Annotated in this window: 40 protein-coding genes and 2 pseudogenes (1 of these 42 running past the window's edge); 20 read left to right on the top strand and 22 right to left on the bottom strand. The window is 66.6% G+C overall.

Annotation, left to right across the window (positions count from 1 at the left end; genetic code table 11):
• From ABD719_RS14365 to ABD719_RS14350, 5 genes and pseudogenes are all read left to right on the top strand, one after another.
• Positions 1-34, top strand: partial view of a DUF2254 domain-containing protein gene (locus tag ABD719_RS14365; protein ID WP_344694080.1) — the 3' end only. It extends 1,373 nt beyond the left edge of the window; only the last 34 of its 1,407 coding nucleotides appear in the window; its start codon lies beyond the left edge, outside the window; the stop codon is at positions 32-34.
• Positions 35-45: 11 nt separating this feature from the next.
• On the top strand, positions 46-1,023 hold the full coding sequence (locus ABD719_RS14360; protein WP_344694079.1) for a mechanosensitive ion channel family protein: 978 nt from the start codon (positions 46-48) through the stop codon (positions 1,021-1,023).
• Positions 1,024-1,030: 7 nt separating this feature from the next.
• On the top strand, positions 1,031-2,284 hold the full coding sequence (locus tag ABD719_RS14355) for a cation:proton antiporter (protein ID WP_344694078.1): 1,254 nt from the start codon (positions 1,031-1,033) through the stop codon (positions 2,282-2,284).
• Positions 2,285-2,391: 107 nt separating this feature from the next.
• Positions 2,392-3,138 (top strand): annotated as a pseudogene (locus ABD719_RS18720) (PAS domain-containing protein); the annotation flags it as partial.
• Positions 3,133-5,208, top strand: a complete 2,076-nt coding sequence (locus ABD719_RS14350; protein WP_425567185.1) for an ATP-binding protein — start codon at positions 3,133-3,135, stop codon at positions 5,206-5,208. The pseudogene ABD719_RS18720 and the gene ABD719_RS14350, both read left to right, overlap by 6 nt.
• 78 nt (positions 5,209-5,286) lie before the next feature.
• On the opposite strand, the gene ABD719_RS14345 is transcribed toward ABD719_RS14350, so the two are convergent.
• Positions 5,287-5,628: a DUF6894 family protein gene (locus tag ABD719_RS14345; protein ID WP_344694076.1), complete on the bottom strand. Its 342-nt coding sequence runs from the start codon at positions 5,626-5,628 to the stop codon at positions 5,287-5,289.
• A gap of 315 nt (positions 5,629-5,943) precedes the next feature.
• Here ABD719_RS14345 and ABD719_RS14340 point away from each other — a divergent pair, with 315 nt between their 5' ends.
• The 6 genes from ABD719_RS14340 to ABD719_RS14315 all read left to right on the top strand — a co-directional run bounded on the left by ABD719_RS14340 (position 5,944) and on the right by ABD719_RS14315 (position 12,588).
• A complete protein-coding gene (locus ABD719_RS14340; RefSeq protein WP_344694074.1) occupies positions 5,944-6,489 on the top strand; it encodes an RNA polymerase sigma factor in 546 nt (181 codons plus the stop codon).
• The gene (locus ABD719_RS14335) at positions 6,486-7,331 is read left to right on the top strand and encodes a FecR family protein (RefSeq protein WP_344694073.1); all 846 of its coding nucleotides are present in this window, start codon (positions 6,486-6,488) and stop codon (positions 7,329-7,331) included. The genes ABD719_RS14340 and ABD719_RS14335 overlap by 4 nt, the downstream gene beginning before the upstream one ends.
• A 111-nt stretch (positions 7,332-7,442) precedes the next feature.
• Positions 7,443-10,451 carry a TonB-dependent receptor gene (locus ABD719_RS14330; protein WP_344694072.1) on the top strand — a complete coding sequence of 1,003 codons (3,009 nt, stop codon included), beginning with the start codon at positions 7,443-7,445 and terminating at the stop codon, positions 10,449-10,451.
• Positions 10,439-11,257 (top strand): acid phosphatase, encoded by an 819-nt coding sequence (locus ABD719_RS14325; RefSeq protein ID WP_344694071.1) that lies wholly within the window; start codon positions 10,439-10,441, stop codon positions 11,255-11,257. Before ABD719_RS14330 ends, ABD719_RS14325 begins: the two co-directional genes overlap by 13 nt.
• The gene (locus ABD719_RS14320; protein ID WP_344694069.1) at positions 11,254-11,964 is read left to right on the top strand and encodes an NPP1 family protein; all 711 of its coding nucleotides are present in this window, start codon (positions 11,254-11,256) and stop codon (positions 11,962-11,964) included. The genes ABD719_RS14325 and ABD719_RS14320 overlap by 4 nt, the downstream gene beginning before the upstream one ends.
• A 57-nt stretch (positions 11,965-12,021) precedes the next feature.
• Positions 12,022-12,588 (top strand): hypothetical protein, encoded by a 567-nt coding sequence (locus ABD719_RS14315; protein WP_344694068.1) that lies wholly within the window; start codon positions 12,022-12,024, stop codon positions 12,586-12,588.
• Between the two features lie 39 nt (positions 12,589-12,627).
• Here ABD719_RS14315 and ABD719_RS14310 read toward each other — a convergent pair whose 3' ends face one another.
• From ABD719_RS14310 to ABD719_RS14285, 6 genes are all read right to left on the bottom strand, one after another.
• On the bottom strand, positions 12,628-13,017 hold the full coding sequence (locus ABD719_RS14310) for a hypothetical protein (protein ID WP_344694195.1): 390 nt from the start codon (positions 13,015-13,017) through the stop codon (positions 12,628-12,630).
• Between the two features lie 99 nt (positions 13,018-13,116).
• On the bottom strand, positions 13,117-13,971 hold the full coding sequence (locus ABD719_RS14305) for an MBL fold metallo-hydrolase (RefSeq protein ID WP_344694067.1): 855 nt from the start codon (positions 13,969-13,971) through the stop codon (positions 13,117-13,119).
• Positions 13,972-13,981: 10 nt separating this feature from the next.
• The gene (locus ABD719_RS14300; protein WP_344694066.1) at positions 13,982-14,479 is read right to left on the bottom strand and encodes a DUF2243 domain-containing protein; all 498 of its coding nucleotides are present in this window, start codon (positions 14,477-14,479) and stop codon (positions 13,982-13,984) included.
• Positions 14,476-14,694 carry a hypothetical protein gene (locus ABD719_RS14295; protein WP_344694065.1) on the bottom strand — a complete coding sequence of 73 codons (219 nt, stop codon included), beginning with the start codon at positions 14,692-14,694 and terminating at the stop codon, positions 14,476-14,478. Before ABD719_RS14295 ends, ABD719_RS14300 begins: the two co-directional genes overlap by 4 nt.
• Positions 14,694-15,275, bottom strand: coding sequence for a hypothetical protein (locus ABD719_RS14290; RefSeq protein WP_344694064.1), 582 nt, complete (start codon positions 15,273-15,275; stop codon positions 14,694-14,696). The genes ABD719_RS14295 and ABD719_RS14290 overlap by 1 nt, the downstream gene beginning before the upstream one ends.
• Before the next feature lie 13 nt (positions 15,276-15,288).
• On the bottom strand, positions 15,289-16,437 hold the full coding sequence (locus ABD719_RS14285; protein ID WP_344694063.1) for a zinc-dependent alcohol dehydrogenase: 1,149 nt from the start codon (positions 16,435-16,437) through the stop codon (positions 15,289-15,291).
• A 647-nt stretch (positions 16,438-17,084) separates the two neighbouring features.
• Here ABD719_RS14285 and ABD719_RS14280 point away from each other — a divergent pair.
• Genes ABD719_RS14280 through ABD719_RS14270 form a run of 3 tightly spaced genes read left to right on the top strand, consistent with a single transcriptional unit; the run spans position 17,085 to position 22,491 of the window.
• The gene (locus ABD719_RS14280; protein ID WP_344694062.1) at positions 17,085-20,180 is read left to right on the top strand and encodes a TonB-dependent receptor; all 3,096 of its coding nucleotides are present in this window, start codon (positions 17,085-17,087) and stop codon (positions 20,178-20,180) included.
• On the top strand, positions 20,180-21,211 hold the full coding sequence (locus ABD719_RS14275; RefSeq protein WP_344694061.1) for a phytase: 1,032 nt from the start codon (positions 20,180-20,182) through the stop codon (positions 21,209-21,211). The genes ABD719_RS14280 and ABD719_RS14275 overlap by 1 nt, the downstream gene beginning before the upstream one ends.
• A 56-nt stretch (positions 21,212-21,267) precedes the next feature.
• Positions 21,268-22,491, top strand: coding sequence for an alkaline phosphatase (locus tag ABD719_RS14270; RefSeq protein WP_344694060.1), 1,224 nt, complete (start codon positions 21,268-21,270; stop codon positions 22,489-22,491).
• A 31-nt stretch (positions 22,492-22,522) separates the two neighbouring features.
• On the opposite strand, the gene ABD719_RS14265 is transcribed toward ABD719_RS14270, so the two are convergent.
• Entirely contained in the window at positions 22,523-22,786 is a 264-nt protein-coding gene (locus tag ABD719_RS14265) for a hypothetical protein (RefSeq protein WP_344694059.1), read from the bottom strand.
• 159 nt (positions 22,787-22,945) lie between these two features.
• On the opposite strand from ABD719_RS14265, the gene ABD719_RS14260 reads away from it, so the two are divergent.
• From ABD719_RS14260 to ABD719_RS14250, 3 genes and pseudogenes are all read left to right on the top strand, one after another.
• On the top strand, positions 22,946-24,562 hold the full coding sequence (locus tag ABD719_RS14260; protein ID WP_344694194.1) for an FAD-dependent oxidoreductase: 1,617 nt from the start codon (positions 22,946-22,948) through the stop codon (positions 24,560-24,562).
• A gap of 169 nt (positions 24,563-24,731) precedes the next feature.
• On the top strand, positions 24,732-26,690 hold the full coding sequence (locus tag ABD719_RS14255) for a S9 family peptidase (protein WP_344694058.1): 1,959 nt from the start codon (positions 24,732-24,734) through the stop codon (positions 26,688-26,690).
• Between the two features lie 264 nt (positions 26,691-26,954).
• Positions 26,955-27,710, top strand: a pseudogene (locus tag ABD719_RS14250) (pepsin/retropepsin-like aspartic protease family protein); the annotation flags it as partial.
• A gap of 56 nt (positions 27,711-27,766) precedes the next feature.
• On the opposite strand, the gene ABD719_RS14245 reads toward ABD719_RS14250, so the two are convergent.
• The 6 genes from ABD719_RS14245 to ABD719_RS14220 are packed head-to-tail and all read right to left on the bottom strand — an operon-like array spanning position 27,767 to position 41,537.
• Positions 27,767-29,248, bottom strand: coding sequence for a sensor histidine kinase (locus ABD719_RS14245; RefSeq protein WP_344694057.1), 1,482 nt, complete (start codon positions 29,246-29,248; stop codon positions 27,767-27,769).
• A 6-nt stretch (positions 29,249-29,254) separates the two neighbouring features.
• Positions 29,255-34,834 carry a tetratricopeptide repeat protein gene (locus tag ABD719_RS14240; RefSeq protein ID WP_344694056.1) on the bottom strand — a complete coding sequence of 1,860 codons (5,580 nt, stop codon included), beginning with the start codon at positions 34,832-34,834 and terminating at the stop codon, positions 29,255-29,257.
• Positions 34,835-34,836: 2 nt separating this feature from the next.
• Complete coding sequence (locus ABD719_RS14235; RefSeq protein ID WP_344694055.1) at positions 34,837-37,284, bottom strand: VWA domain-containing protein; 2,448 nt, start codon at positions 37,282-37,284, stop codon at positions 34,837-34,839.
• 10 nt (positions 37,285-37,294) lie between these two features.
• Complete coding sequence (locus ABD719_RS14230; protein ID WP_344694054.1) at positions 37,295-38,998, bottom strand: hypothetical protein; 1,704 nt, start codon at positions 38,996-38,998, stop codon at positions 37,295-37,297.
• On the bottom strand, positions 38,995-39,972 hold the full coding sequence (locus ABD719_RS14225; protein ID WP_344694053.1) for a DUF58 domain-containing protein: 978 nt from the start codon (positions 39,970-39,972) through the stop codon (positions 38,995-38,997). The genes ABD719_RS14230 and ABD719_RS14225 overlap by 4 nt, the downstream gene beginning before the upstream one ends.
• Entirely contained in the window at positions 39,972-41,537 is a 1,566-nt protein-coding gene (locus tag ABD719_RS14220; RefSeq protein WP_344694052.1) for a hypothetical protein, read from the bottom strand. The genes ABD719_RS14225 and ABD719_RS14220 overlap by 1 nt, the downstream gene beginning before the upstream one ends.
• A gap of 133 nt (positions 41,538-41,670) precedes the next feature.
• Between ABD719_RS14220 and ABD719_RS14215 the strand changes: the two genes are divergently transcribed.
• Positions 41,671-44,478: a M16 family metallopeptidase gene (locus ABD719_RS14215; protein WP_344694051.1), complete on the top strand. Its 2,808-nt coding sequence runs from the start codon at positions 41,671-41,673 to the stop codon at positions 44,476-44,478.
• 22 nt (positions 44,479-44,500) lie between these two features.
• On the opposite strand, the gene ABD719_RS14210 is transcribed toward ABD719_RS14215, so the two are convergent.
• The 3 genes from ABD719_RS14210 to ABD719_RS14200 form a co-directional block, all read right to left on the bottom strand.
• Positions 44,501-45,514 carry an AAA family ATPase gene (locus ABD719_RS14210; protein WP_344694050.1) on the bottom strand — a complete coding sequence of 338 codons (1,014 nt, stop codon included), beginning with the start codon at positions 45,512-45,514 and terminating at the stop codon, positions 44,501-44,503.
• An 86-nt stretch (positions 45,515-45,600) separates the two neighbouring features.
• On the bottom strand, positions 45,601-46,272 hold the full coding sequence (locus tag ABD719_RS14205; protein ID WP_344694049.1) for a response regulator transcription factor: 672 nt from the start codon (positions 46,270-46,272) through the stop codon (positions 45,601-45,603).
• Between the two features lie 81 nt (positions 46,273-46,353).
• On the bottom strand, positions 46,354-49,518 hold the full coding sequence (locus ABD719_RS14200) for a TonB-dependent receptor domain-containing protein (RefSeq protein ID WP_344694048.1): 3,165 nt from the start codon (positions 49,516-49,518) through the stop codon (positions 46,354-46,356).
• A 1,099-nt stretch (positions 49,519-50,617) separates the two neighbouring features.
• On the opposite strand from ABD719_RS14200, the gene ABD719_RS14195 reads away from it, so the two are divergent.
• The gene (locus tag ABD719_RS14195; RefSeq protein WP_344694047.1) at positions 50,618-51,565 is read left to right on the top strand and encodes an acyl-CoA thioester hydrolase/BAAT C-terminal domain-containing protein; all 948 of its coding nucleotides are present in this window, start codon (positions 50,618-50,620) and stop codon (positions 51,563-51,565) included.
• Between the two features lies 1 nt (position 51,566).
• Here the strand turns inward: ABD719_RS14195 and ABD719_RS14190 are convergent, their stop codons facing one another.
• The 5 genes from ABD719_RS14190 to ABD719_RS14170 all read right to left on the bottom strand — a co-directional run bounded on the left by ABD719_RS14190 (position 51,567) and on the right by ABD719_RS14170 (position 56,397).
• Complete coding sequence (locus ABD719_RS14190; RefSeq protein ID WP_344694046.1) at positions 51,567-52,181, bottom strand: response regulator; 615 nt, start codon at positions 52,179-52,181, stop codon at positions 51,567-51,569.
• Positions 52,178-53,272, bottom strand: coding sequence for a sensor histidine kinase (locus ABD719_RS14185; protein WP_344694044.1), 1,095 nt, complete (start codon positions 53,270-53,272; stop codon positions 52,178-52,180). Before ABD719_RS14185 ends, ABD719_RS14190 begins: the two co-directional genes overlap by 4 nt.
• The gene (locus tag ABD719_RS14180; protein ID WP_344694043.1) at positions 53,269-54,021 is read right to left on the bottom strand and encodes an ABC transporter permease; all 753 of its coding nucleotides are present in this window, start codon (positions 54,019-54,021) and stop codon (positions 53,269-53,271) included. The genes ABD719_RS14185 and ABD719_RS14180 overlap by 4 nt, the downstream gene beginning before the upstream one ends.
• Complete coding sequence (locus ABD719_RS14175; protein WP_344694042.1) at positions 54,018-54,965, bottom strand: ABC transporter ATP-binding protein; 948 nt, start codon at positions 54,963-54,965, stop codon at positions 54,018-54,020. The genes ABD719_RS14180 and ABD719_RS14175 overlap by 4 nt, the downstream gene beginning before the upstream one ends.
• Before the next feature lie 154 nt (positions 54,966-55,119).
• Positions 55,120-56,397: a metal-dependent hydrolase family protein gene (locus tag ABD719_RS14170; protein ID WP_344694041.1), complete on the bottom strand. Its 1,278-nt coding sequence runs from the start codon at positions 56,395-56,397 to the stop codon at positions 55,120-55,122.
• 28 nt (positions 56,398-56,425) lie between these two features.
• Here ABD719_RS14170 and ABD719_RS14165 point away from each other — a divergent pair.
• Positions 56,426-57,671 (top strand): penicillin acylase family protein (locus ABD719_RS14165; RefSeq protein WP_344694040.1); only part of this gene is annotated, 1,246 nt, incomplete at its 3' end.

Below are 57,671 nucleotides of genomic sequence, written 5' to 3'. Positions count from 1 at the left end.
CGATGGCACCGCCTGGCTTGCCGGCACGGCCTGAGGAACAGCATCATGAACACTCCCTCGGCCAAGGCGATCCATCCGTCCGAGATCTGGACGACCGTCAACGGCATGGTCAACGGCTTCCTCGCCATGCTGCCGTTGCTGCTGGCCGGGCTGATCGTCTTCCTGATCTTCTGGGGCGTCGCGTCGGGCGTTCGCCGCGGCGTCGAGGCGTTCGCCGCCAAACGGTCCGAGTTTCCGAGCGCCGGCATGGCGTTCGGCCGGCTCGCCTACATTGCGCTCATGCTGCTCGGTGCCTTGATCGCGGCCACCGTCGCGTTTCCATCGGTCACGCCTGCCAAGCTGTTCTCGGCGCTCGGGATCGGGGGTGTCGCGATCGGCTTTGCGTTCAAGGACATCTTCCAGAACCTGCTCGCCGGTATCCTGCTCCTCATCCGCCACCCATTTCGTGCCGGTGACGAGATAACCACCGGGGGCGGCTTCACCGGTACGGTGGAATCGATCGAGACCCGCGCCACCTACATCCGCACCTATGACGGCCAACGGGTAATCGTACCCAACAGCGTGATCTATACCGAGACGGTGACCGTCATCACCGCCTACGACTTGCTGCGTAGCGAGTATGACGTCGGCATCGGCTATGGCGACGACGTCACCACGGCACGGCGGATCGCGCTGGACGCAGTAAAGGGCATCGAAGGTGTCCTCGCCGATCCCGCGCCCGATGTGTTGCTGTGGGATCTTGCCGGATCGTCCAAGAATCTGCGGGTGCGCTGGTGGACGAGACCCAAGCGGTCGGGCGTTGTTCAGGTTCGTGACCGGGTCCTGCAGGCAGTCTCCGAGGCACTGGTAGGTGCCGGGATTGATCTGCCGTTCCCCACCACCCAGGTGCTGTTCCACGATCAAACCGAGGCAAGTGACGGCGATCGTCGTCGACAACGCGAAGGCTGGCCAGCAGGAGACAATGTTCCCCAGCCGCGCCACATCAACGCGCTGACCATCACGCGCAGCGACAACAAGGACTGATCAGACCGTGCTGACCCCGTTCGACGCCGCAGCGATCCTCATCGTGCTCGCCGCGGTGCTCGGCTACTTCAATCACCGTGTCCTGAAACTGCCCTCATCCATCGGGCTGACGATCATGGGGGCGGTCGCGTCGTTGCTCGTCGTCGGAATCGATCGGCTGTTACCCGGCAGTCAGGTCGGCGAGCAAGTGGTCGGCTTCATCGCCGGCATCGACTTCCACACCACGCTGATGGACGGCATGCTGTCCTTCCTGCTCTTCGCAGGCGCGCTGCACGTGAAGTGGGACGATATGCGCCGCGGACGCTGGCCGATCGTCGTGCTCAGCACCGTTGGCGTGCTGCTATCGACCCTCATCATCGGCGGTGGCTTCCATGTGATCGCCGGGTGGCTCGGTCTTGCCGTGCCGCTGATCTGGTGCCTCGTCTTTGGCGCGCTAATCAGCCCAACGGACCCTGTCGCCGTCATGGGGATCCTCAGCCGGGCAGAGGTATCGCCGACGCTGAAGGCGACGGTGGCCGGTGAAAGCCTGTTCAATGACGGTGTCGGTGTCGTCGTCTTCGCCATCCTGCTTGAGGCCGCGCTTGGTACCGAGCCGCTCTCGTTTGGCCACGGCGCGGCGCTGTTCCTGCAGGAGGCCGGTGGAGGCGTGCTCCTGGGGCTGGCTGCAGGTTGGATCGGCTACCGGGCAATGCGCTCGATCGACGAATACAATGTCGAGGTGATGATCTCGCTGGCGGTGGTGATGGGGGGCTATGCGCTTGCCGCGCAACTCCACGTCAGCGGCCCGGTCGCCATGGCGGTTGCCGGCCTGCTGATCGGCAACAAGGGTGTTGCTGATGCGATGAGCGACATCACGCGCGATTACCTGCTGAAGTTCTGGGCGTTGATCGATGACATCCTCAACGCGGTCCTGTTCCTGCTGATCGGGCTCGAGGTTGTGACCATCCCCTGGGATCCGCGGCTGATCGCTCTCGGGCTTGCGGCCGTACCACTGGTGCTGCTGGCCCGCGGAATCGCAGTGGTCGCACCACTCGCCGTCCTGCAGCCGATCCTGTCGCTGGGACGGCTCGCCCCGCTGACGCTGATTTGGGGCGGCCTGCGTGGCGGCATTTCGGTCGCACTGGCGCTTGGCCTGCCGGACGGCCCAGCGCGGTCGATCGCGCTGGCCGCCACCTATATTGTCGTGCTGTTCTCGGTCATCGTGCAGGGCGGCACCGTTGAGCGCTTCCTTGACCGAGCCAAAGCTCACGGTGCGACGTAGCTGGTCACGTACCCATCGCCTGAACAGGCGCAGCAGTGCAAAGAGAGCCTAAGCAGGCTAATCTATGTAAGTAATGCTTTTTTCGCTCTTCGAGCAGGTGAGTTGGCATGACGGAAGCGACAGGAAACGGCACCCGGTATCGGGCGATCTTCGAGAGTGCCGTCGATTTCGCGATCATCGGCCTTGGCACCGATGGCCTGATCACCGACTGGAACAGCGGGGCCGAACGGATCTTCGGATGGACGGCCGAGGATATCCGTGGCCAGCCTGCAGATCGCTTTTTCACGCCCGAGGATCAGGCGGCAGACCGGCCCGGTGTCGAGATGCATTGCTCGCTTACGGAAGGGCGGGCAACCGATGAGCGCTGGCACCTGAAGAAAGATGGGACGCGCTTCTGGGCCAATGGCGAGATGATGCCATTGCGCGCCGAGGATGGCTCCCACATCGGCTACGTTAAAATCCTCCGTGATCGCACGGCGCAGCGCCGGATTACTGAAGAAGCCCGCCTTGATGCCGAATTTCTTCGTGGAATTCTCGCGTCGTCAGACGACTGCATCAAGATCCTCGATCTGGACGGCGATCTTCTGTCCATGACCGAAGGCGGCATGAAGGTCATGGAAGTCACCGACTTCGAAGCGATCCGGGGTTGTGCCTGGACCAGCTTCTGGACCGATCAGGGCAATGCCGATGCCAAGGCGGCGGTCGAAACGGCGCGTCATGGGGGAACCGCGCACTTCCGTGGGCCGGCGAACACGATGGCTGGAACGCCAAGATGGTGGGACGTGAAAGTCACACCGATCCTTGGCCTCGACGGCAAACCGGATAAGCTACTTGCTGTCTCCCGCGATGTGTCCGTTCAGCGACGCGGGGAGGTCAACCGGGATGCCTTGCTGGAACTAGGCGATCGATTGCGCGACTGCAACTCGACCGCTGAGATCGCTTATGCGGCGGGCGAAGTCCTCGGCCGCACGCTGGGCGTCGACCGTGTAGGATACGGCGAAGTCGAGCCGACAACAGATACGCTGATCATCGAGCATGACTGGACGGTGCCTGACGTCGCATCGGTTCAGGGCGTGGTCCACTTCCGTGACTATGGATCATACATCAAAGATCTGAAGCGCGGCCGAGACGTCATCATCGACGGGATGGCTGCGGATCAGCGAGCGGATGCCGAAGCGCTTCGACAGGCGGCAGCGACCGCTCTGGTGAACATTCCTATCATGGAGCGCGGCGCACTGGCGGCGATCCTTTTCGTCAATCAACGCGACGCCCGCATGTGGACGGAAGCAGAGATCGCCTTCATCCGCGAGATCGCCGACCGGACACAGGTTGCGATCCAGCGGCACAAGGCGGAAGCCAGGTTGAACGACCTTGCCATCTCGCTTGAAGAACAGGTGGAACAGCGCACCGCCGATCGTAATCGCCTCTGGACGCTGTCGCGCGACGTCATGCTCGTGGCGGGGTTCGACGGGACAATCGCCGCGGTCAATCCGGCGTGGACCACAACGCTCGGCTGGTCCGAAACTGAACTGCTGTCCCGCAACTTTCTCGACCTCGTCCACCCCGACGATCTGATCGCCACGCAGAACGCCGCGGGTGCTCTGTCAGAAGGTACGGTTATCAGCCGGTTCGATAACCGGTATCGTCACAAGGACGGCAGCTATCGCACCCTGACATGGACCGCAGCACCCGGAGACGGACTGATCATCGCCGTCGCCAGAGACATCACGGCGGAACAGGATCAGGCCGAGGCGCTACGCCATGCCGAAGATGCGCTTCGGCAAGCCCAGAAGATGGAAGCGGTGGGACAGCTGACCGGCGGTCTGGCGCATGACTTCAACAACCTGCTGACCGGCATGATGGGCAATCTCGAACTGCTCCAAATTCGTGTCGCGCGCGGCCGGCTGGAGGATCTCGACCGCTTCATCAATGCGGCGCAAGGTGCAGGTCGCCGCGCTGCCGCACTTACCCAGCGGCTGCTCGCCTTCTCAAGGCGCCAGACGCTCGATCCGAAGCCGACCGATGTAAACCGGCTGATCGCCGGCTTCGAGGAGATGCTGGCCCGCACGGTAGGAGCGACGGTCGATATCGAGATCGTCGGCGCCGTTGGCCTGTGGCCGACGGAGATTGACGCAGGTCAGCTTGAGAACGCCATCCTCAACCTGTGCATCAACGGCCGCGACGCCATGCCTGATGGCGGCAGGCTCACGATTGAAACCGCGAACAAGTGGTTCGACGATCGTGCAGCGCAGGACCATGAGCTTCCCCCTGGTCAGTATATCTCGGTCTGCGTGACGGACAGCGGCACGGGCATGCCGCCAGAGGTGATCAAACGGGTGTTCGAGCCGTTCTTCACGACCAAGCCGATCGGGCAGGGAACGGGCCTCGGCCTATCGATGATCTACGGCTTCGCGCGCCAGTCCGGCGGCCATGTCCGCATCTATTCCGAGGTTGGCCAAGGTACGACCGTCTGCGTCTATCTGCCTCGCTACCACGGCGATGTCGACGACGACGTGGCCGAGACCCGGCGCATTGCAGCTGAGACTGCCGGTGGACAGACGATCCTTGTGGTGGATGACGAAGCCACCATCCGCCACCTGATCGACGAGGTGTTGGACGAGCAGGGCTATACCGTGATTGGTGCAGCGGATGGAGCGGCGGGTTTAAAGGTCTTGCAGTCCGGCGCCCGCATTGAGCTGCTTATTACCGACGTCGGCCTGCCGAACGGCATGAACGGCAGACAGGTGGCCGATCATGCGCGCGCGCTTCGGCCTGGATTGAAGGTGCTTTTCATCACCGGGTTCGCCGAGAACGCTGCGGTGGGGAACGGGCATCTCGAGCCGGGCATGGAGTTGCTCACCAAGCCGTTCACGCTGGAAGCGCTGACGAGCAAAGTGGCTGCGATGATCAAAGTGCCGTCTTGAACGAGAACGTGGGTTTGTTACCGCAGTCCTGAATTTCCAATGTCGCATATATCGCTATATCTGCAGCTGTAGGGTGTTTCAGTGAGATCGCCGACGCAGCCGGCCAAGCAACCCTGCGGGCAACGTCTTGTCCATGGCTACGGTGTCGATGACATCGTCATCGACGTCCACGATCAGGAAGCGGCGCATGCTGATGTCCCGGTAGTCGAGGATCGCGGCCGCCCATAACTGGCGAGCGGCCTTCAGTGCCTCCTGCCGTGCCGCCGCGACGTCGGGAAGCTCGCTGCCTTCGGTATCCTCGATGCGCTGTGTCCCATCTTCGCTATGAAGGAAAAAGCGGGGGATGCGACGGGATCCGTAGCCTGTGGATGACGTTGAAAGGCGCGGTGTAGGTGGCTTGGGTAGCGTAGGCCTGGACATAGCGGAGCAAGAGCTTGCGGATGCTCGTATGCTAGTCGAGCACGCGTTGCAGATCACCGCTGGCGATACTGTAGGCGGCGTCATCGACCTGCATGACGATACGATGCGGGGCACGATCCCCGGTTTGACGGCCTGATCCGCAGCGCCCGCCCCCGACATTCGTACCGCTCGCTCGCGGATTTCAGGCGCAAATCCGGTCGGACGTTGGAGACTCCGATAGTCCCCCAGAGCAATTCAGGCCGTTTCGGGCATGTGTCATGCCAGCTTCACGAAGCGCACCTAGCGGCTGCGACGGGTGATGGCCTGGGGTGACGGGTGGTAGTGATTGACGCAACGACGCTGGAACCGGCGGCACGGCGGAACGGGGACGACGAGCAGGCGCTCCACGCGCTGCTGCATCGCTTCGTGCTGAGCCGCCTGCGCGACCGGCACGATAGCGAGGATCTGGTTCAGGAGACATTCGTCCGCTTCTATGCCTATCGCAGCCGGCGCGTAGTGGAAGATGTCACCGCCTTCTGTCTTGCCGTTGCCGGCAACCTGATCCGGGACAGGTTTCGACAGCGAAGCGTGGCACCTGCCATGACGGAGGTTCCCGACACGCTGATCTGCCCGGTACCGCGGATCGACGAAGTATTGTTATACCGTCAGCGCGTCGCGCTGTTGTCCGCCGCGATCGAGGCGATGCCGCCGCTGCGGCGGGAAGTGTTCTTGCGCCGGCGGCTCGATGGCGACACCGTCGCCACGGTCGCCCGCGACCTCGACCTGACGCCGGCCGCGATCGAGAAGCACGTCACCCGCGCGCTCGCCGATCTGCGCCGCGCGCTGGAACGGCGCGACCTCTGGATCGGACCGGACGCATGATCCGGCAGACCGATGACATGCTGCATGCGAATGGCAAGAACGCCCCGGAGCTTGCGGAGGCGTTGGCGACCTGGCGCGAGCGGGGGCGACTGTCGAACGAGGAAGTACGCGCATTGCGGTCGCGCCGACGCACGGCCGGAAGCGTAGCAGGCGGCGCTTCGGCGATCCTGCTGGCGATCGGGCTGATCCAACCGTCGCTGCGCCCCGCGCCGGATCGAACCGCCACGCTGCAAACCGGGCGAGGCGAGACAAAAACCGTGCAACTGGTCGATGGCACGACGCTGCGGCTGGATGGCGCAACCCGTCTCTCCGTCCGCTATGGGCCAGCCGCCCGCGACGTTACCCTGGCCGGCGGGGCCGCCTTCTTCGACGTGACGCACGATCCCGCGCGTCCCTTCACCGTCCATGCCGGCGATGGCGCGGTGCGCGTGCTGGGGACGGCGTTCGAGGTCGATCGCACCGCGGGGCGGATGGAGGTGGCGGTCTATCGCGGTGCGGTACGGGTCGCGGGCTATCACGATACGCGTGGCAAATGGGTGCCGGCGGGTTGGCGTGGAAAGGTGGTACGCGGCCATGCGGGGCCCGCCACGCACTTCGACGGACAGGCGAAGACACGCGATCAGGGCTGGCTGGATGTCAACGAACTGCGGCTGGCCGATCTGGTGACGATCCTGAACCGGCAGGCGGGCCCGACGATCCTGCCGCCGCCCGTGGCGCTGGCGGATCTGCCGATCAGCGGGCGTTTCCGCACCGACGATCCGCAGTCCTTGCTCCACGCGCTTGGTACGTCCTATGGATTTACCATAGTAAAAGACAAGGACTCCATTCTGCTGTCAGAATAGTGACACACATCAGTCTTGCAATAGTAACATAATTTATCCTGTCCGTTATCGGATGCATCATCGTCTTCCTATCGGGAAAGCCATTTATTGGCTGATTTGGGGGATTTTGACATGCGATATTCGGTTATGATCTGTGCGGGTCTTTCCAGCCTGGCAATTGCACTGGCGGCGACGCCGGCCGTGGCGTCCGCCCGGATGCCAGCGTCGTGGACCACCCCCGGCAACTTCGCCATCCCGGCCGGCGACCTGCGCAGCAGCATCTCGCTCTATTCACGGGCGACGGGCATCCAGGTCGTGATCGCGGCGAACGATGCGGCGGGCCGGCGGTCTGCCGCGGTACGGGGACGGACGACCGCGCAGGCGGCACTGACCACGATGTTGCGCGGAACGGGGCTGGTCGCACGCATGCAGGGCGATCTGGTCGTGCTGCAGCAGGAAACGGTGTCGGCAGGTGCCTATCCCGTTTCCACGCAGGCGACGGGCGGCGACGAAGCGGAAGAGTCCAGCGACATCGTCGTCACCGGCCTGCGCAAGAGCCTGGAGAGCGCGATCGCGGCGCGGCGTGACGCGATCGGGCTGACCGACAGCATCTTCGCCAAGGACATCGCTGCCTTTCCCGACACCAATGTCGCCGAAAGCATCCAGCGCATCCCTGGCGTTCAGATCACCCGCGATGCCGGCGAGGGGCGGCAGATCGCGGTGCGCGGCCTGAACGCCGACTTCACCCGCGTCCGCCTGAACGGCATGGAAGCGCTGGCGACGACCGGCACCACCGACCAGCGCGGTGCGGTGAACCGGTCGCGCTCGTTCGACTTCAACATCTTTGCGTCCGAACTGTTCAGCCGGATCGATGTGGTAAAGGCCCGGTCGCCTTCGCTGGACGAGGGCGGGATCGCCGCGACGGTCGACCTGCATACGCTGCGCCCGTTCGACAATCCCGGCTTCCACGTCGTCGCATCGGGGCAGGCATTCTGGGCGACACGCACTGACGATGTCGGCCCGCGCGCCGCACTGGTGGTGTCGAAGACGACCGATGACGGCGTGTGGGGCGCGCTGGTCTCCGCCGCCTATTCGCGCCGGCAGGTGATCGAGGACGGCCACCAGACGCTGCGCTGGGCGACGGGCGGCTGGACGCTGGCCAATGTCGCGAGCACGATCGACCCCGCCCTTCGCGGACGCCTGAACACGCCTGCGTCGAGGATCGTGCAGCCCGACCAGCTCTTCTATCCGCGCACGCCGCGTTACTTCATCTTCGACCACGACCAGAAGCGGCTGGGGCTGACCGGTGCGTTCCAGTTCAGGCCCAGCGACGCGCTGCACGTCAATCTGGACGTGCTGTACGCGCGGCTGAAGTCGAGCCGGCTGGAATATTTCCTCGATGCGCAGTCGTTCAGCCGCACCGACGCGGCCGGCCTGCCCCAGACGACGATCAAGAACATGGTCGTCGACGGCAACGACATCGTTGCGGCCGAATTCGGCAACGTCGACAACCGCATGGATAATCGCCGCGACCTGAACGATACGAAATTCCACCAGATCGCGCTGACGACGACGTGGAAGCCGACCGACCGGCTGACGATCGACCTGCTCGCCGGGGTCGAGGGCTCCGACTACTCGGTCGATACGCGTACCTTGCAGATGCTGACCAACAATCGGGATTTCAGCTACGATTACCGGCCGAACGACCGCGTGCCGGTGATGACCTACGGCTTTTCGCTGACCGATCCGTCGGCGGTGGCACTCGACGTGTACCGGCCGCGCATCAACGTGGTCGACAACGACTATCGCGTCGGCAAGCTGGACCTGGCGTGGCGCGAAAACGATGCGGTGACGATGAAGGCGGGTGCCGCCTATACGCGCTACATCTTCGACACCGCCGAATTCGGACAGGACGTGACCAGCGTGCGTGGGCGCGCCGTCGCCGATCTGCTCCATGCGACATCGCCCTATACGTTCGGCAAGGCGCTCGACCGGCCGACGGGCACGCCCAGCCAGTGGCTGTACGTCGATTTCGACAAGGCATTACCGTTGGTCGATCCCAATAGCACCGCCCTCACCCGCAATCCCCAGAACGATCGTCGCGTGAAAGAGGAAGTGCTGGCCGGCTATGGCCAGCTCGATCTGACCGGAGAGATTGGCGGGCTTGCCCTGCGTGCCGATGCCGGCGTGCGCGTCGCCCGGACGCGGACCACGGCGACCGGCGCGGTAATCGTCGCCGGCGTCGCGCAGCCGGTGACGTTCGAGCGGCAATATACCGACTGGCTGCCCTCGGCCAATATGGTGCTGGAACTGTCGCGGAAGGTGCAACTGCGTGCCAGTGCCAACCGCAACATCACCCGGCCGACGCTGACGTCGCTGACGCCGGGTGGGCAGGTGCAGGTGAACACCCGCACCGTTTCGGTCGGCAACCCGGACCTCAACCCATTCCGGGCGGACTCGTTGGACCTCGCGCTGGAATTCTATCCGTCGCGCGACGGGTTTTTCGCGATCGGGCCGTTCTACAAAAAGATCGGCAGCTTCATCACCAACCGGACCACCGAACAGACCTATGCCGCATCCGGCTACCCGATCGCTTTCCTCGGCGACCAGAAGGTAGCCCAACCCGACAGTCGCTTCCTGTTCACCCAGCCGGTCAATGGCGAGGGAACGAGCCTGAAGGGATTGGAAGTAATCGCCCAGCAGGCATTCACCTTTTTGCCCGGCATATTCCGTCATCTCGGCGCAAGCGCGAACTACACCTACACGAGTTCCAAAACCGATTATCAGATCTCGCCCACCCAAACCGTGCGAGACTCGCTGATCGGCCTCTCGCGCCATTCGGCCAACGCGACGCTTTACTACGAAACCCCGGTCTATGGCGGGCGGGTATCGGCCAATTACCGGTCGCGCTACCTGACCGCGGTACCGGGCGCTAACGACAACGACATCGCCGGGGTGAATGCCGCGACCTATGTCGACGCCTCGCTGTTCTGGAACGTCACCCCGCGGTTCACGGTCACCCTGGAGGGCGTGAACCTGACCAATCAGGCGGAGGATCAGTTCGTCGACAGTTCCGACCGGGTGAGCAGCTATGCGCGCAGTGGCCGCCAGTTGCTGGCCGGTGTGCGGTGGCGGATGTGATTACCGCCCGCCGCACCATTGTACTGGTCGCCATGTGGGCGGCAGCGACGGCGGCGTCCGGGCAGGACCGGGTGGTGGAGGGCGCCGATGGCGTGGTGCCTCCGCCCGCGGCCGGGACGCCGGCGGGACCTTCCTCCGGCTATCTCGCCGCTGCGGACCGACCTGACCTGACGCGCATCCTGCCTGGCCCTCCAGCGCCGGGATCGGCCGGTGCGCAGGCGGACGTACAACTGTTCGCCGACACGCGCCGCCTGATCGGCACCGCGCGCTGGCAGCAGGCGCAGGCCGATGTATCGGGTGACCTTCCCGTCCGGTTCCGTGATGCGATCGGCTTTGCCATCGACACCGGACGCACGCCGGCGTTCGCACGGTTGCTCGCCCGTTTCGGGGCGGATCGTTCCGCGGCGGTCGGCACGGCCAAGCGCCACTGGCAGGTGCCGCGTCCGTTCGTCGCCAACGATCTGCCGATCTGCGAGGCGCGGACCCCCTCGCTTATCGCCAACGGCGACTATCCATCCGGTCACGCGGCCAACGGCATGGCCTTCGCGCTGCTGCTCGCCGAATTGCTGCCCGACCGCGCCACGCCATTGCTCGCACGCGGTCGCGACTATGCCGATAGCCGCGGGATATGCGGATCGCACTCGGCCAGCGCGATCGAGGGCGGGTTGCTTGCCGCGGCCGCGATCGTCGCGGCGGCGCATGGCTCCGCCGCCTTTCGCAACGACATGCTCGGCGCGCGCACCGAACTGGAGGCGCTTCGCAGTTCGTCGCAACCCACTGTTCACCACAAAGGAGAAGACCAATGACCCTTTCCACGCTGAACCCGACGTCGCGATGGGCGATCCTGGCGCTGGTCGGCCTGTCCGTGGCGGCCGATGCCGCCGTCATCCCGCATAATCAGGTTCGCGGCTTCGCCGACAGCACCTCGGGCTATTTCAAGACGTTCCAGCCCTACCTCAAGGTATTCTCGGGATGCGTGCCGTTTCCGGCGGTCGATGCTGCCGGCAACGTCAGCGGCGGGCTGGAAGCATCGGGCGCGATGAACGGCCATTGTTCCAGCAGCCCCGGTCAGGTCTATGTCAATCAGGGCCAGTATCGCGGCGAATGCGCCGTCATGTATTCCTGGTATTTCCCCAAGGACCAGAATGTCGACGGACCGGGCAACAAGGGCCATCGCCATGACTGGGAAAACATCGTCGTCTGGCTGTCGAGCTGCGCCCCGAATGCGCGGGTCAACGCGGTCAGCTATTCCGACCACGCTACCTACATAAAGCAGACCCGGCCGCAGATGGACGGCACGCATCCGCTGGTCGCCTATCAGCAGAATCCGTTCCCGCTCGACCACTCGCTGGTGAACACCTCCACCCGTGGCGGCATGCAGCCCGCGGTCAGCTGGCTCGGGATGACCAACGCCGCCCGCGGTACGCTGGAAAACTACAATTTCGGCAAGGCCAACGTGCCGTTCAACAGCAAGAACTTCTTCAACAACCTCGCCAAGGCCTATTATCGCTGACCTCGACGCGCCGGTGCCGAAAGGTATCGGCGCATTTTCCTATCAGGACATTCGGCCATGAAATGGCTCGCAAACACGACTCTGGCGATCACCCTCCTGCTATTGGGGGTGCTGGGCATGAGATTAACGCACATGCCTCCTCCATATTTCGAAGACGACGGCATCCGGATCGTCGCCGGCATCGACCGGTCGATGGCGAATCCGCCGATGCCGTCAACGGGGGTCGCCATGCCGGTGACCGCCGGCCTGCGGTCTGTCGCTTACCCCGGCGAGATCACCGCAGCGGCACCCGTTACGGATGCAGAAGCGATCACCGCGCTGTTCCAGGGGCAGACCCGCGATCCAACATGGGCACCCGGCGCCGAGGCGGACATACGATCGCGTATGCCGACGGGGGCCGACGTCCATTGTGCCGAATTCATGTGCCGCATCGTCGCCCCGATGCCTGCTGATCCGGCGACCATCTCCCCCGATCAGCAGGCCGATGCCGTCACCCGCGACTGGCCCACCCGGCTGTCCTACAATCGCCTGACCGCAACGGTCGTCGATGACCGGGGGAAGCCAGCACTGGTCTTCTATGCGACCAAGTCGATTGAGTTCACCCGGACCGTGGAAGAGAGCTGAGGGTTTTTTGGTCTGTCATCCAGGCCGATCGAGCTGTGATCAGCCGGCCTTCACCTTGTTGTAGGGGACGAACTGACCAAGCGATACGAAGCCGCGCGGAAAACGGGAACCCCGGTCGACCAGCCGCACCATATCGATGCTGCACAATCGCGAACCGAACGTGCGGGTGACCAGAATGTCGTCGTCGCGAAGGGATGCGGCGCCGGATCGCGGCTCGTTGACATAGAGCCTGCCGCCCACCCGGTAGATGATCGCCTTGCCATCGATGATCCGGGACGAGTTCGTGCTCGACAGGCTGATGCAATTGACGGGCTTGCCGGCGACCCGCCCTTCGAGCGCCTTTTGCAGCTGTACGTCGGGGGTGTCGCGATGAGCCGCCACGGCAGGTGTCGCGAGAACCACAGCCGCCAGGAACATTGTCTTGAGCATGGCCTGTTCTACGTGCCGACCACTGAACGGCAGCTGACCCGGAACATGGTGATCGCGACTTCTCCTGCCGGTCGATACGACGCCTGCCACCCCCATCACCTATAGCGGCATTCCCGCCCGGCACCGCTCGAACTCGACGGGATCGTGCGTGCAGGTGACGGTGACATCCTGCCGGCGTTCGATCGACAGGGTACGCAGCCGCTCCTGATTGGTCAGACGGCTGGTCGCATCGACCTCCATCAGGCGCTGATAAGCACGCAGGCCGGGGGTGCAGTGCCGCCGGGCGCGCCGCATCTCGCCGCGATAGAAATAGGCGTCGCCGGCATGGAGCAGCCAGCGACCGTCGTCCCGGCGGATCGCGACGCCGGCATGACCCCAGGTATGACCCGGCAACGGCACCATCAGGATGTCGGGCGGCAGACCGTCGAGATCGCGTACCGCGTCGAATCCGAACCACGGCTCACCACGGGCGCCATAGGTCCGCCAGCCGGCGATGTCGTCCAGTTGACGCGGCCGCCAGCGGTTTCGCGCGACGATGCCGGTGCGGGGCCCCGTCGCGTCGTCATATTCGCGCTGCATGACGTGGACGACGGCGTTGGGGAAATCCTCCAGCCCGCCGGCATGATCGAAATCGAGATGCGTCGCGACGATGTGCCGGACGTCACCGGCGCGATAGCCGAGCGCTTCGATCTGGCGGATCGCGGTGTCGCGTTCGTGCAGGCGGATATTGAGCATCAGCCGCCACGGCCATGTGATCCGCGGTTCGGGATGGCGATGCGGGTGCGCGACGTCGCGCAGGCCATAGCCCGTATCGACCAGTACCAGCCCATGCGCATCGGTTTCGATCAGCAGGCAATGGCAGACGATCTGCCCCAGCGGTCCCTTGCTGCGCCCGTCGAACAACGCACCGCCCAGTGGACAGTCGGTACCGCAATTCAGATGATGGATATGCATGGCCGCTACCTCAGTTTGACCGGCTGGCGCGGATCATCAGCCAGCCGGTGGCGATCAGCGCGAGGCCGGAGGCCAGGAACACATAATCCCAGGCGGAGACGCCCAGCCGTTCGTAGACGTGATGCAGGTGGAGAAGGTGATGGTCGATCGTGCCCTCGATCAGGTTGAACAGGCCGAAGCCGATCAGGATCGATCCCGCCAGCGTCCGGCCCGACCGCACCGCATCGGGGCGCGCGGTCGCCCGCCACAACAGCGCGATCCCCGCCGCCGTGACGAACCAGACGATGGCATGGAACAGCCCGTCCCACACCATGTTCACCTTGGCGCCGAGCAGCGTATCCGTGGGGATGCGCGCCGACATCATGCTGTGCACCTGCAGGATCTGATGGAACAGGATGCCATCGAAAAAGCCGCCCATGCCGATCCCGATCGTCATGCCGGCGGTGGCGATCGGCCGGATGCTCCGCGCCGGGGCATGGCCGGCATCGCCGACGATCGCCCCGGTCATGGCAGGTATCGGCGCATGACGATCACCATGGCCGCCAGCAGCGGCACCGGCGAGATCAGGGCGACGGCGTCGCTCCAGAACCCCGGTCCGAACACGGCGGCGCGCACGTCGTCGGCGATCCGGCTGTGGCAGAGCGTGCAGGCATGAGCGGGTCCCGCCGCCAGCGACCCGCCGAACGTCAGCATCGCCGCGGTCAGGGAAGCCCGACCGCGCATCAGGAAGGCCGCATCGCCGGATGGATATCCGCGCCGATCGCGGCCGAACCCGGCCGATCGTGGCCAGCGTGACCGGCCGCATCCGCCGACCGGTCGCCATCGCGGCTGCCTCGTACCAGCAGATACCCGGCCAGCGCGCCGGCCGCGGCGATGCCCAGCTTGGTCGCCAGCCCTTTCCGGTTATGCCGCCATTCCGCGCGGATGCCCATTTCGGCCGGAATGTTGGGAACCCGGCCGCGTCCCAGATCCTCGACCACGCCCTCGACGACGTTGATCCGGTCCGCCCCCATCAGCAACAGCCAATGCCACCAGTCGGATTCGCTCCGCCGGAAGGCGAGACGGCGAAGGACGCCGCTGATCCCGCTGGGCGGCGTGGCGGTACCGGTCACCGCCGGGAGACGCCGGTGCTCGATCGAGCGCAGGACCTCGACCGTGGGGGTCTGCGGGGCCGGTCGATCCCAGTCCATGCCGCGCGATGGCTGATCCTCGATATGGCGCATCGGATAGGTCGGATCGTTGCCCGGATCGGCATCGCTGCCCCACCCCGGAATCGATGCGGTATCGACCAGTGACCTGCTCATGCCCGTTCCTCCTTCATGCGCCATGGGGCAGCAGCACGGGCTTGATGCAGCCATCGAGCTTCGCCGAAAACAGATGATAGGCGTCCGCGATATCCGCCAGCGGCACGCGGTGGGTGATCATCGCCTTGGGATCGATATGCCCCGCCCGGATATGCTCGATCAGCCGCGGCAGCAGCCGGCGGACCGATGCCTGGTTGGCGCGGATCGTGATCCCCTTGTTCACGACATTGCCCATCGGCACCATGTTGCCGGTCGGCCCATAGACGCCGACGATCGAGACGACCCCGCCCTTCTTCACCGAATTGATCGCCCAGTGGAGGGCGATGGCGCTGCCCGCCTCCAGCTTCAGCTTGGCACCGAACAGCGTGTGCAAAGCGCTGCCTGCCGCATCGCCACCGACCGCATCGATGCACACATCCGCACCGAGGCCGTCGGTCTGCTTCTTGAGGAACACCGCCATGTCGTCGATCGCGCTGAAGTTGTAGACCTCGGCAGGGCCGAACGTGCGGGCGAATTCCAGGCGATAGTCGAGATGGTCGATCACGATCACTCGCCCCGCCCCGAACAGCCAGGCCGAGCGGGCCGCCATCAGCCCGACCGGGCCGGCGCCGAACACCACCACCGTATCACCGCGCTGGATGCCGCCCATTTCGGCCGCCTGATAACCGGTGGGAACGACATCGGTCAGCAACACCGCATCGTCCGGGTCCATCCAGTCGGGGATCACCATCGGCCCCACATCGGCATAAGGCACGCGGACATATTGCGCCTGCCCGCCGTCATAGCCGCCGGCGGTATGCGAGTATCCGAAGATGCCGCCGACCGCCGTCGCCTGGGCATTGGATTCGTGACAGTTGCCGAACAGGCCCTGCTGGCAGAAATGGCATTTCCCGCAGGCGATGTTGAACGGCACCAGCACATGATCGCCCGGCTTCAGGTCGCGCACCGCCGGTCCGACCTGTTCGACGATCCCGCAGAATTCGTGACCGAAGGTACTGCCGATCCGGGTGTCGGGCACCATGCCGTGGTAGAGGTGCAGGTCGGACCCGCAGATGCAGGACCGCGTCACCCGGACGATCGCGTCTTGCGGATGCAGGATCACCGGCATCGGGTTTTCGTCGACACGTACGCGATATGGCCCGCGATAATTCATTGCCAGCATGGCAGTAGGCTCCCTGATCCGGCGCGCGGCGGCAGCCCGGGAGAGGGCCAGCCGGCGAGCCATTGCATGCCATTACCAAGTGCCCAATCGGGTCAGGGTTCCTGCCATTATCCTAGGTTAGCGCGAATCTGATCCGCGTCGCTGCGTCCGGATAGCCGGACCCCGCGTTCAACAGGCGAGGAGACGACCAATGATCGACGATCCGAAGACCGATGGCGCGACCCAGACCGATGAAGCCGAGGAGATGGAGAAGGTGCAGGAGGACGCAGCCGAAGAGCGCGAAGAGAATGGCGGATATCAATAACGCTCCGGGCGCCGATGCCCCGTGATCGGGCAGGCGCCAGGTCGACACGGCGAGACGATCGCCGATCGCGCTGATCGTCACCGATGCCGTGGGCCATGGATCACATGGTTGCACGGCACGAGGTGGTGTCACGCAGCCGTATGAGACGTGCGCTACAGTGCGGGGCCGACCCCGTCCGTTCGCCGATTCCGGCCGCAGCCCGGCTGTAAGGCGATGAACGACGGCAGCGCCAACTGTAAGCATATCGTCATCGATCCGTCATCCCGCCGACACGACCTCCCCCTACCCGCCCCCTCAGCGGACAAAGCCGAAACAGGCTGCCGCTCCCAAGGGGGACCTCATCATGTTCAAGATTTATCCACGCCGCATCGGCGGCCGTTCGTTCGTGCAGGCGTTGCTCGCCAGCGGGGGTTATGCCGCGATGATGACCGGTTCGGTCGCCGCGGAAACCCCGGTCGCCGTCAATCGGGCGCCGATCACCGCGCCGGGCAGCGTCACAGGCACCGTGACGCAGGCCAATGGGGAATATCTGGACGGCGCATCCGTCGCGATCCCCACCCTCGATCGTGCGACGGTGGCGGACCGTTCCGGCCGGTTCACGATCACCGACGTGCCCGCCGGTACGCACGAGGTGGTGATCCGGTATATCGGCTTCCCCGACCAGCGCCGTACCGTGACGATCGCCGACCGCCCGGTGACGCTGGATGTACGGATCGATGCGGCAACCGCCGGCGCCGGCGCTGCGGATAGCGACGACATCATCGTCAGCGGCAGCCGCCCGATCGCGGAATCGGAGGCCGCCGCGCTGCAGATCCAGCGGACCAGCCCGTCGCTGGTGTCCGTCGTCGCGTCCGACGCGGTCGGCCGCCTGCCCGACCAGAACATCGCGCAGGCGGTCAGCCGCCTGCCGGGCGTCGCGGTACAGCGCGATCAGGGGCAGGCCCGCTACATCAACCTGCGCGGCGCACCGATCAACTGGACCACGCTGTCGATCGACGGGATCAACGTCGTCAGCCCCGAAGGGCGCGACGCCCGGTTCGATTCGATCCCGTCCGCGATCGCGTCGCAGATCATCGTCCGCAAGGCGGTGACCCCGGACATGACCGGCGAGACGATCGCGGGCAATGTCGACATCATCACCCGCTCCGCCTTCGATTACCCCGGATTCAAGGTGCAGGCGAAGGCCGGCGCGGGCCATGTCGAACTGGGGGGAAAGACCGAATATGAAGGATCGCTGGTCGTGTCCGACCGGATCGACACCGGCATCGGCGAATTCGGCATCGTCTCGTCGGGCAGCCTGTATCGCCGCGCCATGGTCACCGACAATTTCGAAACCGATTTCGAAGCGGTGGGCGAAGATCGTCGCCCCGGCTTCCTCGACCGCATCTGGGGACGCGAGACCGAGAACAAGCTGTATCGCCTGACCCGCAAGAACTATTCGCTATCGACCCGGCTCGACTGGCGGCCGAACGACGGCAATTCGAAGCTGTTCTTCGAGACGATCTATTCCGCGTTTCAGGATGACGAGCAGCGCAGCAACTACATCTTCGATCTCGACGACCAGCAGTCCCGCCTGGCCAGCGGCAACACGGCGGCCGCGATCGCGGCGGACAGCGCAGCCTGCGGCGCCAACCCGGTGCCACGCGCGACCACCACGGGCTATGCCGATGTCTGCACGGGCAACACCCCGCTGGCGGGCACGGTGTACGGGGTCGACCTGAATTCCAACTTCCTCGTCCGTGCCTACAAGCAGTCGGTGTTCACCAACACGATCGGCGGCGATCACGCGTTCGGCGGCTGGAAGGTCGCCTGGCGAGGCAATTACACCCGATCGATCGACGATCGCGGCGCGCCGGCCCAGCTGAATTATGACAGCCCGTCCTTCGGCACCAACGGGGCGAACGCCGCCAATCGCCTGACCGTGGGCTATGATTTCACTGACCCGCAGCTGGCCAAGGTCCAGCTGTACCGCACGATCCGCAACGCCGACGGGACACTGGCCCGCGGCGCACGGGTCACCGCGATCGAGGATTTCCCGCGCACGCTGGCCAGGCTGCGCGTGCTGGACGCCAAGGACGTGACCAAGGCCTATACCGCCAAACTCGACGTTTCGCGCGAGACCGTTCTGGGTACGCTGCCGGTCACCTTCGCAGCGGGCCTGCGCTATGACGACCGCACCAAGACGTCGAACGAATATCTGCTCGATCTCAATAACGCGGCCCTGTTCGCCGCCGCCGGCATCCCCACCGGATTCGCAGAAATCGCGATCCCCGGGGGCTTTCAGGGAGAAATCCCGCTCGGCTATACCTTCCAGTATTTCGGGCGTGACAAAATCCTGGCGCTCGCAGACCGGGCGAAGACGGTGGCGCAGCCGTCGCTGGTGCAGGCCAATGCCTATGACGTGACGGAGCGGGTCTATTCCGGCTATGCCATGGCAACCGCGACAATGGACTGGGGCAGCATCGTCGGTGGCGCCCGCGTCGAGCATATCCGCAACGATAGCGGTGCGTTCGCGATCAATGCCGCGACCGGCGTCGCCACGCCGGTGCGGGTGAAGAACGACCAGACGCTGGTCTATCCCAGCCTCCACCTCAACTGGGACGTCAACGATCGGATGAAGGCGCGGCTGTCGTTCAACACCGGGGCAGCCCGGCCCGATTACGATCAGCTTCGCCCCAACCTGTCCTATAACGACGCCAACCAGACGATCAGCGGCGGCAATCCCGATGCGAAGCCGGAAAAGGCGCGTGGCGTTGATCTGTACGTCGAATATTACACCATGCCGCGTGGCTTCATCTCGGTGGGTGCCTTCTACAAGGACGTGAAGGACGTGCTGTTCGACACGGCGGGCACCTTCGGCAGCAACACCGCCAATTTCGGTGGCGTCGATCGATCGCAATATATCTATTCGACGATCGCCAATGGCGGCGACGGATATCTGCTGGGTCTGGAAGCCGCGATCCAGCAGCAGCTGGAGCCGTTCGTGGGCGATCTGGGGCTGCCCGACTGGATGGGCGGGTTTGGCGTGCAGTTGAACGCGACGCTGAACAAGAGCCGTTCGGAAACGCCGGACGGGCGCAAGATCCGTCTGCCCGGCACGTCGAACGCGGTGTACAATTTGATCGGTTATTACGAGAAATACGGCTTCTCGGCCCGTGTCTCCTATCAGAACCGGTCGCCATGGATCGACTCGATCGGGGCGTTCGGGACGGTCAACGGCGTGAACCGCGGCATCGACGGCGGTGACGCCTATTGGGCACGGGATGATGAACTCGACGCCAGCATCCGCTTCGCGATCACGCCGGCGATCGAAGTCTATGGGGATTTCGCCAACCTGCTGAACGGCCCGGGCCGCCGCTATGTCGGCAGCAGCCGGTACACGATCGAGCATGAGACGTTCGGCCGCCGTTATACCGCCGGTGTGCGGGTCAGCTTCTGATGCGGACGCTCGCTGCCATCGCGCTGCTGCTGCCCGGCTGTACGCCAGCGCTGGTGGGGACACCGCCTGCCCTCACCCCTGTGCCGACCGTGGCCGCGACGGCGGAGACCGCGCCGGTCGCCAGCGCTGACGACGCCGCCGACGACCCCGCGATCTGGCGCAACCGGCGCGCGCCCGCCAAAAGTCTGGTCGTCGCCACCGACAAGCAGGCGGGGGTCCATGTCTATGATCTGGCGGGCAAGCGCCTGAGCTATACGCCCGCGCCGCGGCTGAACAATGTCGACCTGCGCGACAGCGGTGGTCGCATCACCGTGGTCGCCAGTGATCGCGCCGATATCGATCGGGCACATGTCTCGCTGTTCGATCTCGACCCCGTCACGGCCAGGCTGCGGCCGCTGGGCCGGTTCCCGGTCGGCGCGGGCGAGGCCTATGGCCTGTGCCTGTGGACGCGCGCGCGCGATGGCGCGCTATTCGGGTTCGTGGTGATGAAGGACGGGCGGATCGATCAGATCGCGATCGACCGGACGGGGACGACACCGCAGGTACGCACGGTCCGGTCGATGAAGCTCGGCACCCAGTCCGAAGGCTGCGTCGCCGACGACCGCACCGGGCAACTCTATGTGGCGGAGGAGGATGTCGGCTTGTGGCGCTTCGCCGCGGACCCCGCCGCCGCCACGACCGCCACGGCGATCGCGCGCGTCGATGGCGCTACGCTGGTCGCGGATGCGGAGGGTCTTGCGCTCGCTCCTTCGGGGCGGACGGGCGGCTATCTGGTCGTGTCCAGCCAGGGGGACAACGCCTATACGCTCTATCGCCTGCCGGCCGTCAGCTATGCCGGGCGCTTTCGCATCGGCGGCGGCGCGATCGATACGACCAGCGATACCGACGGAATCGACCTCGTGCTCGGCGATTTCGGGCCCGCCTATCCAGGCGGGCTGTTCGTCGCGCAGGACGGCGACAACGCCCCCGCCACGCAGAATTTCAAATATGTCGGTTGGGCGGCCATCAGACGCGCGCTACGACTGCGATGACGGCGACCGGCGGCGTTCATGGCCGCCGGGATCGTCGAACGATGGGGGTATGATCGATGACGACAATGCGGACCCGCCGGCCCGGTCGACGCGGCTCGCCGGGATGGGCGACCTGCCTGGTCGCGGCAACCGTGCTGGCTGGCGGCAGCGGCGTTGCGACGGCACGCGACACGCCGCGACATGCCGGGCCGACGGCTTCGGTTGCAGTTCCCATGGCGGCCCCCGTGACGGCCAATGCCGGACCGCGTCCGCGCAACGTCATCATCTTCCTGGGTGATGCCGGCGGCCTGCCGACACTGGGGGCGGCGGCCATCCTGGCGCATGATCGACCGCAATCGCTGTTCATCCAGTCGATGCCGCATGTCGGTCTGTCGGACACGTCGTCGCGCAACCGCTGGGTCACCGATTCCGCGGCGGGGATGACGGCGATCATCACCGGGCACAAGACCGACAATGGTGTCGTATCGATGATCCCCGGCACCGCGGGCGGCGCACCCGTCCCCGTCAAGAGCTTCATCGAATATGCCGGGCAGCACGGGCTTTCGACCGGCGTCGTCACCAACATGCCGATCTGGGATGCGACGCCCGCCGCGTGCTTCGCCCATGTCCCCTCCCGCAAGGACAAGGATGCGATCTTCTCACAGATGCTCGCCCCCCGCTTCGGCAAGGGCGTCGACATCCTGATCGGCAAGGGTCGCAAGGATGCCGACGCCTCGTTCGCCAAAGGCGGGACGACGCCGGAACGGGCGTTCGCCGCCGCCGGCTACCGCTATGGCGACGACCCCGCCCTCGTTCGTCAGGCCGCGCGGGCCGCCGTGCTGCGCGACACCGATTTCGCGCCGCTTCCCGCGGTCGAGGCGACGATCGGCCAGCTGGCGCGCAACCCCAGGGGCTATGTGCTGATGGTCGAATGGGACATGCATACCGACGATCCGCAAGCCGGGCTGCGTCATGTCGTCGAGATGGACGACATGATCCGGCGCATCGCCGCGGTGGCGGGCAAGGACACGCTGATCCTGTTCACCGCCGACCACAGTTTCGGGCTGCGGATGGGCGGTGGCAGCCGGGGTACGCCACTGGCCGCGCAGTTCGCCGCCGCTGCGGCCACGCCGGGCACCACGATCGCGAACAACCCGGTCATCGGCGTCGAGGACGGCCATACCGGTGACGATGTGATCACCGCCGCCGCCGGCCCCGGCGCAGCGCAGGTGCATGGCTTCTTTCCCAACACCCATATCTTCGACATGCTGATGACGGCGACCGGATGGCCACGCGATTGACCGGGTTGCGGATGATCGGTGCCATGCCCGATCATCCGTCATGGCTTTCGACAAGCTCGACGATCTCGAATTCATAGCTGGTCCAGCCGCGTTGCCGGGCGGCCTCGGCCGCCGCGGTCCGTTTGCCGGCGGCGTCCCTGAGCGAGGGGGCATGACCCCAGAAAACCTCCGTCTTCCCGTTTGCGGTGATCGCGACGATCCGCCAGAAATGCGTGAACGGCGCGGTGGTAGGACCGATCGTCTTCACATAGCCGTCGGGCATGGTCGCGGTCAGGTAGCGCTTCTTCTTCGCCATCGCGCATCGATAGCGTCACCGACCCGTTCGACAACATGGTTTCCCCGAAACCGGTCGCCGTGCCGCTGCCATCGCCTTCGGACGGATATTACGGATGGTGCGGGCCGGTTGCCCGCGATGGATCGGCACGGTAGCCAGATCCCCGAACGGGAGATGACGATGGAGACGATCGGGCGCGACCTGCGCGAAATGCAGCGTATCCCCCTGGCACCCGAGCATATCGCCGCGATCCGCGCTGCCGGAACGCGGACACACCATGCAAAAGGCGCGATGCTGGCCGAGATCGGTACGCCGGCGGATCGTTTCGTCTATGTGGAGCAAGGCGAGATCGAGGTCGTCAACCCGTTCACGGGACAGCGGATGGTGCCGTCGATGCTGGGACCCGGCCAGTATATGGCCGAGATCGCCTTGCTGTCCGGCGGCAGCTGGTCGATGCCGATGCGGGCCGCCGAGGACACCGTCGTGACCGAGGTTCCCCGGCACGAGATGCTGCGGCTGATGGCCGCGATACCCGAAATGTCGGACATCATCATCACCGTCCTTGCCGCGCGACGGCGGCGGCAGCTGGATACCGGTGACGGCCTGCTGGTGCTGGTGGGTGAGGATATCGATCGCGCGATCAGGCGGGTGGCGGAATTCGCCGCCCGCAACCGGGTGCCTTACCGATCATATCCGGTCGGCAGCCCGGAAGCCGCCAGGGTCGCCACCAGCTGCGGCACGGGCGCCGAGGCGCCCATGGTGGTGTTCGGCCGCGATCTGGTCGTGACCGATCCCACGCCGGAAAAGGTCGCGCGCCTGCTCGGCCTCGACCAGAATCTGCCGGAGGAGGATGCGTTCGACGTACTGATCGTCGGCGCCGGCCCGGCGGGGGTCGCCGCCGGCGTCTATGCGGGCGCGGAGGGCCTGAAGGCGCTGGTGGTGGACGATATCGCCATCGGCGGACAGGCGGGCACGTCGAGCCGGATCGAGAACTACATGGGCTTCCCGACCGGCATCTCGGGGGCCGATCTGGTCTGGCGCGGCGAAATCCAGGCGATGAAGTTCGGGACGCGTTTCGTGATGCCCCGCCGCGTCGCCGCACTGGAGGAACTCGCCGAGGGAGGGTTCTGCGCGACGTTCGCCAACGGACAGCGCCTCCGCGCCGCCGCGGTAGTGGTCGCGACCGGCGTCCAGTACCGTCGCCTGCCCCTGGCGCGGCTCGCCGATCTGGAAGGCGCGGGCATCTATTACGCCGCGACGGAGAACGAGGCGCGCTTCTGCCGCGACGGCGAGGTCGTGGTGATCGGCGGGGGCAATTCGGCGGGTCAGGCCGCGATGTTCCTCAGCCGGGTGGCGCGCCACGTCAGGCTGCTCGTCCGCGGGGAGACGCTGGCGACATCGATGTCGCACTATCTGTCCAGCCGGCTGGAGGCCGATCCGGCGATCACGATCGAATATGGCACCCATGTCGCCGAACTGCACGGGGGCGACGCGCTGACCGGGGTAACGATCCGGAACGGGCACGGTGACCGGACGGTCGATACCTGCGCCATGTTCGTGATGGTCGGCGCCGCCCCGAACACCGCCTGGCTGGCCGATCTGGTCAAGCTTGACGACAAGGGCTTCGTGCTCACCGGCGAGGCGGCGGGCGCGGCCTCGCCCTACGCCACATCGCGCCCCGGCATCTATGCGGTGGGCGACGTGCGGGCGGGATCGACCAAACGGGTGGCATCCTCGGTGGGCGAAGGCTCGGTGGTGATCTCCAAGGTATGGGAGCATGTCTACGGCGGGCGTTAACAACCAGGTAGGCCCCCGGCCATGCCGTGCAGCCGAACCGACCGTGGCAAGCTGTCAAAGGCAGCTTGCCGAGCTTTCGATTGTGTGCTGTTCTTCTAACACACTGTGTCGGGGGGAGACGAATATGCGCAGGATGATCTGGTTGATGGCCGCGGCGGGAGCAGCATTGATGACGACGAGTGTGAGCGCCCAGACGGTGATATCAAGTGTGCCGCTGATCGAGCGGGCGAAGCTGTTCGGCAATCCGACCCGCACCGGAGGCCAACTGTCACCCGATGGCAAATGGCTCGGCTTCATCGCGCCGCGCGACGGGGTGCTCAACGTCTGGGTCGCCCCGATCGATTATCCCGATCAGGCCCGCCCGCTGACCGCGGAGAAGACGCGCCCGATCCGTTCCTATTTCTGGTCGCCCGATTCGAAGCAGGTCCTGTTCGTCAACGACAAGGGCGGCGACGAGAATTTCCTGCTCTATGGCATCGATCTGATCGGCGGGGAGCAAAAGGCGCTGACCCCGTTCGAGAAGACCCGCGTCCAGATCCTCGGCACATCCGAGACGATCAGGGACCGCATCCTCGTGGGCGTCAACAACCGCGATCCGCGCTGGCATGACGTACAGGAACTGAACCTCTCCACCGGCACGCTGTCGCCGGTGTTCCAGAACGACGGCTATGCCGGCTTCGTCACCGACGATCAGCTAAAGCTGCGCATCGCCGTGAAGTCGCGGCCCGACAGCGGCGTCGATTATTATCGCGTCGTCGACAACAAGGTGGAGGCCAAGCCCTTCACCTCCGTCGATTACGAGGACGCCTCCACCACGTCGCCGCTGGGCTTCACCACCGACGGCAAGACGCTTTACTGGGGCGATGCCCGTGGCCGCGATACGCGTGCGCTGCTCGCGCAGGACATGGCGACGGGCAAGTTCACCACGATCGGGGCCGACGACCGCGCCGATGTCGGCGGGGGCCTGATCAATCCCAGAACCGGCAAGGTGGAAGCCTATGCGGTCAATTTCCACCGTAACGAATATGTGCCTGTCGACGACGCGGTGAAGGCCGACCTCTCCTTCCTGAAAAGCCGGAACAAGGGCGAATTTTTCATCGGCAGCCGGACGACTGCCGACGACAAGTGGCTGGTGACGTTCGATCCGGTCACCGCTCCCTCCTCCACCTGGCTCTATGACCGCCGCGCGAAGAAACTGACCGAGCTATACACGGCCCGGCCGGAACTGGTCGGCGCGCCGCTGGTGGCGATGGAATCGATCGACATCCCGACCCGCGACGGTCTGTCGATGGTCAGCTACCTGACCCGGCCCAAGGGTACGACCGGCCCCGTGCCGATGGTGCTGCTGGTCCATGGCGGCCCGTGGGCGCGGGACGGTTATGGCTTCAACGGCTATCACCAGTGGCTCGCCAACCGCGGCTATGCCGTGCTGTCGGTCAATTATCGCAGCTCGACCGGCTTCGGGAAGAAGTTCGTGCAGGCCGGCGACCGGCAATGGGGCCGCAAGATGCACGACGATCTGCTCGATGCGGTGGACTGGGCCGTGAAGCGCGGCGTGACGGCCAAGGACAAGGTGGCGATCATGGGCGGCAGCTATGGCGGCTATGCGACGCTTGCCGGGCTGACCATGACGCCGGATGCCTTCGCCTGCGGCGTCGATATCGTCGGCCCGTCGAACCTGTTCACCCTGCTGAAGACGATCCCCCCTTATTGGGAGGCGGGCAAGCAGCAGATGTATCGCCGCATGGGCGATCCGGGCACACCGGAGGGCCAGGCGCTGCTGAAGGAACGCAGCCCGCTTACCTATGCGGACGCCATCACGAAGCCGTTGCTGATCGGCCAGGGTGCCAACGACCCGCGCGTGAACATCGCCGAAAGCGACCAGATCGTCGCGGCGATGAAGGCCAAGAACATTCCGGTGACCTATGTCGTCTTCCCCGACGAAGGCCACGGCTTCGCCCGGCCCGCCAACAACATCGCGTTCAACGCGGTGACCGAGAACTTTCTGGCCCGATGCCTGGGTGGCCGGGCAGAGCCGGTCGGCGCTGCGCTGACCGCCTCGACCGCGCAGATCAAGGCAGGTGGCGTCGAGGATGCCGCCGCCACGACGTCCGGGGCCGGTAGCTGAGATGCTTCCGCTTGCCGTCGTGCGTGATCGCATGACGGCAAGCCACATCCGGTAAGATCGGGGTAGGAACCGCTTCCGACCCCCCGGCCGCCCCTGCCTCCGTTGCGAGGCTGTCGTCCGGATGCCGGCGGGAAGCTTGTGGTTGCTGGTCGGGATTGTGGCCCGAGGCGGCAGGTCTCGCCGGCTCCGCTGCGCAGGCGCAGGTTCGGGTCAGGGTGGAAGTTCAGAAAGAGCTGTGCAACCACAAGCGATCGGGCTGGATTCATGTTTTCGATAGTCATCGCCGCTGCCGTCATGGTCGCAGGACAGCCGGCCGACACCATCAGGCTCGACCAAAAGGGGCGGCCGATGATTGCGATGCAGATCGATGATCGCGGGCCGTTCGACATGCTGGTAGACACCGCGGCGCAGACCAGCGTGTTCACCACGGCGCTGGTCGAGATGCTCGGCCTGACCCCGCTCGACAAGCGCATGACGGTGAACGGCGTATCGGGACGGATGGACGCTGCCTATTATCCAATCGACCGGATGCAGACCGCCTCCCTCGACCTCCACGACGTTGCGATCCTCGCGCTGCCGCAGATCGGCGTCACGCAGGCGCGCGGGATCATCGGCATCGACCTGTTCGCCGATCGCAAGCTGGTGTTCGACCTGGCGAACCGGCAGATGCGGACCATCGCGTCCGGCCCGGCGGAACTAGGAACGATCGCGGTCAAGGGCAGGATCAACGAAAAGGGCCTGCTGATCGTCCCGATCATGGTCGACGGGGTCGTCATCGACGCGCTGGTCGATACCGGAGCCGAAGGCAGCGTCGCCAACGCGGCGGCCATGGCCCTGCTGGGATGGCGCGACGACGATCCCCGGCTGCGCACCTATGGCACGATCACCGGTGCGACGCAGGGCGGCAGCGGCGTCCGCAGCGGCATCGTGGGCAAGGTAGCGCTGGGACCCGTCACTTTCGGCAACGTGCCGCTGCTGTTCACCGGACAGGCCGACCAGCCGCCACGGATCATCCTGGGTATGGATATGCTGGGCCTGCTCCGCCAGTTCGCGTTGGATCTGCCGCGCGGCGAGCTTCAGATTCTGGTGCCGTCGCCTCCGGTGCCGCCCTCCCGCACCCAGCTTCCTAAGGGGCGACGGACAGGTGACTGGCGGCTGCCGGCGCCTTGCGCGCTGGCGAAGCGGATCGTGAAGGTCGTCCCCCGCCCTTCCTCGCTCGCTACCTCGATGGTGGCATGATGCGCATCGACGACCGCACGGACGATGGCCAGTCCCAGCCCATGCCCGGAAGGCCGGTCCGAAAAGCGCACGAACGGCTCGAATATCTCCGGCAACCGATCCGCCGCGATGCCGGTGCCGTTGTCGCGTACGCTCAGCCACCCAGACCGCGCGACGGTGATCCATACCGATCCGCCCGGCGGCGTCGCAGCGATCGCATTGTCGACCAGGTTGGTGACAGCGATTCCGATCAGCCGTTCGTCGCCCAGCACTACTGCGTCGCGCGGCCCCTCCACGCGCAAGGTGACACCCTGCCGCATCGCGACCGGATCGAGCCCCTCCACCGCCTGCCGGCCGACCGCGGACAGATTGGTATCGACGAACTCGACCGGCCGTTCGCGGATGCGGGTAAGCGTGAGCAGATCGTTCACGACCCGCGACAGCCGCCGCACATCGGCGATCAGCTTCGTGCGATCCTCGCTGTCGTCCAGTAGTTCGAGGCGGGTGCGCAGCACCGCCAGCGGTGTCCGCATCTCGTGCGCCGCCGCGGACAGGAAGAAGCGGCGGCGGCGTTCACCCGCCGCGCCCGCCGCAATCATGCGATTGACGGCACGGATCAGCGGCAGGATCTCGCTGGGTAGACCGCTTTCGTCCAGTTGCCGTGCCTCGCCTTCCTCCACCGGCTGGACCAGGCGCGCGATCCGTCTGATCCGGACGATATGGATCACCATGATCGCCGTACAAATCGTAAGAACGCCAAGCGCCGGTAGCAGGAAGCCTTGGGCGAGGGACCATGCACGGACAGCCAGCGCCTGTGCCGGGCGCGCGACTGGCACGTCGATCGGCGCCGCGATGCCTCTTAATTCGACGTATCGCGGCGTCCCGCAATCATGGAAACCAAAATGGTCCAGCCCGCGTGGCCCGTTGACCGTCTCCTCCGCCCACACGCACAGATGGCCGGCCCTCGCCAGCCGCCGCGTCGCGATTATGCGCGCGATCCCGCTTTTCTCTAGATAACGCGGCGCGGCGGTGCCGACCCGCACGTCGCCGTTCATCGCGAAATAGCGGAAGCTGGGATTGCGTCCGTGCAGTTGCTGGATCGACGGGTCCGCCTCGATCCGCGCCGACAGCGCCGCCGCGTCGCCGCCCTGCCGAAGCGCAGCCTGCATGACCGCATCGGCGTGCAACACCGCCCGCGCCAGCGGGTCCAGCGACCGGATCGAAGGCGCGTCGAGCAGCGGCCGGACCACCCGCAGATAAATGCCGACGCCGACGAACACCGCACACAGCAGGATCATCTGACCCAGTATCGACCGGATCGGACGATGAAACAGGGTCATGCCGGATTATGCCGCCGGAACCAGCGGCGGCAGCGCGGCCGGCACGTCGTCCGCCGGCATGATCGCACGCTCCCGCTCGATCCGCACGGCAAGCGCGGCATGTGCCGCCGCCGCCGCCGTCTTGTCGGCCCAGTCACGCAGCGCATCCACCACTGGATCGAACGTCGACAGCGGTGCGCCCGACCCCAGATCGGCCGCATCGACATATAGTATCTGCATCGCTGCGGCCTCCAGCCATTCCTGCGCCCCCGCATAGTCGCCGGCCGCCGCAAACAGCCGCGACCAGATGATCCGCCGCTGCGGTGTCATTGCCGGCAGGCGATCGACCACGATACGAATCTGCGCCAGTTGGACAGGAGCAAGGACGCGCCTGCGATCCACCGCCAGCGTCGCCAGCAGATGCAGGTCGTGGCCGTCGATGCTGCCATCGGCCAGCTTCGCCAGGAGGGCGTCGATCCGCTGGTCGGCCAGCCCCTGACGGACCAGACCGGCGGCGACCAGATCGTACAGCGACTGTTGCCGCTGACGGACGAACGGATCGAGCAGCCGGGCCTCGCGGTCCAGTTCGGCCGCGATGGCGGGGCTGCCGGTTAGTGCCGCGACGATCGCAGCGTCGCCCGTCGCGGGGGCGGCACCCGAAGCCGGTGCCGGCGCACCCGCAACTGCGATCAGGCGTTGCAGCAAGGTTTCGCGCTGCGCCGCCGCCGTATCGGCCGGCGCGTTCGGGTCGGCGGCGCTCCACCGCCACACGCCGCGCATCGCCATCGGCACCCTGGCCGGGTTCGCCGCCTCGCGCGCCATCGGCGCCAGCAGATCGGCATCGACGGGCTGGACCGTCGTGCGGTCCTGGTGACGGCGGGCGTCGAGGGCCGCGATGCCTTCCAGCGTCGGCTTTTCCTGCCGGGCGGCTTCGTACACCGCGCCGAAAAGCGACACGAACGTCAGGATGTTGCCGCTGTCCCGCCCGGCCTGCACCCGCGCCAGCAGATCGATCAGGTAATCGGGATCGTTGACGTCCACCCCCGACCGCTTCGCCACCGCGGTGGCCGCGTCTGTCTGCGCGGCGAGCAGCAACACCAATTGGAGCACGCTGGCTGCGTCCCGTTCCTCGGGATGGGCCGCGACGAAACCGCCAAGCCGTGCTGCGACGCCCGCGCGGTTGCCACCGTTCCACAACAGCCGGATCAGGCCCGCAAGATAGGTCGCGTTGTCGGGATCGAGCGTGACCAGCCGTTCCAGATAGCGTCGCTGATCCGCGTCGGTGCCGCCGAACACCGAGGCGCCGGTCTGGACGTAACGGCGATAGAAGAGCGCACGCTGCTCCGGTGTGGGGTCTGGATCGGCGAGGAACGCCTCGGCCTGCCGGCGGCGTTCCTGTAACAGGAAGCCCGTCACCGCAGATGACACGTAGAAATCGCTCCGCTCCTCCGGCGGGGCGGCATCGTAGCGGCGGAGCAATGCTTCCAGTGCGGCGGCGTGATCGCCCCGATACTCCGCCTCGATCGCATCGGGCACCGCCTGTTCGGATGGATAGCGTTCGGCAAAGGCGCGTGCGGCGGCGATCACCACCGGACGGTTCGCGGCGGGCACGTCGATCAGCGAGAAAAGCTGCCGCGCCAGCGTCAACATCAGCACATCCGCCCCCATCGCCTTGCGGATGGCGACCGTCATGCGCGCCTGCATGTCGGCGGACAAGGGCTGGCGCAGCAGCCGCTGTTCCAGCATCGGCGACAATACCGAGGCGCGGCCCGTGCGCTGCTGATCCTCCACCAGCCCGGTGTATAACGTCACCTGTTCGTCCGGGGAGAAGCGTGACACGATGCCGTCCATCGCGTTCGCCAGCTTGCCGCCCTGTCGGCGCAACGTCGCCCGCCGCGGCGCGGGGTCGGACAATCGCGTCCGGATCAGCACCATCGCCCGTTCGTTCGACAGCAACGGCCCGCCGGCCTTGCGTTCCAGCGTCGCCAGCCGGTCGGGCGCGGTGCGCAGCAGGTCGAACAGGGCATCCTCACGGATTCCGGCCGCGTCGAGCGGGGCCAGCACCGCACCCCGTAGCTGCGCTGCCGACAGGCCGTTCGCCGCCATCATCAGCATGGCGTTGAGCGGCGACTCGTAGACATAATCCGTCGGCGTCAGGGCGCGGCGGATCGCGATCTCCTGCTGCGCCGCATCGGCGAACAGGCGCGCCAGTCCGGCATCGTCGCCCCGTTCCATGGCCAGCGCCAATCGCAGTTCCGCATTCTCGCCGTCGCGCGCCTGCACGTTCAGCGCCCCGGCGATCCAGTCGGGATCGCCGGCGGGGGTGGCAGCGGTGGACTGAGAGCGCGGTTCGCCGGTCAGATTCCGGAACGCGGCGCGATCACGCAGATACGCGGCATCGCCGGCAAAACGCGCGTCGAGCAGCGGTCCGATCGCCGCCAGCACCGACAGGTCGCGGCCGCTGGCCGCCAGTCGCCGGGCCACGTCCAGCAACCGCCGCAGCCGGGTGGCATCGCGCCACGACGCCGTTTGGGTCATCGCCTCCCGCGTCATCCGTTCGATCGTCTCGCCGATCTCGCGTCGCGCCGTGGTTTCGGTCGGCCAGACGAACAGCAATCCCTCCAGCACGCTGTCGTCGAACGGCGACACGACCGCTGCCTGCCCCGCGGCGTCGGCCGGGCGACCCGGCGGCAGCCGCATCAGCGCGTCACGCAGCGATGTCCAGTATAACGATCCCGCCAGCGCCGGGTCGCCGGCCTGTTCCTGCAGGATCGCGGTCTTCAGGATCAGCCCCTTGTCGCCACGGTCGCGCAGCAGGCCGCGGCTATACCCGGCCAACGCCTGCGGCAGATATCCCGCCGCGCGGTACGCATCCCCCTTCAGCGCGTCGACATTGACCAGCCCGGGTATCTCCTCGATCAACCCGAACGCGCGCGCCGCGCCGGCCAGATCGTGCTGCACCAGCATCGCGGCGGCCAGTTCGGTATAGACGTCGGCGGGATAGGGCTGACGCAACGCGGTCAGGCGGCGGCCATAAAGGGCCTTGGCATCGTTGTCGCCGACGACGGCGCCCCCACCCTCGCCAGCCCCGGAGGCAAGCGCAATCAACTGGCGCAGGGAAGCGGCGCGCTGCGTTCCCTCGACCGCCAGTGCGGCCTCACGCGCGCGGCGCTGCGATCGGGTATCGCCGATCTGCTCGGACACATCGGCGAGTTGGTCGTACAGACCGCCGTCCCCGTCGCTGCGCGCCAGCCGCCAGTACAGCAGCCGCCGCGCCCAGGACAGGCGGGTCTGGGCATATTGCGGCGACTGTTCCGGTTCCGCCCCGCCTGACGTAGCGGCGAGTATCCCGGCCAGCGCCTCCAGTGCCTGCGCCTGATCCTGGGGCGTGGTCGCGAACTCGGCGCGATATTGCAGCATCGCGATCGCCTGCGCGCGGCGGCCATTGGCGTTGAGCAGATTGACGAGACCCAGCGTCGCGTCCTGATCGGCCGGGGCCGCCGCCACCGCCTCGCGATACAGCGCGATCGCGCGATCCGTCTGCCCCGCAATCGCATAGACGCCAGCCGAGAAACGCCGCGCCTCCGCCTGCCCCCCGCCCGACCGACCCGCGCGCACCGCGTTCAGCCGTGCGAGCAGCGTGTCCAGTTCCGCCGTCGACACCGTCGGCCGGGTTCCGCGCGCGGGACGCCCCGCCACGTCGCGGACCAGTTGTTGCAGATAGGTTTCGGCATGGGCCGGATCGACCGCGACCAGCCGGGTGAGGGTGGCGCGATAACGGTCGCTGTCGCCCAGCCGCTGGTTCAGCGCCGCGAGCCGCTTCAGCGCGTCGGGCCGTGCTGAACCGGGAGCCGCCGCGAACGCATCGACCGCGCGACGCGCGCCGGCCCTGTCGTTGCGCGCCAGACGCAATGCCACCAGCAGTTCGACCCCACGATCGTCGCCCGCCGCCACCGCGGCCTGCACCTCCTGCGCGAGACCATCCAGGCGTTCCAGCTTGCGCGCATCGGCCAGTATCTGCATTTCCAGAAAACTGCGCTGCGCCGGCAGGCTGGTCTTCAGCCACAAGCCGCGCAGCCGGGCAAGCGCGGCCTCGCCCTTGCCCTGCCCCCGTTCCAGCCGGGCGACATGCACCTGCTCGTCGAAATCGAGCGGAAATCCCGCCGCCTCCAGCGCCGCCAGCACGCGCAATGCGTCAGCCTCCCGCCCCAGCCGCTCATAGCCGTCCGCCACCGCGATGCGTTGCGGGTCGCTCCGGGGGAGGCCACGGTCCAGATCGGCGAGGACGGCGATGGCGGCGTCGGTGCGGCCCTGCGTCATCTCGCTCTCAAACTGGAAGAAGCGGATCGCATTCGCACGCGCCGGGTCGCCGCCGGCACGCCCGGCCTCGCTCCGCCCGATCATCTCCAACGCGGGGGCGGTCAGGCCCATCGCGATCATCCGTCGCGCCGCATCGGTCAGCAGGCCCGGATCGCGCGGGTTGGTCGCGAACAGGCGGCGGAACACGGCCAGCGCCTGTTCGCGCTCACCGACGCTCAGGTGCAGGACCGCCAGCGCATCATACCAGCGCAGTACCGCCGGTTCGCGGGCCATCAGCCGGTCATATTCGGCGATCAGCGCGTCACGCCGGCCGGCAAGGTCCAGCAATCCGGGCAATTGCGCGCGTAGCGCAGGGTCGCCGCCACCGCGCACCAACGTCAGGGCATCGTCGAACCGGCCCAGTTCGACCAGCGTGTCCAGCCGCAACTGCACCACATCGGGACCGGACCGGGTGCCGAGGAAGGTCAACAGGCCCGGCAGGTCGCCCGCGTTGCGATATGCCTCCGCCAGCAGCGCGAGCGCATAGCGGCGGTCCGCTGACGTCGTCGCCGCGCCATAGGCCGCCCATGCGGCGGTCGTGGCGGCACCGCGATCGCCCGCCGCAATCGCCCATTGCGCCATCCGCAATTGCGCCGGGAACGTCGTATCCCCCCCGGCGGCGCGGCTATAGATCGCCAGCGCATCCGCCGGCTTGCCCAGTAGGTTCAACAGTTCGGCGATTCCCCGGCGCGCGCGGGGCGTCGCCTCCGCCACCAGCGCGGCGATCGCGGCGGTGTCGCGGTCGTCAGCGGCGATGGCAGCGCGCAGCCGCAACGCAGTGCGCTCCTCCGGATCGCGGGTCGCCGCTGCCACCTGTGCGAACAGCAATGCGGCACGCGCCGGCCGGCCCATCGCGTCGAGCAGCCGGGCATGAGTGAGCCATGTTTCGGGGCCGGGCGCCAGCGTGACCGCGGCCTGTGCCGCGACGTCGGCATCGGCGATACGGCCGTCCTGCCATGCCAGCAGCGACCGGACGATACAGGCCCGGGCGCGCCGGGCCGGCGGTGCATCGGTCCGCCCGGCCGCCGCCAATAGCTGCGCATCCACCGCCGCCGCCGTTCCCTGTACCGTCGCCCGGCGATACAGGGAACGCACCATCGCTTCGTCGACATGGGGCGTGGCAAGCAACGAGGCGATCGACGGAACCACGACACGTTCCACCGCCGCCTGCGCGCGGGCACCATCCAGCCCGCCGACGCCGGCCGCCAGAACGAACGCCATCGCCGTCAGCGCGGTACCGCTTCGCATCGTCATGTCCTTGCATCCCGCCATGCCGGGTTCCGCTGCGGCGGCCAGCGGCGCCAGGCGATCTCCGCCAGATACAGCAACAGGGCGACCAGCGCGAGCCAGCCCCATAGCGGCGTCGCGATCCGGTCGCCGCGCGTGCCATCACCGGCCGCGCCGCCGGTCGCCTTCGCCAGTGCCGCCAGCGGCAAGGCGTGCAGCGCCGACATCGGGTGCGCGCCCGCCGTATCAGAAAAAGCGCGGTCCGCAGCGCGCACGACCGTCGCGCCATCGGTGACCGTCACCATCGCGGCCCGATCCTGCGGGAACGGAACCGTCCCGACGAACAGCCCCGGCGCCTCCTGCTCCAGCGGCACGCGACGCCCGTCGTCCAGCCGGACATCGGGCATAGCGCCACCGCCCCCGGCGGTGTCGGCGCGTTGCAGCGTGACCCGGATCGTGCCGAACGTTCGGTCGATGGTCACCGCGACCGGCATGTCCGCCGCGGCGGTGCGCGCCACGACGCGCGACAACCATTCGCCATAATGTGGCCAGCCGGCCCAGCCACCGGTCCCCTGCCCCAGCGGCTCGGTCATCATCGACGTGACCCGGCCGCGGCCATATAGCCAGCTGGCGACCAGCGGCGTTCCGGCACTGGCGGTCGCGACCGTCTCGGCATCCGGGCGCACGTCAACGCGCACCACGCCGGCCAGCGGCGGTGGTGGCGACGATCCCAGATCGCGCCACCAGTCATGCCCGGGGACCGCGCGAACCGGGCCGAGCGCGGGACGATAGGACGGCATCGCCGTGGTTGCCGGCACCGACAGGTCCAGCTGCACCAGACTGGCGTCAGTGGGCACGTAATAAAAGCGGCCCAGCCCCCATCGCGCCCATTGCGTCATGTTCTGGATGCCGCGCTCGTCACCCACGGGCACGACCGTGGAGACGTTGATCCTGTCCGCGGCCATGTGGCGGATCAGCTGCTCGAACTCGCCGTTGCTGACATCGCCATCGGAAATGACCAGCACATGCTTGTAGCGGGCGGGGGCGTTCTTGACGCCGTAATAGGCTTCCTGCAGCGCGGGGAACAGCACGCTGCTGCCCTGCGCCTGCATCCGGCCGATCGCACGTTCAACCGCTTGCGCGTCGCGGACCGGCTGCATCGGCACCGCCCATTGCTTCGCGCCATAGAACTCGACCACGCCGAAATGGTCCTTCGGCGTCAGCTGCCGCACCGCCAGGCGTGCCACATATTTGGCCAGTTCCAGCGGCTGACCGGTCATCGACCCCGAACTGTCGATCACCACCGCCAGCGCGATACCGGGCCGTTCCGCTTTCTCCTCCTGCCGGAACGTTACCGGCAGCGCAGCGGCCAGCGGCGTTTGCTGATACCCGCCATCGCCGAACGCGGCCTTTCCGCCAGCGTAGAACAGCCCGGTGCCCCGTCGTTCCACGGCCTGCATCAGTCGCGCCTGAGCCGCGGCAGGCAAACCGGATGCGGGAAGGTCGTCCAGCATCACCACCGGCCAGCCTGCGAAGTCGCGGATCGCGGCCGCCTCCGCCGGCCGGCGCGCATCGACCCGCACGCCGGGACCCAACAGCCGTTGCAGCGTCGCGGCTGCGCCCGCCTGTCGTTCACCCAGATACAGCAGGGACAGCGGCGGCTGGATCGCGGCCACCATATCGAACCCCGCGCCATCGCTGCGCCCGCCGCCGCGCAGCACCGCGCGCAGCGACATGAACGGCACGGCGGCAGCGGTGAAGCGCAACGCGACCCGTGTCACCCCGTCGAGGGCGACGCCGGGGGACGTGGCAAGCAGGCGATCACCCGAATATAACGCCACCGCGACATCGTCTCCCGTGCCCTCGATCGTCGCGACCGCCTCCACCCGCTCACCCGCGCGCACCGGTGCGATGACGAGATTGCTGATGAACGGCGCACGCCGGGGCCGATCCAGCGCGACCGTTTCGACCGCGATGCCGCGTCCGATCAATGCCGAGATGCTGCGGCCCCAGTGCCGGTCGCTGGACAGGCCATCGGTGATGACCGTCACGGTCGCCGTTGCATCCGGCGGCACCGCTTCCACCGCCTGCGCCAGCGCCGCCGACAGCGAACCGGCGTCGTCCAGCAGGATGCGGCGATCAGCGCGCGCCGCGATCGGCCGGCCACCGATCTGCACCAGCGCGACGGGATCGCCCGCCGGCACCCGCACCAGCCGCGCCGCCAGTTCCTGCCGCGCCCGCGACCGTGAGGCCTGGGTCAATGCCGGCTTCTGATCCAGCACGAAGACGTGATGCCGCCGGTCGGTCGCGATCAGCAGGCCGGGCTGCGTCAGTGCCATGATGATCGTCGCGATGATCGCCGCGCGCAGCACGATATGGCCCCGCCGGACCCCAGGTCGCACCTGCCACCACAACAGCGGCAGACCGAGCAGCAGCCAGGCCCAATGGGGATGAAGAAAGGTCACGCTCACGTCGTCATCCTCACGGCATCCAACCCCGCTGGAACAGCCGCCATTCGAACGCGAGCAACAATGCCGCCGCCAGCAGCAGCGCCGCGATCCATGGATCGGGATAGCCGCCCTGCGCCGGCTCGGCGCGCGCATGCACCGGCGCGGCCGCCAGCCGGCTGGTGCCGGCGTCCGTCAGCGATACCGCAACCCGCTGCCCGGCGATGTCGACCATGCCTGCGCGCAACAGATAGATGCCGTCGCCCAACCGCCGCCCATCCAGTGCCGGATCGGCCGCCAGACCGTAGACCCCCGACTGGTCGATCAGCATCGTGCCGGCCTTCGCATAGGGTATCCATGGCGTTGATCGCGCCAGCCAGCGCAGCGACTGCGACACGAACAGCGGCAGTGCGGGCGAGCGGGCGAAAGCGGTCTGTTCCGAAAAGACCGTCCGCCACACCGCAACCGAGCGCTTTCCGTCCGCGCGCGCCTCCCGCACCGCCACCGCCCGGCCGAGATCGTCCGCCAGACTGCCAGCATCGATCTGGCGCAACCCCAGCGCGTCCAGCCGGTCCGCGAGCGCATCGTCGGGTCCGTCGTCCGGCGTGGTGACGACGAAGGTCGCGGCCTCCACCGACGGATCGGTCAGGACCAGCGCGGGTCGCGATCCGCCGGTGGTCCGGTCGTTCGCGGTGCGGATGACGATCTGCGCCGCATCCGCCGCCACGATGCGGAACGCGGGGTCGAGCCGTAGCGCGCGCATGATCGTCGCGGGCACGCCCGGTCCCACCGCCACGGCCACCGCACGGCGATCGGGGATGTGGATCGTGGCGCTGTCATCGGCGGCGAAACCATCGCCGTCGCGCCAGGCGACGTCCAGCGATTGCCCCTCCGCCGGCACGTCGCGAAGCATGTAGTGGCCCCCGCCGGACGCCTCGACCGCCGCAGGCGCCAGCGTGCGCCCGGCCAGCCGCAGCCTTACACGGTCCAGCGCCGGCGCGGGGTCGCCGCTGTCCCACAGCCCGATCAGCACATCGGCGCGCGCCCAGGCGCCGGATGCCGCCGGGGATACGCCAAGCCCGACGATAGCATGGTTGCGCGCCACCGGATCGACCAGCAGCCCGGCGGTCAGCCGGATCGGGGCATCCGGGCGTCGGACGGATTCAAACACCGCACGATGACCGAAATAATGCACCGCCACCGGCCCGCGCCGCAATCCGGCCGGGTTCCGCGACAGCCAGTCGCGGAACCCCGAAGGCCGCGGCACCGCCCCCATCCCCGTCAGCCGCCCCGGCAATAGCGCGCCGTCCTCTCCCGCCGCCAGCAGCAGCGTGCCGTCGTCCAGAAACACGTCGCGATCATGCGGTCGCACGGCGGCGAGTTGCGTCGTCAACGCCGCGCGGGCGCGCGCGAACGCATCGCCCTGCGTCATCAGGGCCGAGGCATCGAGAACGAAGTGGTGGAAGCGCCCATCCGGTGTTGCCGTGCGTTCCGGGCGCGATGCCGCCAGCCACAGCGCCAGCGCGATCAGCAGCGCGAGCAGATAGGCGAGCGGCCGGCGAAAACGTCCACCGAGGACGCGCGGCGGGACCGCGCGCGCGGCCTGCGACCATAAGGGTGCGCTGGCGATCCGCACCATGCGACGCTGCGCCCGCAACCGCTGCAACGCGTACAGGATCGCCGATATCGCCAGCGCCCCCAGCGCGACGATCGACACGGACCAGCTCGCGAAGATCATGACGGCATCCTCCCGCCCGCGAAGAACGCCGTCATCTGCGCCAACACGTCGTCACCCGCGTCGATCCGCATCAGCCCCACTGCGGCCCCATCGGCGAATTCGTGCAACTGGCGGTTGAAAGCGCGGTACGCCTTCAGATACGCGGCGACCAGGTCGGGTGTGATCGTCAGCGCGATGCCATCGGCGGTCTCGTCGTCCTGCAACGTCACGTCCCCGGTCAGCGCCGGGTCCAGCGCGGGGTCGGCGTCATGGGCGCGGACCATCTGCACCAGCAACAGGCGATGGCGCAGCGTCCGCATCCCCGCCACGGTATTCACGATCCCTTCGGCATCGAAGAAATCCGATATGACGACCAGCAGGCCACGGCGCATCCGCGTCGCGGCAAGCTGGCGGATCACCGAGGCCAGTTCGGTGCCGCCACCGGGCCGTAGCATGGCCAGGGCCTGTGCCACACGCGCGACGTTCGCCTTGCCGTTGACGCCGCGCAACGTCGTGGCGACGTCATCGGAAAAGGGCAACACCGTTACCGCATCATGCTGGCGCAACGCCACGGACGCCAGACCCAGCGCGACGCGGCGGGCGGCATCGATGCGCCGTGGCGTTTCGGCGTACATGCTGCGCGATACGTCGATCAGCAGATAGACGGGCAGGTCCTGCTGTTCCTCGAACACCCGCACGAACAACTTGCCGAGGCGACGGTACAGGTTCCAGTCGATCGTCCGCAGATCGTCGCCTGCGGCATAGCTGCGGAAGTCGGCGAAATCGGCTCCCTGTCCCCGCGCCGAGGTGCGCTGGTCGGCAAGCCGCCCCCCCTTCTGCGCCTCCGCAATGCGCAGGCTGAACCCGTCGAGCGCCGCGAGGAAGGCGGGATCGTAAAGGTCGCCGGCATCCCCGCCCGCCGCCCCGTCCATCGCGTGGCGCGGGTCAGCGGCCGCACCGACGGTCGGCCGCGACCGTTTCCATCCGAAGGTCATCATTGCCGCCCCGCCGGCCCAGTACGCCGGAAATACTCCCGCACCAGCCGCTCCTCATGCGCCGTCGCCGGACGATGCGGCACGAGACCGGCGTCACCCGCCTGTGTGCCGCGGGCGCCCGCCGCGACGACGCCGGCATTCCGTGACTGGGGCGGCACCCGCCGGGTGGTCACCTGAGATGGAGCATTGCCGGGCGTACCAGCCAGCCGATCGACCGTGGGCACCGCCAGCATCAGCGTCGACAAGCCACGCGATCGTTTCAGCGCGTCCTGCGCCGATCCCGGCGTGTTGTTGCCGCGTCCCGGGCTTTGTCCGCTGCCCTGATCCTGTTGCTGCCCCTCTTCGCCAGGTTTCGATGATTGCTGCCTTTGCTGTTCGCCCTGTTCACTGCGCGACCCGGACGCGGCACGGGGATCGGGGGGATTGGCGCTGCCGGACGCGCCTGGCGGCGCGCCTTGGCCAGTTTCAGACGGTGACTGGCGCTTGTCGTTGGCACGACGCGCAGCCGCCTCCTGCCGCGCGGAAGCGGCCGGGGTCGTCGCCAAGCGACCTGCCGCCGCGATATCGTTTGGCCTGCGCCGGTCATCACCATTGGGGCGACTACCATCGGCAGACCCGGCCCCATCGGTGGTGGGCGATGACTCACCCGCCACTGCGCCAGCATCGCGCCCGCTCGCACCGCTTGATCCACCGGCCTGCCCCGCGCCACCTCGCCCGCTGGCGGCCTCGGCCGTCGCGCCCGCACCGACGCCGGCCGCAGCCTGTGCAGCGGCCGCCTCACCGGCTTGCGACGCCACCCCCCCGGTAGCACCCGCCGCGCGATTGCGGTCGACCGCCGTGCTGGACGGATCGCCCGCCGCGCTGCCGGTCGAAGCGGCTATCCCGAGCCGATCGCGCAGCGTCGCTGCGATCGACGCGAGTACACCATCATCCGGCGCGCTCGTCGCACTTCCCCCGTTCGCCAGCGCTGCCCGACCCGTATCAGTCACGTCCGGCATCTGTTGCGGCGTCACCGCCGAACCGGAATGCCAATGCAGCGACAACGCCAGTACCAGCAGCAAGAGCGCGACCAGTACGAAAGGCCAGCGGCGCCGCAAGACCTGACGCAGCACCGGTGTGACGGCCGGCTTGTCCAGCGGCATCGCCTGCGCACGCGCCAGCCACGGTGCCGCTTCGGCCACCGCCGCGGCACGAAACCCGGTCGGAGCCGGGCCTTCCAGAAATTCGGCGGTGATCGCGACCCGGTTCTTGGCGTCCAAGCCGCAGTCGAACAGCGCCAGCGCATCCGGCCGCCCGATCCGGATTTGAGCTCGACGTCGTGCATAGAGGATCGCCGCCGCCACCAACGGCACCGCAAGCGACACCGTGGCGACCAGTGCGACGGGAAGCGGATCGACGAAGGCCAGAATCGTGAAGATCAGCGGTGCGACAGGGGCAATCCGTATCGCGATGGACACCGCATCGCGCAGCGCGTCGCGGCGGGCAACCGCGATCAGATGCGACCGGCCACGCGCTTCCATCGCGTCCAGACGGGTATGAAGCGTCGCGCCGAAATCCTCCGTCATCCGTGCCCGCCGCCTTTCATGAAAACGTCATAGTTTCGCCGGCTTGCACCAACCTGACGCAGCCGGCCCGCAAGGCTGGTGTCAGCTTGCCGTGGTTGAGCATCCCTTCTTCCTTCCGTGCAGGATGCCGACCATGCCGCTTCACCGAATCCGGATCGCCGCGTTGCTGGCCACCGCCCTGCCGGGGGTCGCCGTGGCCCAGCCATCCCCCCCGTCGTCCCGTCCGGCCGTCAAGCCGATCCGCTTCGCCGTCGACCGGTTCACGCTGGCCAATGGCCTGACCGTCATCGTTCACAGCAACTGGCGCAACCCCAATATCTTCGTCGGCGTCTATTACCGGGTCGGGTCGAAGGACGAACCAGCGGGCCGGACTGGTTTCGCGCACCTGTTCGAACATCTGATGTTCCAGCCGACCGCACATCGTGCCGGCGACTATACCGCACCGCTGGCCGCCGCCGGGGTCGATGACGCCAATGCCAGTACCCACGCCGACTACACCGAATATCACCAGAGCGTGCCGACCAACGCGCTCGATCTGGCGTTATGGCTGGAATCGGACCGCATGGCCCATCTGGCCGGTGGCCTGACGCAGGCGGTGCTCGACGAACAGCGGGCCGTGGTGAAGAACGAGGCGCGCGGCATCGCCGAACGGCCGCTGGCGGATCGACGGTTCGAGACGGATTTCTATCCCGCCGGCCACCCCTATACGCATCCGACCATCGGCAGCATGGACGATCTGGACGCCGCCACGCTGGCGGAGGTGAAGGACTGGTACGGGACCTATTACGGCGCCGGCAACGCGATACTGGTCCTGTCGGGCGACATCGACGTGGCGACGGCACGGCAAAAGGTGGCGCAATATTTCGCCGACGTTCCCCATGGTCCTGCCTTGGCCCGGCCCCGCCCGCCCGTGCTGCAACTGTCGGCCGACCGGCGCAAGGTGTATCACGACCACGTCCCCACCCCCGTCATCACCCGCGTGTGGTCGATCGACCCTGCCGCGGCGCGGGACATGACGCTGCTGCAACTGGCGCAGCAGACGATGCGGCTGCCCGGCACGGCATCGCTGTACGAGACGCTGGTCACGAAGGGCGGGATCGCGACGAGCGTCGATACCGATCTGGACGAAGGCCAGCTCGCCACCAATTTCTCGCTGTCGATCGCGCTGCGCCCCGGCGTGACGGTCGCGGCGGGGGAAGCGGCGCTTGATACCGCGCTTGCACGCTATCTGGCACAGGGTCCGGAACAATCGCGGCTGGCCGCGATCGCCGCCTTGACCGACCAGTCGCTGCTGCGTTCCCTGCAGGACAACGCCACCGTCGGCACCTCGATGGCGCTTGGCGAGCTGTATCTTGGCGATCCGGCGAACCTGTTGCGGCACCGCGACTGGACCGCGGGGGCGACCCGGGCGCAGGTACGCACGGTTGTCGGGCGCTGGCTGTCCCGCCCCTTTTACCAGCAGACCATCCTGCCCGGCGATCCCGAACCCCTGCCCCCCGTCGCGCCGCCGGCACTGGCGACAACGGGCACGACCGTCGGCACGGCAACGGCGTCCGCCCCGGCCGGCAAGGTCGATCGCAGCCGGATGCCCGCGCTGGGGCCGTTCAAGGACGAGGTAGCCTTCCCGCCGATCACGCGGATGAAGCTGGCCAACGGCATGACCCTGATCGTCGCGGAGCGGCACGATCTGCCGATCGTCGACGCCTATATGCAGTTCGCGACCGGCACGCTCGCGGACCTGCGTTACACGCCCGGCACTGCAGAGCAGGCGTTCAGGCTGATGACGGCCGGCACCACGACGCGGGACGAGCCGGCCCTGATCGCCGAGCGGGAGCGGCTCGCGATCGCGATCGGCGGCACGCGCGCCGCGCGCCGCAGCAGCTTCAGCTGGTCGATGGCCAGCGACAAGGCGGAGGCGGGATTCGCGCTGGCCGCCGACATGCTGCGCCACCCCGCCTATCCGCAGGCGCGGATCGACGCCTATAATGCCGCCGCATCCGCCCGCCGCGACGCCTATCGCCAGCAACCGCAGAACGCCGCGCCGATGCTGCTGGCGAACGCGCTGTGGGGGCAGGACGACCCGCGAGGCCATATCATCGGCGCCGAGGAGGTTCGGCCGCTCTCGCGCAACGCGCTGCTCGCATTCCACGACCGGGAACTCGCACCCGACACGGCGACGCTGGTGATGATGGGCGATGTCACGCCCGAACAGGCGCGCCGGCTTGCGGAACGCCATTTCGGCGGCTGGCGGCGGACCGGTGAACCTTTGGCGGATACGACCAGGGCGGTGGCGCCGGCAAAGGGTCGGGTGATTCTGGTCGATGCACCGGGAGCGACGCAGAGCATGGTGCTGGTCGGGCAGCTGGTGGGCGCGTTCGACGTGCGTCGGCGTGGCGCGGAAATCGTTGCCGATGCCGCGCTGGCCGGTGGGTTCGACAGCCGGATCAACATGAACCTGCGCGGTGACAGGGCATGGACATACAATTTCGTGGGCAGCATCGCCGATGCGCCGACAGGACCGCGGGTCTACAGCGCCGGCGGCGCGATCGAGACCGCGCATACCGCCGCCGCGATGGCCGAGATCCGCCGCGAGGTCACGGCACTGGTCACGACCCGGCCGATTACCGCAGCGGAGTTGGCGGAGCGCCGGGCAGCGGCGATCCACGCGGTTCCTCCCGCGCTCGACAGCGACGGTGAACTGATCGAGGCGATGGTCCGCGCCAACGACCATGACCGGCCGCTGGACGATGCCCGTCATGCCGGCGCGCGCCTCGCGGCCGTTACGCTGGACGAGGTCAACCGGGTGGCCCGGGAAACCTATCGTCCCGACGACCTGACCTGGGTCGTGGTCGGCGATCTGTCGAAGATCGAGCGGGACGTGCGGGCGCTCGGACTGGCGCCGGTGGAGGTACGGGACGTGTACGGCAAGCTGGTGCGCTGATCCGCCGGAGGGCGGATCGGCATCACATGTCGTGGGGCCGTTTTACCGCGGCCAGCACTTCCTCGATCAGCGCATCGGTGGTCACGCTGCTCGCCTGCGCGTGGAAATTGGTGACGATGCGGTGGCGCAACGCGGGTAGCGACACCGCCGCAATGTCGTCGGCACTGACCGCAAAGCGCCCGTCCAGCAGCGCCTGCACCTTGGCCGCCAGCATCAACGCCTGAACGCCGCGCGGCGATGCGCCGAGGGCGACGTGGCGCGTTACCACGTCGGGCGCATAGTTGCTGCCCGGCTGGGTCGCGATCACCAGCCGGATCGCATAGCTCTTGGCGACCTGCGCCACCGGCACGGCCCGCACCACGTCGCGCATCCGCGACACGGTGGCCGCGTCGGTCACCGCCGCGATCCGCACGGTTTCCGAACTGGTCGTGCGGTCGATGATCGCATGGTAATCCGCCTCGTCCGGATAGCCGACGAGCAGCTTGAACAGGAACCGGTCCAGCTGCGCCTCCGGCAGCGGGTAGGTTCCCTCCTGATCGACCGGATTCTGCGTGGCCATGACGCAGAAGGGATCGGGCATCCGGATCGTCCGCCGCCCCACCGTTACCTGCTTTTCCTGCATCGCCTCCAGCAAGGCCGACTGGGTCCGCGGCGTCGCCCGGTTGATCTCGTCCGCCAGCACCAGATTGGACACGATCGGCCCTTCCTCGAAGGTCAGTTCGTGGCGTCCCCCCTCACCCTCGGTCAGCATCGACGTGCCGATGATGTCGGCGGGCATCATGTCGGGCGTGAACTGGATGCGGGAAAACGGCACGTCGACCGCTTGGCTGACCGCGCTGACCAGCGCCGTCTTGCCCAACCCCGGCACGCCCTCCAGCAGCACATGGCCGCCCGCCATCAGCGCGGTCAGCACGCCGTCGATCACCTCCTGCTGCCCGACGATCATCCGGCCGACCTCGTCGCGGATGCGGGAAAAGGTGGCGGCGAACTCGGCGGCGCTGTCGCGGGCCTGTGCGATGTCGTCGGTCGGTTGCATGATATCTCGATCGAAAAGAGAGCGTTGAAGGCTGTTCATGGATCGCATGGTAGCCTTGCGTCAGCCTGACGCGGCGAGTGGTGGCCTCACGTCTCGCTCAATCGGTAACCGACACCGCGAACCGCCAGTATCTTGACGTGATCGGTGCGTGCCGCGAGATTCCGTCGCAGCCGCGAAATCTGCGATTCCAGTGAGTTGGCATTCACGAACCGGTCGTAGCCATAGACCCGCGCCTCCAGCGATTCGCGCTGGATCATCGCGCCGGGCCGGGCGATCAGGGCGGCGAGGATCAGCGCCTCGGTCCGCCGCAGCACGAAGGGCTCGTCGTCGATCGCGAAGCCGTTGCTGTCCACATCATAGGTCAGCGGGCCGAACCGCTTCAATTCCTGCGGCAGCGCGATGTCACGGCGCAGCGCGTTGCGGATGCGGGCCAGCAGTTCGCGCGGCTCGAACGGCTTGGCGACATAGTCCACCGCTCCCGCCTCCAGTGCCACGACGGTATCCTCGACCCCGTCCATCGCGGTCAGCATCAGGAAACGCTGCGGCCGCCCGCGCGCGGCGGCTTGCGTCACCAGCGTCAGCCCGTCCCCGTCGGGCAGCATCCGGTCGACGACGACGAGGTCGAACTGGTTCGATGCCAGTGCCTCGCGTGCCATGTCGAGCGTTCCGGCGGCATCCACGACATAGCCCTGCCGCCGAAGATAGGCTGCCAGCGTCTCCGTGACCCCCGCGTCATCCTCGACCATCAGCAAGCGCATTCATGTCTCCTGCCAGCGCCACCCGGACGGCGCAACGCCCATCGTCCGGCAGGCGGGCGATGGGCGCGGCATCGTATCAGGTCAGAAGTTATACTCCACCTGCACCATCGCGGTACGGCCGTTGGCGTTGTACCGGCCGGTGTCGTACGGCCGGTTCTGGACCAGCGCGAACGGCGGCTTGGGATTGAACATGTTGCGGATCGCGAAGTTGAACTTCAGATTATACTTGGTGGCCCACGACCCCGTCAGATCGAACGTCGTGTAGCTATCGACCTTGCGCCGCAGTTCCGTCGCGGTTTCGATACCCGACTGGAACGTCACGTTATAGTCGTTGACGTATGACGGCGTGTGATACGCCCATAGCGCCAGCGTCAGGTGATCGCGATAATAGCTGAGCGATCCGACCACCTTGTAGTCGTCGGGCCCCTGAATTTTACCCAGTGTGGACAGCGGCGTACTGCCGGTGAGCGCCTTGCGCTGTGCCTTAAGGTTATCGACCACTACGACCCGTGGCTCGAAATTGCCGATTCCCGTCATCAGGGAATAGCTCGCCTCGTAGGTCATCGACGAATAGGTGGACCCGAAGATATTGAGGACACTGGCTCGCACCTCCGTCACCTTGTTATTCGCATCGCGCGGAAAAAATTGCGCCAGCGAATAATATTCCTGCCGGGTAAGCAGTTGCAGGATATCGTCAAGACGCGAAAACTCGTTACGAATTACCGTTCGGTTGTAGGTTGCATCCAGTTGCAGGTTGCTCAGGAATCCGGTCGGACGCCATGACGCGGTGAAGCTTTCCTGTCGCGAAGTTTGCGGCCTAAGATTGACATTGGGAGCAGTAATCTGCGGCACGAGGTAACCGCGCAACGGGTCGTTCCGAACACAATTCCGATTGGTGACACAGCTATAATAGGGATCGGCAATGATGCTGTAGAAGGATTGCGTCGTGCCGGTCGGCGTGAATAACTGCGTATAGGGCGGTGGCTGGAACCCGCGCCCCCACTTCGCCAGCAATGTCAGCTGTTCGAACGGCTGGTAACGGATGCCGTAGGACGGTGTGATGCGCGCGAACTTGTTGCGCCCGATCAGCAGCTCGCCCCCTTGCGCAAAGGGTACGTTATTAACCGTACCGATCGCCCCCTCGGTGACGAAGACATCACGCCGTGCGGCGATGTTGACGGTCAGCGTCCGGATCAGCGGCAGGTCATAGCCCTTGCCCAGAATAGGCAGTCCGACCTCACCGAAGATGGCGGAACGGTCCCGGCTGCCGGCACCGCCGGTGACGAGGTTGATCTCGGCGCTCTTCGCCCCGTCATCGATAAACTCGCCGCCGATCGCGTAAGTGAGCGACCCCGCCGGCAATGTCATCAGCGACCCCGCCAGCCGCGCCTCATATTGTTGCAACCGCGATTGGCGATTTTCGTTTTCCGCATTGTACAGGAAGGTGCTGATATCGCCGCCGCCGGTCGCCGATGTCTTGAACGGGTTGAACGCGATATTCGGATCGGCACTGGTCAGCGCGAGGCATTGACGATCGAACGCCTCCTGCAGCGTGGCGCGCGCACCGGCGCTGAGCTGGGTTCCAGCCAGTAGGGCATTATAGCACCCGCGCCGGCCGTTGGCCAAGGCTTGAAAATTGACAACCGATCCGAGTTGCAGGCCTGAGCCGTTGCTGGTCGAACGCGACGTGGTATAGATCAGATTGAGGCGGGTACTCTTGCTGAATTCATACGTCAGCCCCGCCGTCGCAGACCATTGCGTCGCCGTGTTCGTCAATTCTCGCGGGGTTATCAGGCCCGCCTCGATCTCGGCACCGGGCAGATAGGCGACGTCGGTTTCCGGGCGGAAATTGTTGGTGCCGAAGGCCGAGAAAGGATTGTACGCCTGCCCCGGAGCAAGCGACATCACCAGGCCCCGACCCAGACTCGCTTCTTCGCTGTTCTTGGCTCGCGTGTAGAGACCCTGAGCATAGAAAGACAGGCGATCGGTAATCTTCTGATCGATATTGGCGGTGAAGCTCAAGGTTTTGGATTCTGGTCCCGCGAGACGAGGAATGAAGTCGCGTAGCGACTCGCGGCCGATCTTGACGAAATCGGCCGCCGTCGGCGGACGGGTAAGTCCCGGTCGAACCGTCAGCCCCTGAATCACGGGAAAGAAGGTATTGGTCGCCGGATCGTAAGCAGTGGTCGACTGATCGATCACGCCGGGCTGCAATCCGTTGGTGAAACGCCGATAATCGAACGCCGGATCGCCGTCGAAGAAAGACGAATAATCGTCGGTGACGTAGCCGGACTTGCGGTTGTTGACCGGCTTGCGGACCTGATAGTCCGCCGTCCCCGAAATTCGACCACTGCCCCAGGAAAATGCGCCATAGCCGTTGAACCGGGCACTATCTGCGTCGGTGCTCGAAAATTGCGCCTGGCTACCGAGCGTCAGGCCCTGCCCGTCCTTGCGCAGGATAAAGTTGATGACACCGCTCAACGCATCGGCGCCATAGATCGCGGCCGATCCGCTCGGAATGATCTCCACACGCTCGATCGCGCTCAACGGGATGCCATTGAGGTTGACGAAACCGTCCTCGATCCCCGCAGCACCGGCCATGCGTCGACCGTTGACGAGGACCAGCGTGTTGGAGGCGCCCGTACCGCCCAGATTGGCGGCCGACACGCCGAGTCCGCCTAGTTGCGAAATCGTCGCGCCGCGCGGCCCCCGTAATTGCAGCGGTCCGCGCCCACGTTCGTTGGTGATCGCGCCGATGGTGTTGACACTCTGCGGCAGCGTCCGGATCAGATCCTCGACCGAGGTCACGCCGCGCGCCTTGATCTGTTCGCGGGTGATGATGATCTTCTGCGTCGTGACGTCGCCGTCGAACAGGCGACTGCCGGTGACCTCGATATCGGCCTGAGCGTCGGCAGCACCGTCCTTGTCGCGCCGAATCGCTTTTTCGGTGATGCTGCTGGACGTGACCGGCGCCGCGTCAGCATTCTGCCCGGTTTGCGAAGCTGACGTGGAGTCTGTGCGGGCGGCATCCGGAACGCTATCAGCATCCGCGGAAACTGAATTCGGGTCCCTGTCCTGCGCAGATACTGCTACGGCACAAAATGGTATGGTTGCAGCAGAAAGCAGCAGTGATCTCAATACAATTCGCACGTCAAAGTCCCCCAATTGTCGCCGACCTGGTCGGCACACCATTCCCCCGAGACTGTCTTCCGTCGGATTATTTTGGCACAATCCTGACGGTCGCATTTCTGTAACACGACGCTAGGCTTGGAAGCTTGCGCCAACCTTGCCGATAAACGACCATTCCGTTGTTGGTCGTTGATCTTGGGAACGCCATGGGTGATGAAGTCTCCCAGCATGATCCTGTAGATCGTCACCAACCTCTCGATCATGCAGGCTGCGTCGGGTTCCGTCCGAGAGTGGGCGAGATGATTGCATTCGGGACCATCGTACGTAGCCATGGGGTTACGAAAGAATCTCGTCCCCTGTGGGATCATGACGCATCGTTGTGGATATCACGATCCAGTTTGGGCTCTGCAAATAGAGGACAGATGGGCAGACGGCATGCCCGGACGACTGTCTCCCAAGAACCGTGACAAGTCGCAGACTGATGATCTGCAGGTATCAAGCAGCCGTCGGGGCGGAACGCGCGCCCCAACGGCAAGTCAAACGCTGAAGATAGACGACATGGGCACCATTGGTGGCTGCGCGATGCTCGACATCATGAGGTATTAGCCGCTATTCGTCCCAGATGCTCCGCCAGCGTTCCTCGCATATCGACGTGGCGATCGTCTGACGGCCATGTTCGGTCAGACCGCGCTTTGTGCGGAGACGTTCATTCACCATGCTCGCTAACCCATCACAGGACGCGGTAAACATCTTACCCCGGTTCCGCGTCTACAGCCGGTCGGCCAACTTGAGCGACATGGTAACATTGACGAGCCATTATGGAACAAAATACCGCCTTGACACCGTCGATCATACACAATGGGGCACTCGGATCGGGGTTGAACAACTCAATCGCTTATTTATAATCTAACCAAGTCGGTTGTATTTCCGCACCATCAACAGTAAACTGTAATTAATCGATTTTGCTATAATGTGGTAAGAAATATTTATAAGGCACTTCGATAACTGATTGGCACATCTACAATTGCCTTTTTCTTGTCGAACCACGGGACAATGGCCCGGTATATACATGCCTACCCACACGAATTTAGCCAGACGCCGATTTCGCATCTGCCCGATCAAACTAACCTGCAGGGTCGAGATGACATCCGTCACTACTGCGACGACCCGTGTCACCGCAGAATCAGCGCCTCTTCAGTCACTCGGGAATGCCAGCATGCCAAACCGTCGTGAGCTTTTGATCGGTAGCACCGTTGCCTTCGTTACCACCGCTGCATCCGCCCGGTCACCCCTTCCGTCAACCGCAACGCGGATCGAGGTGCGACAGGATGGTCTTGTTGGACGCCTTCACCTGATGTCCGGCATGCGGTCTCAAACCGCGGTCATCATGCTCAATGGCTCAGACGGAGGCGTGCCGTCGGCGCGCGACGCCGACGATTTGGCCGCGAACGGCTATCCCACTCTGGCTCTGGCCTATTTCCAGGACTGGCGTGGTCAGCCGGACGGGGTGCCGGCCAGCCTCAACGATATCCCGCTCGAGTATTTCTTCCGGGCCATCGACTGGCTGAAGCGTCGCAGCGAGGTCGACCCTGCCAGGATCGTGGTGATGGGTCAGTCGCGCGGCGGCGAGTTGGCCCTGCTTCTGGGCTCCCTACGCCCCGACCTTGCCGGTATCATCGCCTTCTCGCCCAGTTCGCGGGTGTGGAGCGGCATCCCGGCTTATGGCGCACCGCCAGCCGCCATGCGTCCGGCCTGGACGCTGGCGGGCCAGGCGGCGCCCTTTCAGGATACGGCGTTCGATCCTGCCCTGCCGATGCGCCAATGGTTCGAGCGCGCCAAGCCGATTGAGGCCGCACGCATCCAGGTCGAGCGGATTCATGGCCCCGTGCTGCTCGCGTCGAGCAAGGCCGACACGATCTGGCCGGCGGATACTTATGCCGATGAGATCGCTGCCCGACTGCGAACCCGGCCGGGAAAGGCACGCGTGATCAATCTGACGTTCGACGATGCTTCGCACCTGCTGATGGGAATCGGACCCGGCATCACCAAGATGGAAGTGCCGGGGGCCGGCTTTACCTTCGACTTCGGCGGCACGGCTGCCGGCACCGCCCGCGCGCGTGCCGCAGCCTGGGCAGCGAGTAAGCGGCTATGCGCCGACCTGTAGATTACAGCCAGCCGTTGCGGCGCGCGAGGCGACCCGCTTCGATCCGGTTGGCGGCGCCGAGTTTGCCCGCGGCGTCGGACAGGTAGTTGCGCACCGTACCCGACGACAGTCCGAGACGTTCCGCGATACGCTTGTTGGACAGGCCATCCTCCGCCAGCCGCAGCGCATCGCGTTCCCGGTCGGTTAGCGGATCGCGGCCTGCCTCGGCTGCGGCAGCAGCCAGGGTCTGCGGGATTGCCCGGCCACCGGCGGCGACGGTGCGGATCGCTGCGGCCAATTCTTCAACGGGCGCGTCCTTAAGCAGGTAGCCGCGCACCCCCGCCGCCCGTGCCCGCGTCAGATAGCCCGGCCGCGCGAAGGTGGTGACGATCACCGTCGCCGTCGGCAACCGCTCGGCCGCAATCACCGCAGCGGCCTCGAGTCCTGTCAATCCCGGCATCTCGATGTCGCTGAGCAGGATGTCGGGTTTCAGCAACCGCACCAATGTCAGCGCAGCGTCACCGTCCACGGCGCGGCCGACCACCGTGAGATCGGGCTCGAGCGTCAGCAGCGCGGCGATGGCGCCGAGCACCAGCGCCTGATCCTCCGCTACCACGATCCGCAGCCGATCACTCACGCCGGCACCGCCGCGATCAGGCGGGTGCCGACTCCACCCGTGTCGATCGCGAGCGATCCGCCCGCCGCGATCAGCCGCTGCCGCATGCCGGCAATGCCGTTGCCCTCGCGGAACGCGCCGCCTTCTCCATCGTCGGCAACGATCAGACGGGCGGTGCCGGCTTCCATCGTCAGTTCGATCCGGCAATGCCCGGCACCAGCATGGCGAACGACGTTGGTTACCGCCTCGCGCAGCGTCATCGCCAACACCCCAGCCGCTTCGCCGGGCAAGCACGCCGGATCACCGACCAGCCGCGGCGCGACGCCTACGGTCCGCAATGCCGCCATCGATGCCGTTATCTCATAGGTCAGTTCGCCCCCCGCCTCGCCGGCCAGCGCCGCCCGCACTTCGGCAAGGCCGGCGCGTGCGATGCCGGCGATGGTGCGCACCTCGGCTGTCGCTGCGGTCGCATCACCGTGCATCAGCCGTTCGGCAAGGTCGGCCTTGAGCGCGATCAGCGTCAGCGTGCGGCCGACCACATCGTGGAGGTCGCGTTGCATCCGCTCGCGCTCGGCGGTGCCCGCAAGGCGGCGCACCTCTTCCTGGCTGGCGAGCAACGCCGTTGTCCGATCGTAGAAGGCCTCGCGCGACAGATTGGCGCCACCGGTCATGACGATGAGCAGCACACCCGTGCCCCACCAGAACAGCGGCTGCGTCATCAGCATCCCGGTCACAACCGTGACGAGCGCGATGGCCACGATCAGCAGCGCGGCGAACCTATACGGCCTGAGGCGAGCCGCCGCCGCGCCTGCGTAGATCGAGAACACGGTCCAACTGCCGCCCCACGGCGCCAGCGCGACTGCCACCGCGAGGATCACCACACAGGCAAGGACCAGCCGGATACCCGTCAGACGATAGCTGAGGATGTTAACGGGCAGGAACACCGCCAGCCCCAGCGCCGATGCGATCAGCTGCGCAGCACTTGGCGGCGCCCAGGCATAGGGCAGCGGATAGAAGACCAGATAGACCAGCCACGGCCACGGCCCATCCCACCAGCCTGTCTTGTCATCCCGCACCCAGCGATCCTCGCCCGACGCGGCGGCTATGGTCAAGCCGGACTCCGCTGCCATCCAGATCGCGCCCACCAACCTGCCAAGGCTGTCATCACCAGTATCGCGAGCGCGTGTCCGACCGGCGACCCGATCGTGTCGGCACCAACCAGCGCGCGGGCGATCTGGCCAAGATGGTAGGACGGCACCGTCTCTCCCAGCGCCCGCATCCACCCCGGCAACACCGCGGACGGGATCCACAATCCACCCAGTACCGAGTAGCCGAGAAACAGCGCGTTGGCGACAGCGACCGCGCCTTTGCCGCTCATTCGCATGCCGAAGCCGAAGCCGATCAGCGCGAATGGCGCGCACGACGTTAGGTGAAGCACCGCAAGCACCACCCAGGTCGCGGCCGGAAGCCGGACCCCGGCGATCACCGCCAGCGCATAGATCAGCACCAACGCCAGCGCTGTGGCGACGAGACTCGCCGCGAGCTTGGCCGCAAGATAGGCGCCGGCGGGCATCGGCGACACGCGTTTGAGCTCGATCAGCCCCTGTTCGCGCTCCATGGCAACGCCAGCACCGAAGCCGAACAATGCCGGCCCGGTGGCGGCGAATACCCCGTAGCCCGCGAGCGTCGCGGCCGCGAATGCGGGTGAAGGGCTCTTCGTCACGGCCAGCGTGAAGAGGCCGTAGAAGGCGGCGGGCGTCAGCACCGTCGGCGCCAGGAACTGCGGCAGGCGCAACGAGCGGCGCACCTCTGCCACCGCCTCACGGCGCCAGATGCCGGCGAGAAGGGCGTAGGCGGTCATGCCGCGATCCTCTGGTTAGCAGGAGCGAGCAGCAGCGCGATGGCATTCTCCAGCGTCGCATCGGCGACGCGCAGCGCCAAGAGATCGGGGTCGGCGAGCAGCAGCGCGCGCACCGTTGCGGCGCCGTCGCCGGTAACGACGCGCAGTTCCGCTCCTTCCACCGACGCATCGTGCACCGAAGGCATCGCGAGGGCGGCGGTCAGGACGATGCGCGTCCGGCAGCGGATCACCGAGCCGCCAGCCCTCGCCCGGAGCGCGGCCGGCGTCGCATCGGCTACGACAACGCCCGCGTCCATCACCACCACCCGGTCCGCAAGCGCATCCGCTTCCATCAGGTCATGACTGGTGAGTAACACCGCCGCCCCTGCGTCGGCCGCCTCGCGCACCGTGGCCCAAAGCGCACGGGCGGAGGCACGATCCATCGTCGCGGTCGGCTCATCAAGAACGAGCAGGTCTGGGCGGCCGCAGATGGCGAGTGCATAATGCACGCGCCGCGCCTGCCCTCCCGACAGCGCGCCGCAGCGACGCTCTGCCAGATCGGTTAGCCCCGCCAACGCCAGCGTTTCGACAAGCGTACGCGGATAGCGGTAATAGCCGGATTGCAGCCTCACCACCTCCGCGACCGTCAACATATCGGGTAGCCCTGCCGTCTGCAGCATGACGCCCAACCGCGTGCGGGCGGCCGAGCGCCGGGGATCCAGGCCGAACAGCGTCGCCGTGCCCGCGTCGGGCGCCAGCCGCCCGGTCAACAGCGACACGGCCGTGGTCTTGCCCGCGCCGTTGGGACCGAGCAATGCCGTCACCTTGCCCGCGCGCACATCGAGATCGAAACCGCGTAGCACCCTCGTGCTGCCGAGCGACTTGGCGACGCCCCTCAGACATGCCGCTATTTTGATATCTTGGCAGGGGTTGCGCGCTTCGAACCGTTGGTCGCCGGAATGCATCCTTGTCCTCCATACTGGAAGATCCGACTATCCCGACTCTCAACGTGTGGCGGCAGTGACGTTTGTCAGAAGACTCGCGTTGGTCATCGTTCGCCCCCTGCAGACGTCCAGCCTCCTGTCTGCTGCTCACAGGCAATCTCTCCCCGACCCGCTGCTACATGCGTACAACGGTGCCGCTCTTCATCACCAGCCGCACGGCGCGCACGGCGGCGATGCTCACCGTGGGATTCCCTGCAACGGCAACTAGGTCGGCAAGCAAGCCCGGCTTTACCGCACCGAGACGATCGCCCAGCCGCATCCACTGCGCGTTCCCGGAGGTGGTGGCGAGCAGCACCTGCGCCGGCGTCATTCCTGCAGCCGCCATCAGCTCCATTTCGCGCGCATTTGTCCCGTGCGCGAACACGCCTGCGTCGCCGCCCATGCAGATCGGCACGCCGGCGGCGAGCGCGAGGCGGAGGCTGTCGCGGCTTGCCTTAACTGCGGCGGGGGCCGGCTCCGCGCCGGTCCAGCCGCGATAGCGTGCGCTCGCGTCCGCAGCAGCGAGCGTTGGGCACAAGGCGATCTTCTTCGCCGCCATGCTCGCGAAGATCGCGGGCGTGCCACCATAACCGTGCTCGATCGTGTCGACGCCCGCCGCGATCGCGCGGCGCATCCCCTCCACGGTTGAGGCGTGAACCGCGACGGGACGTCCGGCGTCGTGCGCTGCCGCCACCGCTGCCCTGATTTCGTCGAGGCTCAGCGTCGCGCGACTCTCCTCGCCTGCCCGCCAGCGATAGTCGGCGTAGAGCTTCACCCAATCCGCGCCGGCGGCGATTTGCCGACGGACCGCCGCAACCATCTGCTCGGCGCCCGAGACCTCCTCCGCACCCTGCGGGATGTCGACCCCTGGCTCGAACCCCTTGGGGCCGTAGGCACCGAGCGCGACGATTGCGCGCGTCGCCACGCTCAACCGTGGACCCTCGACGATCCCCTGATCGATCGCCGCCTTCAGCCCGACATCGGCATAGCCAGCCCCTTCGGTGCCGAGGTCGCGCTCGCTGGTGAAGCCTGCCCGCAAGGTCGCACGCGCGTTCGCCACCGCACGCGCGGTGCGCAGCGCCAGCGGTTCATGCAGCACCTGATCGTCCCAGCTCGCCTCATCATAGGGGTGGAGAAACAGGTGACCATGCCCCTCGATCATGCCCGGCATCAGCGTGTCACCGGCGAGGTCGATGATGTGCGCGCCCGCAGGAACGGCCAGGTTCGGGCCGACCGCGACGATCCGGTCGCCACGCACCAGCACCTGCCAGCCAGCGTGCATTTTCCCGTCGACCCCATCGAACACTGCCGCGGGTCGTAGCAGCGTCGCGGTGCTCATCGAGGTCTCGACCGGCGGGGCGCTTGCGCCGCCGAGCATCACTGCCATCATTATCGCCAACCAGCGCTTGGCCATGCCTCACTCCCCGTTCTAGGCTGGCGCCATGGTTACGCTCCTCCGGCGCACGCACAATCCGTTGATCGTCGCAGCCCTCCTGGCGACGACCGCCGCCGCGCCCGATCCCGACATGGCGCGGTGGAAGGCCGAGGCAGCTCGAGTGACGATCACGCGCGACGACTGGGGCATCCCGCACGTCCGCGGTCGCAGCGACGCCGACGCGGTGTTTGGCATGACCTACGCGCAGGCAGAGGACGATTTCGCCCGCATCGAAGCCAACTACCTGACCGCGCTCGGTCGCACTGCTGAGGCCGATGGCGAGGAGGCGATCTGGGCCGACCTGCGCCAGCGGATGTTCGTCGATCCGACCGAGCTCCAGGCGCAATATGCCGCGTGTCCCCCATGGCTGCGCGCGCTGATGGATGCCTGGGCGGACGGGCTGAACTTCTATCTCGCGACGCACCCGCAGGTGAGCCCCAAGGTGCTGACCCGGTTCGAGCCGTGGATGGCACTGAGCTTCACCGAAGGCAGCATTGGCGGCGATATCGAGCGCATCTCGCTCGCCGACCTCAAGACCTTCTATGGCCGGCCGACCCCACCGACGCCGGAAGAGCTGGGGGCGGTCCCGCGCGAGCCGTCGGGATCGAACGGCATCGCCATCGCGCCGAAGCTGACCGCGAACGGCCGGGCGCTGCTCCTCATCAACCCGCACACCAGCTTCTACTTCCGCTCGGAAGCGCAGATGACCAGCGACGAGGGCCTGAACGCCTATGGCGCCAGCACCTGGGGACAATTCTTTGTCTATCAGGGGTTCAATGCGCACACCGGCTGGATGCACACCTCCTCCACCGTCGACAATGTCGACCAGTTCGCCGAGGCAATCGTGCGTCGCGGCGGCGGCTGGGCCTATCGCTACGGTGACGGGACACACCCGGTTTCAGCGCGCACGGTGGCGCTCCGTTTTCGTCAGCCCGATGGCGTCATCGGCGAGCGGCGGTTCACCACCTGGCGCACACATCACGGCCCGATCGTCGCGGCGAAGAACGGCCGATGGATCGCGACCGCGCTGATGTGGCGGCCCGTGCCGGCACTGGAGCAGAGTTGGCTGCGCACCAAAGCCACCGACCTCGCCTCATATGTCGCGGTCGCCGATCGCAAGGCGAATTCCTCGAACGACACGCTGTTCGCCGACGACAAGGGCGAAATCGCGTTCCTGATGCCGCAGTTCATGCCGGTCCGCGACGACCGGTTCGATTATACCCGCCCCGTCGATGGCAGCGATCCCGCGACAG

The organism is Sphingomonas cynarae (assembly GCF_039537815.1).
In the GTDB taxonomy this organism is placed as follows: domain Bacteria; phylum Pseudomonadota; class Alphaproteobacteria; order Sphingomonadales; family Sphingomonadaceae; genus Sphingomonas; species Sphingomonas cynarae.
The sequence above is the reverse complement of the archived record's forward strand: the minus strand, read 5'-3'. Positions and strand labels throughout refer to the sequence as shown.

Bases quoted from the DNA above. Each gene is read 5' to 3' on its own strand.
- ABD719_RS14360 (WP_344694079.1), top strand. From the start codon at position 46: ATGAACACTCCCTCGGCCAAGGCGATCCATCCGTCCGAGATCTGGACG.
- ABD719_RS14345 (WP_344694076.1), bottom strand. From the start codon at position 5,628: ATGTCCAGGCCTACGCTACCCAAGCCACCTACACCGCGCCTTTCAACG.
- ABD719_RS14335 (WP_344694073.1), top strand. From the start codon at position 6,486: ATGATCCGGCAGACCGATGACATGCTGCATGCGAATGGCAAGAACGCC.
- ABD719_RS14330 (WP_344694072.1), top strand. From the start codon at position 7,443: ATGCGATATTCGGTTATGATCTGTGCGGGTCTTTCCAGCCTGGCAATT.
- ABD719_RS14320 (WP_344694069.1), top strand. From the start codon at position 11,254: ATGACCCTTTCCACGCTGAACCCGACGTCGCGATGGGCGATCCTGGCG.
- ABD719_RS14315 (WP_344694068.1), top strand. From the start codon at position 12,022: ATGAAATGGCTCGCAAACACGACTCTGGCGATCACCCTCCTGCTATTG.
- ABD719_RS14310 (WP_344694195.1), bottom strand. From the start codon at position 13,017: ATGCTCAAGACAATGTTCCTGGCGGCTGTGGTTCTCGCGACACCTGCC.
- ABD719_RS14305 (WP_344694067.1), bottom strand. From the start codon at position 13,971: ATGCATATCCATCATCTGAATTGCGGTACCGACTGTCCACTGGGCGGT.
- ABD719_RS14300 (WP_344694066.1), bottom strand. From the start codon at position 14,479: ATGACCGGGGCGATCGTCGGCGATGCCGGCCATGCCCCGGCGCGGAGC.
- ABD719_RS14295 (WP_344694065.1), bottom strand. From the start codon at position 14,694: ATGCGCGGTCGGGCTTCCCTGACCGCGGCGATGCTGACGTTCGGCGGG.
- ABD719_RS14290 (WP_344694064.1), bottom strand. From the start codon at position 15,275: ATGAGCAGGTCACTGGTCGATACCGCATCGATTCCGGGGTGGGGCAGC.
- ABD719_RS14285 (WP_344694063.1), bottom strand. From the start codon at position 16,437: ATGCTGGCAATGAATTATCGCGGGCCATATCGCGTACGTGTCGACGAA.
- ABD719_RS14280 (WP_344694062.1), top strand. From the start codon at position 17,085: ATGTTCAAGATTTATCCACGCCGCATCGGCGGCCGTTCGTTCGTGCAG.
- ABD719_RS14275 (WP_344694061.1), top strand. From the start codon at position 20,180: ATGCGGACGCTCGCTGCCATCGCGCTGCTGCTGCCCGGCTGTACGCCA.
- ABD719_RS14270 (WP_344694060.1), top strand. From the start codon at position 21,268: ATGACGACAATGCGGACCCGCCGGCCCGGTCGACGCGGCTCGCCGGGA.
- ABD719_RS14265 (WP_344694059.1), bottom strand. From the start codon at position 22,786: ATGGCGAAGAAGAAGCGCTACCTGACCGCGACCATGCCCGACGGCTAT.
- ABD719_RS14260 (WP_344694194.1), top strand. From the start codon at position 22,946: ATGGAGACGATCGGGCGCGACCTGCGCGAAATGCAGCGTATCCCCCTG.
- ABD719_RS14255 (WP_344694058.1), top strand. From the start codon at position 24,732: ATGACGACGAGTGTGAGCGCCCAGACGGTGATATCAAGTGTGCCGCTG.
- ABD719_RS14245 (WP_344694057.1), bottom strand. From the start codon at position 29,248: ATGACCCTGTTTCATCGTCCGATCCGGTCGATACTGGGTCAGATGATC.
- ABD719_RS14240 (WP_344694056.1), bottom strand. From the start codon at position 34,834: ATGCGAAGCGGTACCGCGCTGACGGCGATGGCGTTCGTTCTGGCGGCC.
- ABD719_RS14230 (WP_344694054.1), bottom strand. From the start codon at position 38,998: ATGATCTTCGCGAGCTGGTCCGTGTCGATCGTCGCGCTGGGGGCGCTG.
- ABD719_RS14225 (WP_344694053.1), bottom strand. From the start codon at position 39,972: ATGACCTTCGGATGGAAACGGTCGCGGCCGACCGTCGGTGCGGCCGCT.
- ABD719_RS14220 (WP_344694052.1), bottom strand. From the start codon at position 41,537: ATGACGGAGGATTTCGGCGCGACGCTTCATACCCGTCTGGACGCGATG.
- ABD719_RS14215 (WP_344694051.1), top strand. From the start codon at position 41,671: ATGCCGCTTCACCGAATCCGGATCGCCGCGTTGCTGGCCACCGCCCTG.
- ABD719_RS14210 (WP_344694050.1), bottom strand. From the start codon at position 45,514: ATGCAACCGACCGACGACATCGCACAGGCCCGCGACAGCGCCGCCGAG.
- ABD719_RS14205 (WP_344694049.1), bottom strand. From the start codon at position 46,272: ATGCGCTTGCTGATGGTCGAGGATGACGCGGGGGTCACGGAGACGCTG.
- ABD719_RS14200 (WP_344694048.1), bottom strand. From the start codon at position 49,518: ATGCGACCGTCAGGATTGTGCCAAAATAATCCGACGGAAGACAGTCTC.
- ABD719_RS14195 (WP_344694047.1), top strand. From the start codon at position 50,618: ATGCCAAACCGTCGTGAGCTTTTGATCGGTAGCACCGTTGCCTTCGTT.
- ABD719_RS14180 (WP_344694043.1), bottom strand. From the start codon at position 54,021: ATGACCGCCTACGCCCTTCTCGCCGGCATCTGGCGCCGTGAGGCGGTG.
- ABD719_RS14175 (WP_344694042.1), bottom strand. From the start codon at position 54,965: ATGCATTCCGGCGACCAACGGTTCGAAGCGCGCAACCCCTGCCAAGAT.
- ABD719_RS14170 (WP_344694041.1), bottom strand. From the start codon at position 56,397: ATGGCCAAGCGCTGGTTGGCGATAATGATGGCAGTGATGCTCGGCGGC.